This is a genomic window from Corynebacterium hiratae (assembly GCF_009708045.1).
GTDB classification, from domain to species: domain Bacteria; phylum Actinomycetota; class Actinomycetes; order Mycobacteriales; family Mycobacteriaceae; genus Corynebacterium; species Corynebacterium hiratae.
This window is the reverse complement of record NZ_VIOG01000002.1, coordinates 1-57,671: the sequence shown is the minus strand read 5'-3', so window position 1 is coordinate 57,671 and position 57,671 is coordinate 1. Positions and strand designations below refer to the sequence as shown.

48 protein-coding genes, 1 tRNA gene and 2 pseudogenes are annotated in these 57,671 nt (G+C 57.0%); 39 read left to right on the top strand and 12 right to left on the bottom strand.

The genetic code is table 11. From position 1 onward, the window contains the following. The first annotated feature begins 274 nt into the window (after positions 1-274). From hrcA to FME68_RS01950, 10 genes and pseudogenes are all read left to right on the top strand, one after another. Positions 275-1,309 (top strand): heat-inducible transcriptional repressor HrcA, encoded by a 1,035-nt coding sequence (gene hrcA / locus FME68_RS01995; RefSeq protein ID WP_046649033.1) that lies wholly within the window; start codon positions 275-277, stop codon positions 1,307-1,309. 54 nt (positions 1,310-1,363) lie between these two features. Beyond that, on the top strand, positions 1,364-2,506 hold the full coding sequence (gene dnaJ, locus FME68_RS01990; protein WP_046649034.1) for a molecular chaperone DnaJ: 1,143 nt from the start codon (positions 1,364-1,366) through the stop codon (positions 2,504-2,506). Further along, a pseudogene (locus tag FME68_RS01985) lies at positions 2,506-3,245 on the top strand (16S rRNA (uracil(1498)-N(3))-methyltransferase). The gene dnaJ and the pseudogene FME68_RS01985 overlap by 1 nt, the downstream one beginning before the upstream one ends. Positions 3,246-3,255: 10 nt before the next feature. Beyond that, positions 3,256-4,220, top strand: a pseudogene (locus tag FME68_RS01980) (PhoH family protein). Continuing rightward, positions 4,217-4,792: an rRNA maturation RNase YbeY gene (gene ybeY, locus FME68_RS01975; protein ID WP_046649037.1), complete on the top strand. Its 576-nt coding sequence runs from the start codon at positions 4,217-4,219 to the stop codon at positions 4,790-4,792. The pseudogene FME68_RS01980 and the gene ybeY overlap by 4 nt, the downstream one beginning before the upstream one ends. Before the next feature lie 115 nt (positions 4,793-4,907). After that, positions 4,908-5,756 carry a pyridoxal kinase PdxY gene (gene pdxY, locus FME68_RS01970; RefSeq protein WP_070513584.1) on the top strand — a complete coding sequence of 283 codons (849 nt, stop codon included), beginning with the start codon at positions 4,908-4,910 and terminating at the stop codon, positions 5,754-5,756. Between the two features lie 145 nt (positions 5,757-5,901). Continuing rightward, positions 5,902-6,243, top strand: coding sequence for a hypothetical protein (locus FME68_RS01965; protein WP_128081866.1), 342 nt, complete (start codon positions 5,902-5,904; stop codon positions 6,241-6,243). 274 nt (positions 6,244-6,517) lie between these two features. Further along, on the top strand, positions 6,518-7,513 hold the full coding sequence (gene era, locus FME68_RS01960) for a GTPase Era (RefSeq protein ID WP_046649038.1): 996 nt from the start codon (positions 6,518-6,520) through the stop codon (positions 7,511-7,513). 18 nt (positions 7,514-7,531) lie between these two features. Beyond that, complete coding sequence (recO, locus tag FME68_RS01955; protein ID WP_158395707.1) at positions 7,532-8,248, top strand: DNA repair protein RecO; 717 nt, start codon at positions 7,532-7,534, stop codon at positions 8,246-8,248. A gap of 10 nt (positions 8,249-8,258) precedes the next feature. Continuing rightward, positions 8,259-9,011, top strand: a complete 753-nt coding sequence (locus FME68_RS01950; RefSeq protein WP_293774956.1) for an isoprenyl transferase — start codon at positions 8,259-8,261, stop codon at positions 9,009-9,011. A 6-nt stretch (positions 9,012-9,017) separates the two neighbouring features. Here FME68_RS01950 and FME68_RS01945 read toward each other — a convergent pair whose 3' ends face one another. Further along, positions 9,018-9,431 carry a Fur family transcriptional regulator gene (locus tag FME68_RS01945; RefSeq protein ID WP_158395705.1) on the bottom strand — a complete coding sequence of 138 codons (414 nt, stop codon included), beginning with the start codon at positions 9,429-9,431 and terminating at the stop codon, positions 9,018-9,020. Between the two features lie 27 nt (positions 9,432-9,458). Beyond that, on the bottom strand, positions 9,459-9,758 hold the full coding sequence (locus FME68_RS01940; protein ID WP_328287681.1) for an ArsR/SmtB family transcription factor: 300 nt from the start codon (positions 9,756-9,758) through the stop codon (positions 9,459-9,461). Between the two features lie 190 nt (positions 9,759-9,948). Here FME68_RS01940 and FME68_RS01935 point away from each other — a divergent pair, with 190 nt between their 5' ends. The 3 genes from FME68_RS01935 to FME68_RS01925 are packed head-to-tail and all read left to right on the top strand — an operon-like array spanning position 9,949 to position 12,268. Next, on the top strand, positions 9,949-11,328 hold the full coding sequence (locus FME68_RS01935; protein ID WP_158395701.1) for a glycine--tRNA ligase: 1,380 nt from the start codon (positions 9,949-9,951) through the stop codon (positions 11,326-11,328). Further along, on the top strand, positions 11,328-11,846 hold the full coding sequence (locus FME68_RS01930) for a hypothetical protein (protein WP_070679362.1): 519 nt from the start codon (positions 11,328-11,330) through the stop codon (positions 11,844-11,846). Before FME68_RS01935 ends, FME68_RS01930 begins: the two co-directional genes overlap by 1 nt. After that, positions 11,846-12,268, top strand: a complete 423-nt coding sequence (locus FME68_RS01925; RefSeq protein WP_158395699.1) for a hypothetical protein — start codon at positions 11,846-11,848, stop codon at positions 12,266-12,268. The genes FME68_RS01930 and FME68_RS01925 overlap by 1 nt, the downstream gene beginning before the upstream one ends. Positions 12,269-13,220: 952 nt before the next feature. Here the strand turns inward: FME68_RS01925 and FME68_RS01920 are convergent. Beyond that, a complete protein-coding gene (locus tag FME68_RS01920) occupies positions 13,221-15,272 on the bottom strand; it encodes a TPM domain-containing protein (protein WP_158395697.1) in 2,052 nt (683 codons plus the stop codon). A 43-nt stretch (positions 15,273-15,315) separates the two neighbouring features. Here FME68_RS01920 and FME68_RS13385 point away from each other — a divergent pair, with 43 nt between their 5' ends. Continuing rightward, complete coding sequence (locus FME68_RS13385) at positions 15,316-15,900, top strand: YdcF family protein (RefSeq protein ID WP_158395694.1); 585 nt, start codon at positions 15,316-15,318, stop codon at positions 15,898-15,900. Between the two features lie 11 nt (positions 15,901-15,911). After that, positions 15,912-17,186 carry a deoxyguanosinetriphosphate triphosphohydrolase gene (locus FME68_RS01910; RefSeq protein ID WP_195914081.1) on the top strand — a complete coding sequence of 425 codons (1,275 nt, stop codon included), beginning with the start codon at positions 15,912-15,914 and terminating at the stop codon, positions 17,184-17,186. Here FME68_RS01910 and FME68_RS01905 read toward each other — a convergent pair. Both FME68_RS01905 and FME68_RS01900 read right to left on the bottom strand, forming a co-directional pair. Beyond that, complete coding sequence (locus FME68_RS01905; RefSeq protein ID WP_158395690.1) at positions 17,183-17,416, bottom strand: barstar family protein; 234 nt, start codon at positions 17,414-17,416, stop codon at positions 17,183-17,185. The two genes, FME68_RS01910 and FME68_RS01905, sit on opposite strands and share 4 nt — an antisense overlap. A gap of 3 nt (positions 17,417-17,419) precedes the next feature. Continuing rightward, the gene (locus FME68_RS01900; protein WP_158395879.1) at positions 17,420-17,965 is read right to left on the bottom strand and encodes a guanyl-specific ribonuclease; all 546 of its coding nucleotides are present in this window, start codon (positions 17,963-17,965) and stop codon (positions 17,420-17,422) included. A 156-nt stretch (positions 17,966-18,121) separates the two neighbouring features. Between FME68_RS01900 and dnaG the strand changes: the two genes are divergently transcribed. Further along, the gene (gene dnaG, locus FME68_RS01895; protein WP_158395688.1) at positions 18,122-20,050 is read left to right on the top strand and encodes a DNA primase; all 1,929 of its coding nucleotides are present in this window, start codon (positions 18,122-18,124) and stop codon (positions 20,048-20,050) included. A gap of 8 nt (positions 20,051-20,058) precedes the next feature. Here dnaG and FME68_RS01890 read toward each other — a convergent pair whose 3' ends face one another. Further along, positions 20,059-20,334, bottom strand: a complete 276-nt coding sequence (locus FME68_RS01890; protein WP_070446667.1) for a hypothetical protein — start codon at positions 20,332-20,334, stop codon at positions 20,059-20,061. 194 nt (positions 20,335-20,528) lie between these two features. On the opposite strand from FME68_RS01890, the gene FME68_RS01885 reads away from it, so the two are divergent. The 3 genes from FME68_RS01885 (at position 20,529) to FME68_RS01875 (ending at position 22,797) form a co-directional block, all read left to right on the top strand. Next, entirely contained in the window at positions 20,529-20,666 is a 138-nt protein-coding gene (locus tag FME68_RS01885; RefSeq protein WP_158395686.1) for a hypothetical protein, read from the top strand. Positions 20,667-20,887: 221 nt separating this feature from the next. Continuing rightward, positions 20,888-22,045, top strand: coding sequence for a non-hydrolyzing UDP-N-acetylglucosamine 2-epimerase (gene wecB / locus FME68_RS01880; protein ID WP_158395684.1), 1,158 nt, complete (start codon positions 20,888-20,890; stop codon positions 22,043-22,045). Between the two features lie 89 nt (positions 22,046-22,134). Further along, positions 22,135-22,797: a DUF1707 SHOCT-like domain-containing protein gene (locus FME68_RS01875; RefSeq protein ID WP_158395682.1), complete on the top strand. Its 663-nt coding sequence runs from the start codon at positions 22,135-22,137 to the stop codon at positions 22,795-22,797. Positions 22,798-22,804: 7 nt separating this feature from the next. Here FME68_RS01875 and FME68_RS01870 read toward each other — a convergent pair whose 3' ends face one another. The 3 genes from FME68_RS01870 to FME68_RS01860 form a co-directional block, all read right to left on the bottom strand. Further along, positions 22,805-23,293 (bottom strand): DUF4411 family protein, encoded by a 489-nt coding sequence (locus FME68_RS01870; protein WP_071410269.1) that lies wholly within the window; start codon positions 23,291-23,293, stop codon positions 22,805-22,807. Between the two features lies 1 nt (position 23,294). Beyond that, a complete protein-coding gene (locus tag FME68_RS01865; RefSeq protein WP_328287680.1) occupies positions 23,295-24,434 on the bottom strand; it encodes an ImmA/IrrE family metallo-endopeptidase in 1,140 nt (379 codons plus the stop codon). Between the two features lie 213 nt (positions 24,435-24,647). Next, positions 24,648-24,720: transfer RNA gene (locus tag FME68_RS01860), tRNA-Asn, on the bottom strand. A gap of 197 nt (positions 24,721-24,917) precedes the next feature. Here FME68_RS01860 and FME68_RS01855 point away from each other — a divergent pair. Further along, complete coding sequence (locus FME68_RS01855) at positions 24,918-26,318, top strand: glycosyltransferase (protein WP_158395678.1); 1,401 nt, start codon at positions 24,918-24,920, stop codon at positions 26,316-26,318. A gap of 8 nt (positions 26,319-26,326) precedes the next feature. On the opposite strand, the gene FME68_RS01850 is transcribed toward FME68_RS01855, so the two are convergent. Further along, the gene (locus FME68_RS01850; RefSeq protein WP_102233693.1) at positions 26,327-27,214 is read right to left on the bottom strand and encodes a hypothetical protein; all 888 of its coding nucleotides are present in this window, start codon (positions 27,212-27,214) and stop codon (positions 26,327-26,329) included. A gap of 167 nt (positions 27,215-27,381) precedes the next feature. On the opposite strand from FME68_RS01850, the gene wecC reads away from it, so the two are divergent. From wecC to FME68_RS01760, 18 genes are all read left to right on the top strand, one after another. Continuing rightward, a complete protein-coding gene (gene wecC, locus FME68_RS01845) occupies positions 27,382-28,647 on the top strand; it encodes a UDP-N-acetyl-D-mannosamine dehydrogenase (RefSeq protein ID WP_102233692.1) in 1,266 nt (421 codons plus the stop codon). Between the two features lie 58 nt (positions 28,648-28,705). Next, the gene (locus tag FME68_RS13380; protein ID WP_328287679.1) at positions 28,706-30,019 is read left to right on the top strand and encodes a glycosyltransferase family 4 protein; all 1,314 of its coding nucleotides are present in this window, start codon (positions 28,706-28,708) and stop codon (positions 30,017-30,019) included. Between the two features lie 21 nt (positions 30,020-30,040). Then, positions 30,041-30,619, top strand: a complete 579-nt coding sequence (locus FME68_RS01835) for a hypothetical protein (RefSeq protein WP_158395675.1) — start codon at positions 30,041-30,043, stop codon at positions 30,617-30,619. Further along, entirely contained in the window at positions 30,616-32,733 is a 2,118-nt protein-coding gene (locus FME68_RS01830; RefSeq protein ID WP_158395673.1) for a glycosyltransferase, read from the top strand. Before FME68_RS01835 ends, FME68_RS01830 begins: the two co-directional genes overlap by 4 nt. Before the next feature lie 71 nt (positions 32,734-32,804). After that, positions 32,805-33,785 carry an ABC transporter permease gene (locus tag FME68_RS01825; RefSeq protein ID WP_158395671.1) on the top strand — a complete coding sequence of 327 codons (981 nt, stop codon included), beginning with the start codon at positions 32,805-32,807 and terminating at the stop codon, positions 33,783-33,785. Beyond that, a complete protein-coding gene (locus FME68_RS01820; protein ID WP_070754434.1) occupies positions 33,769-34,761 on the top strand; it encodes an ABC transporter ATP-binding protein in 993 nt (330 codons plus the stop codon). Before FME68_RS01825 ends, FME68_RS01820 begins: the two co-directional genes overlap by 17 nt. A 96-nt stretch (positions 34,762-34,857) precedes the next feature. After that, positions 34,858-35,799 carry a hypothetical protein gene (locus tag FME68_RS01815; RefSeq protein ID WP_070754433.1) on the top strand — a complete coding sequence of 314 codons (942 nt, stop codon included), beginning with the start codon at positions 34,858-34,860 and terminating at the stop codon, positions 35,797-35,799. Further along, on the top strand, positions 35,800-38,019 hold the full coding sequence (locus FME68_RS01810; protein ID WP_158395670.1) for a glycosyltransferase: 2,220 nt from the start codon (positions 35,800-35,802) through the stop codon (positions 38,017-38,019). It abuts the gene before it with no gap. A 128-nt stretch (positions 38,020-38,147) separates the two neighbouring features. After that, positions 38,148-38,750 carry an acyltransferase gene (locus FME68_RS13375; RefSeq protein ID WP_328287678.1) on the top strand — a complete coding sequence of 201 codons (603 nt, stop codon included), beginning with the start codon at positions 38,148-38,150 and terminating at the stop codon, positions 38,748-38,750. Next, positions 38,743-39,843, top strand: coding sequence for a DegT/DnrJ/EryC1/StrS family aminotransferase (locus tag FME68_RS01800; protein ID WP_158395668.1), 1,101 nt, complete (start codon positions 38,743-38,745; stop codon positions 39,841-39,843). Before FME68_RS13375 ends, FME68_RS01800 begins: the two co-directional genes overlap by 8 nt. Further along, complete coding sequence (locus FME68_RS01795; RefSeq protein ID WP_070754429.1) at positions 39,843-40,838, top strand: Gfo/Idh/MocA family protein; 996 nt, start codon at positions 39,843-39,845, stop codon at positions 40,836-40,838. The genes FME68_RS01800 and FME68_RS01795 overlap by 1 nt, the downstream gene beginning before the upstream one ends. 9 nt (positions 40,839-40,847) lie before the next feature. Continuing rightward, a complete protein-coding gene (locus FME68_RS01790) occupies positions 40,848-42,134 on the top strand; it encodes a nucleotide sugar dehydrogenase (protein ID WP_070754428.1) in 1,287 nt (428 codons plus the stop codon). Positions 42,135-42,173: 39 nt separating this feature from the next. Continuing rightward, positions 42,174-43,559, top strand: coding sequence for a glycosyltransferase family 4 protein (locus FME68_RS01785; RefSeq protein WP_070754427.1), 1,386 nt, complete (start codon positions 42,174-42,176; stop codon positions 43,557-43,559). Continuing rightward, the gene (locus FME68_RS01780) at positions 43,560-45,677 is read left to right on the top strand and encodes a glycosyltransferase family protein (RefSeq protein ID WP_158395666.1); all 2,118 of its coding nucleotides are present in this window, start codon (positions 43,560-43,562) and stop codon (positions 45,675-45,677) included. A gap of 70 nt (positions 45,678-45,747) precedes the next feature. Beyond that, positions 45,748-48,249: a glycosyltransferase family 4 protein gene (locus FME68_RS01775; RefSeq protein ID WP_195914080.1), complete on the top strand. Its 2,502-nt coding sequence runs from the start codon at positions 45,748-45,750 to the stop codon at positions 48,247-48,249. A 64-nt stretch (positions 48,250-48,313) separates the two neighbouring features. Then, entirely contained in the window at positions 48,314-50,152 is a 1,839-nt protein-coding gene (locus FME68_RS01770) for an asparagine synthetase B family protein (RefSeq protein ID WP_158395662.1), read from the top strand. A 174-nt stretch (positions 50,153-50,326) separates the two neighbouring features. Further along, positions 50,327-51,004, top strand: coding sequence for a hypothetical protein (locus tag FME68_RS01765; RefSeq protein ID WP_158395660.1), 678 nt, complete (start codon positions 50,327-50,329; stop codon positions 51,002-51,004). Between the two features lie 8 nt (positions 51,005-51,012). Continuing rightward, the gene (locus FME68_RS01760) at positions 51,013-51,999 is read left to right on the top strand and encodes a heparinase II/III domain-containing protein (RefSeq protein WP_158381570.1); all 987 of its coding nucleotides are present in this window, start codon (positions 51,013-51,015) and stop codon (positions 51,997-51,999) included. Here the strand turns inward: FME68_RS01760 and FME68_RS01755 are convergent. Further along, positions 51,986-53,359, bottom strand: coding sequence for a hypothetical protein (locus tag FME68_RS01755; RefSeq protein ID WP_158395658.1), 1,374 nt, complete (start codon positions 53,357-53,359; stop codon positions 51,986-51,988). The two genes, FME68_RS01760 and FME68_RS01755, sit on opposite strands and share 14 nt — an antisense overlap. 320 nt (positions 53,360-53,679) lie before the next feature. Between FME68_RS01755 and FME68_RS01750 the strand changes: the two genes are divergently transcribed. Beyond that, the gene (locus FME68_RS01750) at positions 53,680-55,107 is read left to right on the top strand and encodes an APC family permease (protein ID WP_195914079.1); all 1,428 of its coding nucleotides are present in this window, start codon (positions 53,680-53,682) and stop codon (positions 55,105-55,107) included. Positions 55,108-55,605: 498 nt separating this feature from the next. Here the strand turns inward: FME68_RS01750 and FME68_RS01745 are convergent, their stop codons facing one another. After that, positions 55,606-57,186 (bottom strand): hypothetical protein, encoded by a 1,581-nt coding sequence (locus FME68_RS01745; protein ID WP_158395656.1) that lies wholly within the window; start codon positions 57,184-57,186, stop codon positions 55,606-55,608. Positions 57,187-57,671: the final 485 nt, after the last annotated feature.

Genomic DNA, 57,671 nt, shown 5'->3' with positions numbered 1-57,671 from the left:
GGGCCGGCCTCCAAGTCCGCATCAGCTGGCCCACTAGCGGCTGGCTTCGACCCTCGTAGATGGTTCCAGTGAAAAGGCTCCAGTCAGAAGGTTTGTTTGGGGGGCAAACAAACCTTCCTTGGGCTGCAAGAAGGTTCGTTTGGGCACAGGTAAACCGTATGACCCGAACCATTTGAGTAGAACCACTTGGAAGCGGCGGTGAACTACCTGCCCGTAGTCGTTGATTTCCACAGCTTTTCCACCCCTGACCGCCAGAACGGATAGCCTTAAAGACATGTCTAGCTCCACCGATGCCCGCCGCCAAGAAGTCCTGCGCGCCATCGTCGCGGACTACATCGCCTCGCAATCGCCGGTCGGCTCCAAGGCCCTGCTCGAGCGCTACCAGCTGGGCGTGTCCTCGGCGACGATTCGCAATGACATGGCCGTGCTCGAAGCCGAAGGCCTCATCGCCCAAGAACACGCCAGCTCCGGGCGCGTGCCCACGCAGAAGGGCTACCGCCAGTTCGTCGACACGCTCCACGACGTCAAGCCGCTCTCCAAGGCCGAGCGCCGCGCCATGCTCACCTTCCTCGAAGGCGGCGTCGATTTGGAAGACGTCCTGCGCCGTTCGGTCCAGCTGCTGGCCCAGGTGACCAAGCAAGCTGCCGTGGTGCAGATGCCCAACCTCAAAGTCTCCCGCGTCAAGCACTGCGAGGTCGTAGCTTTGTCACCGGTGCGCCTGCTGCTGGTGCTGATTACGGATAATGGGCGCGTCGATCAGCGCAATGTGGAGCTCGATGACGTCATCGACCCCGAGCAGACCCACCGCCTGCGCGATATCCTCAACACCGCCCTGGAGGGTAAGACGCTCACCGATGCCTCGGCGGAGTTGGCCGCGCTTGTCGACGACTCCCCAGCCGACATCCGCCCCCACCTCCTCAAAGCAGCCACCACGCTGATTGAGACCCTCGTCGAACAGCCCTCCGATCGCCTGATTATGGCGGGCACCTCTAACCTCACCCGCGTGGCCCTGCCCGAGGGCCTGCCGTCGATCATCGAGGCCCTGGAAGAGCAGGTCGTGGTGCTGAAATTGCTGGCGCGCGTGCCAGACCTGGGCAATGTTTCGGTCTCCATCGGCGAGGAAAACGAGGCCGATGAGCTGCGCCAAACCTCCGTCGTGGCCACGCGCTATGGATTCGGCACCGGCTCGGAGGCCGCAGCACTCGGCGGGCTCGGTGTGGTGGGTCCGACGTATATGGACTACTCGGGAACAATCTCCAAGGTCTCTGCCGTTGCACGCTATGTGAGTGAAATTCTGGCGGGCGAGTAAGCTGGCCCGTCGGATTAGATTTAGCATCAACGAGATATAGAAGGATGACAGTACGTGGCTCGTGACTACTACGGCATTCTTGGTGTAGAAAAGTCGGCGTCGGATGCCGAGATTAAGAAGGCCTACCGCAAGCTGGCGCGCAAGTACCACCCGGACGTGAACCCGGGCGATGACGAGGCCGCGGAGAAGTTCCGCGAGGCTTCCCTTGCGCAGGAGGTTCTGCTGGATCCGCAGAAGCGCCGGGTTGTGGACATGGGTGGTGACCCCATGGAGGAGCGCGCAGCCCAGGGCGGCGGCTTTGGTGGTTTCGGTGGCGGCGGCCTCGGGGATATCTTCGCCGAGTTCTTCGGCGGGGGAGCTGCCTCCCGCGGTCCGCGTTCCCGCGTGCAGCCGGGCGATGATGCGCTCCTGCGCACCACCATTACCCTCGAGGAGGCCTATAGCGGCGTGAAGCAGCAGGTTAAGGTCGATACCGCTGTGATCTGTGACCGCTGTGAGGGAACCGGTTCCGAGTCCAAGTCCAAGCCGGTGACCTGTGATCACTGCGGCGGCATGGGCCAGGTTCAGGAGGTCCAGCGCAGCATGCTGGGCAACATGATGACCACCCGCGATTGCCCGAAGTGCTACGGCTTCGGCGAAGTGGTCACCGATCCTTGTGGCCACTGCGGCGGCGATGGCCGCGTGCGCAAGCGCCGCGATATTACGGTGAACATTCCTGCCGGCATTGGCGATGGCATGCGCATCCGCATGGCGTCCCAGGGCGAGGTCGGTCACGGCGGCGGCCCCGCTGGCGACCTGTACGTTGAGGTGCATACCCAGCCGCACCCCGTCTTCGAGCGCAACGCCGATGACCTGCACCTGACCGTGCGCGTGCCCATGGTGGATGCCGCCCTCGGTGCTTCCTGCACCGTCGAGCAGCTTGACGGCGAGGAGCTCACCATCGATATCGCTCCGGGCACCCAGCCGGGCGAGTCCATTACCGTGCAGGGCAAGGGCATGCCGCGCCTGCGCACCGATGGTTATGGCAACCTCTTTGCCCACGTCGACGTCGTCGTCCCGACCGACCTGGATAAGAAGACCCGCGAGGCCCTCGAAAAGGTCCGGGCTGCCGGCCACGGCGGCACCGAGGTGCACCGCGCCGACGATGACCACGGCGAGTCCCTCTTTAGCCGCTTCCGCGATAAGTTCCGCCGCTAATGTCTCTGCCTGTTTTCCTCCACCCGGACCTGTCCCTTGCTGAGGTCGGCCAGCCCGTGGGCCTCGACGGCGCGGAGGGCCGCCACGCGGTCACCGTCAAGCGCATGGGCCCAGGGGAGCACCTGGTCCTGATAGATGGGTCCGGGCGCCGCGCCACCGCGACCATCACCGATACGCAGGGCAAGGACACGCTGGCCGCGCTTGTCGACGACCTCGCGATCATCCCCGAACCCTCCCCGCGCGTCATCGTGGTCCAGGCCATCCCGAAGTCGAGCGCTCCGAGCTCGCCGTCGACCTGGCCACCCAGGCCGGGGCGGATGAGATCATCGCCTGGCAGGCGGATCGCTGCGTGTCCAAGTGGGATGCCAAGAAGGCCCCGAAGGCGCTAGCCAAGTGGGAATCCGCGGCCGTGGCGGCCGCTAAGCAATCGCGCCGCGCGCGCGTGCCCGCCGTGCGCGGCCCGCTGACCACCCGCCAGCTGTGCCAGGAAATCTCCGGTGCTCGCGCGCTGGTCCTCCACGAGGACGCCGAGGCTCGGCTCAAGGATCTTGCTGACCTCGACTCCGCCGAGACCATCTACCTGCTGGTGGGCCCGGAGGGCGGCATCGGCGCGGAGGAACTAGCCCGCCTGCGGGAGGCCGGGGCGACGGCGATCAAGTTGGGGCCGGAGGTGTTGCGGACGGCGTCGGCAAGCATGGTGGCCTTGGCCAGCATCGGCACCCTGACCGCGCGCTGGTAGCCTTTTGGGCGTGCCTATTATCACCACCAAGTTTGATCTCGATTCCGCCTACCTCGCCACGGTGCTCGGTCCGGCGGACGATAACCTGCGCGTTTTGGGCAACCTCGTGGGCGTGGACCTCTTCGCTCGCGGGACCACAGTCACCGCCGCCGGCCCGGACTATGAGGTGGCCCGCGCGCGCAAGGTCCTCGAAGAGCTCGAGGCGATTGCCCGCCGTGGGCATCCGGTGAGCACCGATACCGTGAAGCACACCCTGGACCTGGTCACGGTGGATGCCCCAGCCTCTGTGTCTGAGACGCTCGCGGCGGATATCGTCTCGCGCCGCGGCAAGGCCGTGCGCCCGAAAACTCTTGGCCAATCGCGCTATGTGCAGGCCATCGATGAGAACACGATTGTCTTCGGTATCGGTCCGGCCGTACCGGTAAGACCTACTTGGCGGTGGCGAAAGCGGTGCAGGCCCTGCGCGCCAAGCAGGTCAGCCGCATTATCTTGACCCGCCCGGCAGTTGAAGCGGGGGAGAAGCTGGGCTTTCTGCCCGGCACCCTCAACGACAAGATCGACCCTTACCTGCGCCCGCTGTACGACGCTTTGCGGGACATGATCGATCCGGAGATGATTCCAAAGCTCATGGAGGCCGGCATCATTGAGGTCGCACCCCTGGCCTATATGCGTGGCCGCACGCTCAACGATGCCTTCGTCATCCTCGACGAGGCCCAAAACACCACCCCGGCGCAGATGAAGATGTTCCTGACGCGCCTGGGCTTTGGCTCCACCATCGTGGTGACCGGCGATATTTCCCAGGTGGACTTGCCCGGTGGCCAGGTCTCCGGTCTGCGCCTGGTGCGCCGCATTCTGAAGGGCGTGCCGGATATCCACTTCGCGGAGCTGGGCTCTGCTGATGTGGTGCGCCACCAGCTGGTCGGGCGCATTGTCGAGGCCTACGATAACTTTGCTGAGCAGGAGGAGAAGAAATGAGCATCGAGTTTATTAACGAGTCCGGTTATGACGGCGTCAACGAGGAGATGCTGATCGACGTCTGCTCCTACGCCCTCGGCCGCCTCGACGTGAATCCGGATGCCGAGTGCACGATTACTGCGGTGGATCTGGATACCATCGCGGAGCTGCACGTGCGCTGGATGGACCTAGAGGGCCCGACCGATGTGATGAGCTTCCCCATGGATGAGCTCACCCCGGGTGCTACCGCTGGCCGCCCCGACGCGGTGGAGGCCGGACCTGCGATGCTGGGCGATATTGTGCTCTGCCCGGAGTTTGCTCAGCGCCAGGCCACGGCCGCCGGCCACTCACTGGGCCACGAGCTGGCTCTGCTCACCGTGCATGGTTGCCTGCACCTGCTGGGCTATGACCACACGACTGCGGCGGAGGAAAAGGAAATGTTCGGCCTGCAGAATGAGCTGCTGGCGGACTGGTACGAGGACTTGGCAGCACGCGGCGTGAGCTACCAGCCCAAGCCTTCTGGCCCGAAGGCCTTCCCGGATGCGGCCGAGCGTGCCGAACTGGACAAGGAAGTCCCCGGCGGCGGAATCTAAAGTGACTCGGCGCGGGTTTAGCGCCACTCCAGACACGGTCACTCTAAAACAGTTTCTTTGCTTAAATGAGGCCAATCGTTGAGGTGCTGCGTGGGGCGTAGCACAATAGGGGATTATGAACATCCTCTCCATTCAGTCCCACGTCACCTTCGGCCACGTGGGCAACTCCGCAGCAGTCTTTCCACTTCAGCGCGCTGGCCATGAGGTGTGGCCGATTCACACGGTGAACTTCTCCAACCACACCGGTTATGGCGATTGGGGCGGGCCGATGATCCCGGCGGAAGAGGTCACGGCGATTGTGGACGGCATCGAGAAGCGCGGCGCCTTTCCGCGCATTGATGCGATTTTGTCTGGCTACCAGGGCGGCCCGGACATCGCCGGCGCCATCGTGGATGCCGTGAACCGCATCAAGGCGGTTAACCCGAGTGCCCTCTATGCCTGCGACCCGGTGATGGGCAACGCCAAGTCCGGCTGCTTCGTCTCCGATGAAATCCCGCCGCTGCTGCGCGATAAGGTCGTTCCCGTCGCGGACATCATCACCCCGAACCAGTTTGAGCTGGGCTACTTGACGGACTCCGAGGTCGGCACCTTGAAGCAGACCCTCGCCGCGGTGAAGCGCGCTCAGGAGATCGGACCGAAGACTGTGCTGGTGACCTCGGTGCAGCGCCCAGAGACCAGCGAGGACGAGATTGAGATGCTCGCCGTTGATGGCGAGCGCGCCTTCCTGGTTACCACCCCCAAGCTGCCGTTCAAGCGCAACGGCTCGGGCGATGTCACGGCCTCGCTTTTCACCGGCCACTACGTGGAGACGCATGATGCGAAGGAAGCGCTCAAGCGCACCGCGTCTTCCGTCTTCGACTTGCTGCAGAACACCTACGAGGCGGATTCCCAGGAACTGCTGCTCATCGAGTCGCAGGACGTCTTCGCTCACCCGCAGCTGCAGTTCCAGGTCACGGAGCTCTAGCTTTCACGCCTCTTTCGCTGCCCGCGCGCCTTTGCAGCCTTGGGCTCTGTCTGGTTTTCTTGGTCTCGCGCACCAGCATGATCCTTGGTTTTGCTTGGTCTCGCGCGCCAGTCTGATCCTTAGCCCCGCAAAAGGCGTCCGGCAAATGGCATCCCGCAGAAGGCATCTGTCAGAAGGCGTTTTCACTCCTGAAAACGCCTTTTGCGGCGTCCAGATGGCGTTTTTCCTACCAAAGACGCCTTTCGGAAGATGCCGTTTGCAAGATGCCATGTGGCGCAAGCTTTTTCGCAGTCAACATGCGGCGGATAACCTCGCGCCACCAACCTTCACCCGCACCTCGTTGCTGCTTTCGCGGCCCACCTTCAACGATGTCGTTTCCAGCTATAAGGTTCTACTCAAACGGTTCGGGTCAGAAGGTTCTCTTGGGGGCAAACAAACCTTCTGGAGGCCGCTAGATGGTTCGTTTGGGGGCAAGGAAACCTTATGACTAGAACCGCCTGACTCGAACCATCTGCAGGGCGGATGACCCCCGGAGGAGCACAGAAGGTCCCTTTAGTCTGGTCCCTTCGCACACTAAAGGGACCATTTAGCACGCGAAAACCGGCACCAGATGGTCCCTTTGCACAGAGAAGGGACCAGAGTAGAAGGACCATCTGCCGGCGCATCGGCAGGAAGCTCTCGGGGCCGCACGTCGAGAGTCAGAGCAGGGCCATACAGGAAGAACGGGACTCGGCAGCTCGTGCGTTATGATATGAGGCAATATGAGCACTGATTTCGATGCCGCCTTCGCCGACCTGCCAGCCGAGGGCGAAGCCAACGCCGCCGACTACTCGCAATACACCGACACGCCTGAGGGCTTCCGCTCCGGCTTCGTGTCTTTCGTCGGCCGCCCCAACACCGGCAAGTCCACCCTGACCAACGCCCTGGTGGGGCAGAAGATCGCCATCACGGCTGACCAACCCGAGACCACCCGCCACCCCATCCGCGGCCTGGTCCACCGCGAGGACGCGCAGATCGTCCTCGTCGACACGCCCGGCCTGCACCGCCCGCGCACTTTGCTCGGCGAGCGCCTCAATGAAGTTGTCAAAGACACGTATGCCGACGTCGACGTCATCGGCCTGACCATCCCCGCGGATGAGAAGATTGGCCCTGGCGACCGCTGGATCCTGGAGAACGTCCGCAAGGTCGCCCCGAAAACCCCCATCATCGGCATCGTCACCAAGCTGGACAAAGCCTCCAAGGACCAGGTTGGCGCCCAGCTGCTCGCCCTGCATGAGCTGCTCGCCGAAGAGAACCCCGATGCCGTGGTCATCCCAGTTTCCGCCACCGAGCGCGTGCAGCTGGATGAGCTGACCCAGGTCATCGTGGACCACCTGCCCGAAGGCCCCAAGTTCTACCCGGACGACCATGTCACCGACGAAGACCAGTCCAAGCGCATCGCCGAGCTCATCCGCGAGTCCGCGCTCTCCGGCCTGAAGTACGAGCTGCCGCACTCGGTCGCCGTCGAGGTCGACGAAATCCTGCCCAGCCAGGAACGCCCCGACGTCCTCAACGTCCACGCCATCCTCTACCTGGAGCGCCCTGGCCAAAAGCGCATCATCGAGGGCAAAGATGGCCGCCGCTTCCGCCGCATCGTGGGCACCGCCCGCAAGGAAATCATCCAGCTGCTGGGCCAGAACGTCTACCTTGACCTGCGCATTAAGGTTTTGAAGAACTGGCAATCGGACCCGAAGGCGCTGGGCCGCCTGGGCTTCTAAGAGCTGGCGAGCTTCTACATGCGCGAGAATTTCCGCGACCGCGCCCTCGTCATCCGCACCTATGATTTCGGCGAGGCGGATCGCATCATCGTGCTCTTGACCCGCTACCACGGCCTCGTGCGCGGGGTGGCCAAGGGTGTTCGCCGCGCCAAATCGCGCTTCGGCTCGCGCCTGCAGCTCTTTGTCAACCTCGACGTGCAGCTGTATCCCGGCCGCAACCTCTACACCATTTCCCAAGCCGATACCGTTGACTACTTCGGCGCGCGCATCATCGAGGACTACGAGCGCTACACCGCCGCCTGCGCCGCCCTCGAATCCGCCGAGCGCCTCGCCGCCGCCGATGCCCCCGGGGACCCCTACCTCTACGATGCCTGCGTCGATGTCCTCGACAAGCTTCAGCACGGAGATCCGCTCATGCTTCTCGACGCATTCCTCCTCAAAGCCATGTCCCACGCCGGCTGGGCACCCAGCCTTTTCGATTGCGCCCAGTGCCAAAGGCCCGGCCCCCACCACGCCTTCCACCCGGCCGTGGGCGGAGCTGCCTGCCACCAATGCCGCCCGCCGGGAGCCGCCGAGGTGGACCCGGAAACCCTGCACCACATGTGGCTCATCGCCCACGACCACCCCAGCCAGCCGACGAACGCCCAAGCCCAAGAGGCCCATCGCCTCACCCGCGCCCACCTGCAATGGCACCTCGAGCGCTCCGTTGGCGCGCTGGGGATCATGGAACAGTAGACTGTAACCCGTGATTACGCCTGACCCGAACCGAGTTCTGCATCCGCCCGCTATCCCGCAGGAGTTCCTGCCGCGCCACATCGCGCTGGTCATGGACGGTAACGGCCGCTGGGCGGAGGAGCGCGGCATGAAGCGCACCGAAGGCCACCGGCGCGGGGAAGCCGTGCTTCTCGACGTCGTCGATGCCTGCCTCGCCCTCGGCGTTCCCTACCTGTCCGCCTACGCCTTCTCCACGGAAAACTGGCGCCGCAGCGCGGAGGAAGTCCGCTTCCTCATGGGCTTTAACCGCGACGTGCTGCGCCGCCAGCGCCACTGGCTTAACGATAGGGGAGTGCGCGTGGTGTGGGCCGGCCGTCGTCCACGCCTGTGGCGCTCCGTGATCAAGGAGCTCGAGGCCGCCGAGGAGCTCACCAAGGACAACACCAAGATGACCTTGGTGATGTGCGTGAATTACGGTGGGCGCGCCGAGCTTGTCGACGGCATCCGGGAACTCGCCGAGCAAGTCTCCCGCGGCGAGATTGACCCGCGCTCTATCAATGAGAAGACGGTGAGCTCGGTGATGTATGACCCCGATATGCCAGACGTGGATCTGTTCTTGCGCCCCTCCGGCGAAAAGCGCACCTCTAACTTCCTGCTCTGGCAGTCGGCTTATGCAGAGATGATTTACCAGGACAAGCTCTTCCCGGACTTCACGCCGGAAGACTTGTTTGCCGCGGTGGAGGAGTACGCGCGGCGCGACCGCCGCTTCGGCGGCGTCAAGTAGAAAGCCTCAGGCGCGGCACTCGGCGCAGATGCCGAAGATTTCGGCATCGTGGCCGGTCAGCTCGAAGTCGTGCTTCTTGGCTACCGAGGAGGCCCACTCTTCAATAGGGCCGCCATCGATTTCCTCGGTGCGGCCGCACTTGGTGCACACCAAGTGGTGGTGGTGCGCATCGCTTTCGCAGTGCCGGTAGAGGGTTTCGCCGGAGGGCATGTGCAGCGCATCGACAGCTTCAATCTCTGAAAGCGATTGGAGCGTGCGGTAGACGGTGGTGAGGCCGACTTTCTGGTTGCCGTCGATAAGCGCCTGGTGTATGTCCTTGGCAGAGGCGAATTTGTCGAGACTACGCAAGACTTCGACGACGGCGGTGCGCTGGCGGGTATTGCGAGCACCGAGTTTGGGAATACTGTCGTGGATGGACATGGCGCCTAGTTTATCAACACACTTCCATTAAGCGGTGGCCAGTGAGGCGTCGCGAAGCAAGGGCAGCACCTTAGGCGCCACCAGAGAGTAGCGGACTTCGCGGCCGGTGCGCTCGCTGTCGACGATGTTCGCGCGCTTCAAAACCCGCAGGTGTTGGCTAATAAGTGGCTGCGACTTGCCGGTCGCGGACACAAGTTCGTGGACGTAGTGGTCGCGCTCGGAGAGGCGCTGAATGATATCGATGCGCAGTGGTGAATCCAAGGCGCTAATCACGGTGGCAGCCGCGGCACGATCGAAAGGGAGAGCTTCGCTCTGGGTGTTGGTCACGCCATTCACCTTCAGTCATATCTATTGATGGAGAGTTAAAAAGAGAGCTATCGGTACTATAGCCGAAGAATGCGGAAATGTGTATAAAATGCACCACACTTTTGGGGTGACGGCACGCGGCGATGAGGGGCACGCTAGACTAGGCCGCACTGTATAAAGACTGTCCCCTACCAGAGGAGTCCCATTAGCTATGGCATCCGTCATTGATACCGTCGTCAGCCTGTGTAAGCGCCGCGGCTTGGTCTACCAGGCAGGTGAAATTTATGGCGGTTCCCGCTCTGCGTGGGACTACGGTCCGCTTGGCGTCGAGCTCAAGGAAAACATCAAGCGCCAGTGGTGGCGCCACATGGTGCAGTCCCGAGATGACGTCGTGGGTGTCGATACGTCCGTGATCCAGCCGCGCCAGGTGTGGGTGTCCTCCGGCCACGTCGAGGTCTTTACCGACCCTCTGGTGGAGTCCAAGCACACCGGTAAGCGCTACCGCGCCGACCACCTGATTGAGGCCTACGAGGAAAAGCACGGCCATGAGCCTGCCAACGGCCTCGCGGATATCAACGATCCGGAAACCGGCCAGCCGGGTGACTGGACCGAGCCGAAGGCTTTTTCCGGTCTGCTCAAGACCTTCCTGGGCCCGGTCGACGATGAGCAGGGTCTGCACTACCTGCGCCCGGAGACCGCGCAGGGCATCTTCGTGAACTTCAAGAACGTGATGACCTCGGCGCGTATGAAGCCGCCGTTCGGTATCGCGAACATTGGTAAGTCTTTCCGCAACGAGATCACCCCGGGTAACTTCATCTTCCGCACCCGCGAGTTCGAGCAGATGGAGATGGAGTTCTTCGTCAAGCCGGGCGAGGATGAAGAGTGGCACCAGTACTGGATCGATGACCGCTTCAACTGGTACATCGACCTGGGTATTAAGGAAGAGAACCTGCGCCTCTACGAGCACCCGCAGGAGAAGCTGTCCCACTACTCCAAGCGCACCGTGGACGTGGAGTACGCCTACAACTTCAAGGGCTCCAAGTGGGGCGAGCTGGAAGGCGTGGCCAACCGTACGGATTACGACCTCTCCGTGCATGCGAAGGGCTCCGGCGAGGACCTGTCCTACTTTGACCAGGAAGCCGGCGAGCGCTGGACCCCGTACGTCATCGAGCCGGCTGCCGGCCTGGGCCGCGCCATGATGGCCTTCCTCATCGATGCCTACGATGAGGAGGAGGCCCCGAACGCCAAGGGCGGTACCGATAAGCGCGTCGTGCTGCGCCTGGACCGCCGTCTGGCGCCGGTCAAGGTGGCCGTGCTGCCGCTGTCGAAGAAGGAAGAGCTGTCCACCCCGGCCCGCGAGCTGGCCAACAAGCTGCGCGCCAACTGGAACGTGGAGTTCGATGTCTCTGGCGCCATCGGCCGCCGCTACCGCCGCCAGGACGAGATTGGTACGCCGTTCTGCGTGACCTATGACTTCGACACCCTCGAGGACAACGCGGTCACCGTGCGTGAGCGTGACTCGATGGAGCAGGAGCGCGTCAAGCTCGACGAGCTTGAGGCTTACCTGGCTGCCCGCCTGGCTGGCTGCTAATGCACTACACCAGCTGGGACCGCAGCGACCGCAAGAACCCGGTCCTCCTCGTGGGGGAGGGGCCGGCGTCGTTGGGCATGTTCCAGGAACGCTCGGCAGATGTGGAAGGCGAGCACTGGCGCTTGGGCCTCGATGACCTGGGCGCGTCGGTGACCCTGGAAGACGACCGCGTCTACCGCCTGGCGGGCAACCCCAAGCGCGATAAGCGCTTGGAGGCCTCGCTGGACGGGCGCACCTTTGCCTTCATCAACGAGGCCGGCGGTGACTGGATTGTTGAGGACCACGAGGGGCTGAAGATCGCCCAGTTCTCCTCCAAGAACTCTGGCGTGCGCAAAGCCATCCTCGAGTTCGAGGGCGAGAACAGCGATGATTCCGATGACCTCAACCACTCGGAGATTGCGGCTCTGAGCTGGTTTACCCGCGTCATTTTGGAGGCCCGGACGCAAAAGACCGCGATCCCGATCATCGCGACGCTGTTGCTCATGACCATCGTCGCCATCATTGCGGTGCTTCTCTGATGCAACGCTGGGTGTGGCGCGATGGGGCGCTGGTGGATGGCGCGGGCGAGGTCATCGCCCGCGTGAGACCGACGGGCCTGCTACTGCCCGGCTCGGGCACCACCATCGCCTTCGAGCACATCCCGGGCGCGCGCCGCTTTACCGTGCGCGGGTCCGACTTTTCGGCGGAACAAACCAGCTTCACGGTGAACAAGCTGCGCGCGGTGTGCGAGGGCCGCGAGTACCTGCTTGAGCGCACGAATCCATTCCGCCGCGAGCGCCGCATTCTCGCTCTGTCTGGCCCCGCTGCCGAGGTTGCCCGCACCACCCCGCGGGGCCGCGACCTCGAAGTTGCGGTGGGCGAACTACCCCTCACGGACGCCGCCTTCACCAGCTACTGTTGCCTGCTTCTCGACGGCTCCGTCCGCCCCTTCCGCACCTAACCCCACTTCGCCTTCTTGCTGCCCGCCTGCTAGGCCGTGCTTTCCGCTCTCTCACAGATGGTCCTTCTGGTTTGGTCCCTCTACTTTGGTCTCTTCTGCGTGCAAAGGGACCATGTGGCGCAGCTTTTCGTCTGATAGATGGTCCCTTTACTGGGCAAAGGGACCAGAATAAAGGCACCAAACTCAAGGGACCTTTCGCGATATAACCTGCTCCGACATGCGAGTAGTGGAGTTTGTCTTCGAAGAGGAGCTCTCCGAGTGTGTTTGCTCGGCTTGGTATGCCGGTAGAGGGGTCGAGTCAGATGGTTGCAGTCATAAGGTTTGCTTGCCCCCAAACGAACCATCTAGCGCATTGCAGAAGGTTTACTTGCCCCCAAGCGAACCATCTGAGGTGAACCGTTTGACCAGAACCATCTGAGGCGAACCGTTTGACTAGAACCATGTGCATGACCGGTTGACCCAACCATGTACGTGCACCAATCCCGTATCCGTGGATCTACTTGGCCGACAACCGAGTCGGCGCCCAGCGGCCCGATGTGTGCAAGGGCATCCGGCAGAAGGCATCTCGCAAACGGCAACCGACAGTCCGGCAGAAGGCATCTGGCAAATGGCAACCGACAGTCCGGCAGAAGGCATCTGGCAAATGGCGTCTGTCAAAAGGCGTCTTTGGGGCTGAAAACGCCATGTAGAGGGGTGCAAAAGGCGTTTTTAGCTGTGAAAACGCCTTCTAGAAGATGCCTTTTGCCAGATGCCTTTTGCAAGGAGCCTTGTGCGAGATGCCATGTGGGACCGCCCTGGTTATGAGATGCCGGGTGTGGGCCGCGGGTCTCGAGGGCTCGCGCGGGGAAGTGGGTGAAGCCGGCTGGGAGGAACTGGCGCGGGGAAGGGGAGAGGACGGGGAAGTCGGTGAAGCCGGCTGGGAGGGGCTAGCGCGGGGAAGGGGAGAGGGCGGCTAGAAGGAGCCGCCGCGGAAGCCGCCTCCACCGCCGCCGCCCGAGAAGCCACCGCCACCAAAGCCGCCTCCTCCGGAGAAGCCACCGCCGAAGCCGCCACTGTGGCCGCGGGAGCTGCCGCCACCGAGGATCTGGCCCAGCACCATGCCGGTGAGGATGTTGCCTGCGGCATCGGTGGCCTGGCGGCGCTGTTCTTGGCGGCGGTAGGCCTCCAAGTCTTCCTTCGCGCGGTTGAGCGAAGTCTGCGCGGCAGAAGCGGCATCGCGGGAGAAGTTGAGGGCCGCGCGCAAGTCCTTCGAGGCGGAGTTCTGGGCTTGGGCGAAGAGGCGGGTGGCATCGGCAAGAGCCACACGCGCATCGGGGCCCACCACGCGGCCACGCGAGGAGAGCAAGTCCTCAGCTGCCTGGATGGCGGATTCGGCGGCGGCAATCTGCTGGCGGTAGAGCGCGATCTGGCGCTCGCGGGTGGCGTTGGTTTCGCGGACGGTATCCAGCTGCTGGTCAAGCTCGCCATCGATAGCCGTCAGCGCCGTGTACTGACCCAGCGGATCGCCCTGACCGTGTTCGCGGGCTGCGCGCAGAGCCTCCCGGGCGCGGGCTAGCAACTCCTCCAAGGCGACCCAATCAGCAGTCGAGCCCTGGGCCTTGCCGCGCTGTTCCAAGTGCTGGGCTTCGGCGATTTCTTCCTCGACCTCATCGATGAGCGCAGGCAGGTTATCGCGAGCCGCGGTGATTGAGTTCTCGGCATTCTCCACGCCATTCAGCAGGCGGTCGGAGACCTCCAGGGCGTGCTCGGCATCGCGGATATAGCCCACCAAAGGACCCTGCTGGCCAGCCGGCTGGGACTGCAATTCTCGGCCGCGGGAAAGCAGCTTTTCAGCCTCATTGAGCGAGACCTCCGCCATCTCCGGGTTATCCGCGATGGAGGACAACACCTCCTCGGAATAGGAGCCGCTGAGAGTAGACAAGGTAGCGCGCGCCTGCGGCAGGCGCCCGCGCAGGTCAACCACCCGGCGGGTGAGCTCATCCAGCTTGGAGCTGGCGTTAATGAGCAAGTCACGCATCTTGGCAAAGTCCGCCGCCTGCGCATCCAAGGCGTCATCGGCCTGCCCGCAGGAGGAGATAATCTCCACCAGCATCTGGCGGCGCTCCGCCGCGGTTTCCGGCAGGTTATCTTGCAGCTTCTGCTGCAGCTGGAAGGCCTTCTGCAGGGTCAGCGTGGAGTGGTTCATCGCGCGCGTGAACGGGCGGGTGCGCTCGGGGCCGAACTCGGCCACCGCGATGTCGAGCTCCTCCTTGCCACGGCGAATCGACTCATCCGTGGAGACCAGCTCCTCCTGGGCCAGCTTCTCCAAGGTCGCCATGTCCAGGCGGTCCAGCTGCGCGGTATTGCTCGGCTCAATCTGGCGCGCGGACTCCAGAGTGGCCGCCGAGTCTTTCTTGGTTTTGCGTCGGCTCGCCACCGCGATGCCACCGCCGGCAAGAGCCAGGGCACCCGCGCCGCCGGCTAACCACAAACCGCCAGAACCATCGGAATCAGCAGAGCTGGATGAACCAGCTGAGCCAGAAGAGGAAGAAGAACCGGAAGCGGCAGCGTCGACAAGCGCGAGTGCGGAAGCGCCGAACTGGCGGCCGTCGGCAAGCTTGGCGTAGGCCGCCTCATACATCACATCCAGGCGCCCGCGCGGCCAATCATTACCCGTCTGCACGCCCACGGTGGAATCATCCACACCCACCACATAGGCCGCGGAATTCGGGCCCTTGGACTGCACAATCTCACCCGCATAGCTCTCCGCGTCCTTCGGCAGCGACGACGCAAAGACCACGAAAATCACCACGTGGTGCTCCTGCTGCAGCGCGGCAATCTTGTCCTCCAACTCGGATTTCTCTGAGTCCGAGAGAACCCCCGCCTCATCCGTCACCTTATCCGTGAGCGAGGCCGCCTCCGGCGCGGCAACAACGAAGTCCGCAGCCACGGCCGGGCTAGCAGTGGCCAACCCCAGCACGAGGGCGGCGAGGGCGGCGCGTCCAATACGAGCAGCAGTAGTCATGCGAACCACGATACCTGCCACCCAACGCTAAAGTGGACAGGCAGTGAAGTACGTTATTGTCCTCGGCGCCGCGCAATACGACGGGCGCCCCTCCCGCATCCTTCGCGGCCGCGTGCGCTTCGCCGCTGAGTACGCCGCCGCGCACGACCTGCCCATTATCACGGTGGGCGGGAACTTGCCCGGCGATAGGTTCACCGAGGCCGGGGTGGCACGGGCCTTGCTTGACGACGAACCCCTTAAAGTCACCGCCCTCGAAGAAGGCCTCGACACCCGCAGCGAGCTAGCCGCCGCCCGCGACAAACTCGGCGTGACCGAGGCCGTCATCGTCACCGACCCGCTGCACCGCCTGCGCACCTTCCTCATCGCCCGCCAGGAAGGCATCCGCGCCACCGTGCTGGGCACGCCCTACTATCCTTCCCGGCGCTTCTCCATCCCCTGGTGGCGCTACCTGGCCCACGAGCTGGGCGGTTTGGCCTACCTGGGGCTGCGCACCCTGCTGGGGGAGGAGCGCACCGAAGGCGTGCGCGCGGCCTTCTACCGCATCGAGCGCCTCATCCGTCCCAACCAGGCCCTGCGCCACCGCGTCATTGGCGCGAGGCAGACCCAGGATGGCCAGGACTCCGCCTAAGCTTAAAACCCGTGAGCTATACCTACCGCGCAGAAGACGTCGCCCGCCTCGCCTCCGAGTCACCCAAAGGTTCGGCCCTGCTCAAATCCGAGGAACACCGCGGCGCCTTCTCCAGGGACCGCGCCCGCGTCCTGCATTCTGCGGCCCTGCGACGCCTGGCGGATAAGACCCAGGTCGTCGGCCCGCGCGACGGCGATACCCCGCGCACGCGGCTGACGCACTCCCTGGAGGTTAGCCAGATTGCCCGCAGCATCGGCGCCGGGCTAGGCCTCGACCCGGACTTGTGCGACATGGCGGGGCTGACGCATGACATCGGCCACCCGCCCTACGGCCACAACGGCGAGAATGCCCTCAACGAGGTGGCCCTCGGCGGCTTCGAGGGCAACGCCCAGACCCTGCGCATCCTGACCAAGCTGGAGCCCAAGGTGGTGCTGGAGACCCCGGCGGGCCCGCGCAGCTATGGCCTCAACCTCACCCGCGCCTCGCTGGATGCGGCCTGCAAATACCCGTGGACTAAGACCAACCCGGACGGCACGACCAACCGCAAATACGGCGCCTATGACGAGGACGTGGACATTCTGGAGTGGTTGCGCCAGGGGCATAGCGATAAGCGCAAATCCATGGAGGCGCAGGTCATGGACTGGTCGGATGACATCGCCTATTCCGTCCACGACGTCGAAGACGGCATCATCTCCCGCCGCATCTCTTTGAACGTGCTGTGGGATCTGGTGGAGCTGGCCAACCTCGCAGACAAGGGCGCCAAAGCCTTCGGCGGGACTGCCGACGAACTCCTAGAAGCCGCCGACCGCCTGCGCCAGCTGGACGTCATCAATGCCATCGGCAACTTTGATTACTCCCTGCGCTCTTATGCCAACTTGAAGAAGATGACCTCGGAGCTCGTCGGCCGCTACGTCGGTGCCACCGTCTCCGCCACGCTGTCGGCTAACGACGGCCCGCTTGGCCGCATGCACGGCGACCTCGCCGTCCCGCCGGGCGCGGTGGCGGAGGTTACCCTGCTCAAGACCATCGCCGTTCTCTACGTCATGGATGAGCCCGCCCACCTGGCCCGCCAGGACCGCCAGCGCGAGCGCATCTACCGCGTCTACGACTACCTGGTGGCCGGCGCGCCGGGCTCGCTGGACGCCACCTTCGCCCTGTGGTGGAACCAGGCCGATACCGACCTGGAGCGCGACCGCGCCATCATCGACCAGATCGCCTCCATGACCGAATCACGCCTGGAGCGCCTGGCCCAGCGCAGCGCCGATCTCTTCGGCTTCTTGAGTTAGCGCACGAGTGCTACGCCCTGGTCCTTCAGCACCATGCTGAGCGGGGCCAGGTCTTCCTCGACCATGTCGAAATCCGCGGCGATAATCGCCACGATGTGCTGCTCACGCAGGAAATCGGCCAAAGCATCGAGGTTGCGTGGCGCACCGGACTGGCAGCCGCGCAGGCGGCCGAGCGCACCATAAAAGTCCTCGCGCGTGCGGATAGGTTCAGTAATCAGGATGCGCTGCATGTCTTAGTCCTCCGCGTCCGGGATGCTGCAGAAGCTCTCGTAGTGGTCATCGGTGTAGTACCAAACATCCGGGTCGGTCTCGCTCCCGCCACCGGTGACAATCCGCTTGGCCCCGCGGTGCCCAATCCCCGGCGTTTCCACCGTGTATTCGCGGTAGTAATTCCTGTCCTGCTGCGGCAGCACGCCCTCATAGTTGCCAAACCGCACGTTGTCATTGTCCGGATAGTCATAGGGGCCGCCAGCCAGGATATCGCTGGCCGTGTCATAGGCCTCCTGGGGCAAGGAATCCATGGAACAGGTGGGCAGGTCTGTTTCGCCCTGCTTGGCGACGTCCCCCTCATCCCCACCATTGACACCAGACGCACCAGCGGCAGAGGATGCGCCCGATGCAGCGGACGCATCAGGCGTATCCGATGAGGACGCTGCCTTCTGGTCCGCGCCATCGCTAGAGTCACCGAGGTCGATGCCGAAGTAACCCGCTACGAGGACGAGAACCGCGCCACCGATGAGAGCCGGCAGCGATTTTTTGGAGGGGGAGGATTGGGCCATGGCCCCATCATTGCAGGTGCGGGGGCCGAAAAAGAAATCAAGAATGCGCACTTTTCCGATTCCCACATATGGGTTCTTCCAGGATGTGGGACTCGCAGCTCTAGCCCACCCAGCCGTGGGTACCTGTACCTTGCGTGGGCGGGGTAGTCTGTACGCATGGCACGAGGCAGAATTCCGGACAGCGATATCCAAGCTATCCGTGAACGCGCGCCTATTGATGAGATCGTGGGCGAATACGTCCAGCTCAAGCCCGCTGGTTATGACTCTTTGAAGGGACTAAGCCCTTTCAAGGATGAGAAGACCCCGTCTTTCCACGTGCGCCCGCAGCGCGGTTATTATCACTGTTTCTCCACCGGCAAGGGCGGGGATGTTTTTAGCTTCCTCATGGAGATGGAGCAGGTCTCCTTCCCGGAGGCCGTCGAGGCCGTAGCCCAGAAGATTGGCTACCACATCAACTACCAAGGCGGCTCCACCGGTGCGCGCGACGAGAAGCCTGGCACGCGCCGTCGGCTTATCGCCGCGAACAAGGCCGCGCATGAGTTCTACCGCCAGCAGCTGGAAACCCCGCAGGCCGCCGCTGCTCGTGAGTTCCTCCTGGACCGCGGCTTCTCCAAGGAAATTATCTACGAGTTTGAATGTGGCTACGCCCCGGAGGGCTGGGATACCGCCACCAAGCACCTGCTGCGCATGGGCTTTTCCTTTGAGGAACTCGAAGCCGCCGGCATTTCCAAGATGGGCAAGCGCGGCCCCATCGACCGCTTCCACCGGCGTCTGCTGTGGCCGATCAAGGACTTATCCGGCAACGTCATCGGCTTCGGCGCACGCAAGCTTTTCGACGATGACAAGCTGGGCAAGTACATGAACACGCCCGAGACCATGCTCTATCACAAGTCCAAGGTGCTCTTCGGCCTGGATTTGGCCAAGCGCAACATCGCGGAGCAGCACCAGGCCGTGGTGGTGGAGGGCTATACGGATGTCATGGCCATGTACGCCGCGGGCGTGAAGACCGCCGTGGCCTCCTGTGGCACCGCCTTCGGCGCAGACCACCTGCAAGTCCTGCGCCGCCTCATGTTGGATGATTCCTACTTCCACGGCGAGCTCATCTACACCTTCGACGGTGATGAGGCCGGCCAGAAGGCCGCGATGCGCGCCTTCGAGGGCGAGCAGAAATTCACCGGCCAGTCCTTCGTCTCCGTGGCCCCCGACGGCATGGATCCCTGCGACCTGCGCCTTGCGCGCGGCGATGCCGCCGTGCGCGACTTGGTGGCGGACCGCATCCCCATGTTCGAGTTCGTCATCCGCTCCGTCATCTCAGATTTCAGTATTGACTCTGCCGAGGGCCGCCTCCAGGCCCTGCGCCGCGCCGTGCCCGTCGTGGCCCAAATCCGGGATCAACCCCTGCAGCGCGAATACGCCCGCCGCCTGGCCGGCTGGGTGGGCTGGCCCGACCCGGAGGAAGTACTCCACCAGGTACGCCAAGAAGCCCGCCGGCCGAAGAAGGAACAGCGCCCACGCTTTGCCTCCCTGGAGCAGACCTCCTCTGTGTCCGCGCAATCCAACGCCCCCGTCATGCACATCCCCGGCCCCCGGGAGCCGCACCTGTGGCCGCAGCGCGAGGCCCTCAAGCTGGCACTGCAATACCCGCAGATCGCCGGCAGCTACTTCGACGGCATTACGGAGGATGCCTACTCCAACGAGGCCTACCGCACCGTCCGCCGCGCCATCTCCACCCTCGGCGGCGTCACCGCCGGCGCTGAGCAACCCGGCGTGGAATGGCTGGCCGCCGTGGCCGGCGAGATGCCGGATCTCATGGCCCGCAATTTCGTCTCTGAGCTCGCCGTGGAACCCATCAAGCTTGGGGAGACCGGCAACCCCGACACCGACCTTGAGGCCTACGCCGATTCCGTACTCTCCCGTCTTCAGGAAGCCCGCGTGGGCGACCAAGTAGCCCAACTCAAGGCCCAACTCGGCCGCATGCGCCCCTCCGACGACGAAGAGTCCTATAACTCACTCTTCGCCGACCTCGTCGCACTTGAGCAAGCCCGCCGCGAGCTCAATGACCGCGCCTTCCGCGGCGTGCGTTAACCAGCGCTTTAATCTTCGTCCGGCTCGTAAATCCGATCCGGCTGCACTCCATCCGCGGCGCCCCGCTTGCCGCGGCGCCCCTTGTTGTAGTCCTTAAGCTCGCGCATGCGCGGCTCTGGGTCTAGGCGGTTGGCCACAGCCTTGCGCGCGGAGCGCACCGCGGCCTTTGTGGCGGGGGAGTTGACGGCCTTCTCGTAGGCGCCCTTAATTTGGTGGTAGCGTTTGCGCCCAGCCTTGGTTCCAAAGACGTATCCGGCGGCAGCACCCACAACAAATTGGATCATTGGAAACTAGTCATCCCCTTACTTCAAGCCGGCGCGACAGCCGGCGTTTGCGTACAACGTACGGGCAACGTGCAATTCTCACGATCAGCCTACCTGCCCAAGCCCACCGACGTGGGTGGCAGTGCAGCCGTGGGGCGAATAGATATTGTGCGAACTCTTCCCAAAGACCATTCGCTTCGGTTAACTTAAGTTCTGTGGAGAGTTCGAAGCGTACGCACGCGGTCTCGGCAGCCGTGGCGATGTCAGCGCTATTAACAGCCAGCGTGGCGGCAGCTGAGCCGCGCGTGGCTGCTCTCGAAGAGCCACGGGAAGTCACCGTGAGCGAGGACTAGCGGAAACTAGCAGCGCGAAGCTATCTACTATCTCTCGGGGGTTCGAGATTACTACGTGCACAAAAGGGTGTCGGGCAAGATGATAATGTGCATGTAGTTTTGAACTAGGTCGTGGAAGAAAATTCCCCTTCCGTCCCTACGCCTCAGAGAATGGGATTCAGTCAGTTCCCTTCATGTGGAAGAATTGACGTGTCTTTACTTCTCTTAATCCAAGGAGAGCAATGCCCCTACCCAAAATCATGACTGTCTACGGAACCCGTCCGGAGGCAATCAAGGTTGCTCCCATCATCACGGCCTTGGAGAAGGACGAGCGCTTCGAATCGGTTGCTGTCTCCACTGGCCAGCACAAGGAAATGCTGGAACAGGTGAACACCATGTTTGGCATTGAGCCGAAGCTAGACCTGCACCTAATGAAGCCGGGTCAGGGCCTCAATGAGATTGTTTCTCGCGCGCTTATGGGGCTGGACGAGATCATCGATGCCGAACAGCCTGACGTCATCATCTCCCAGGGCGATACTTCTACGGCCATGACCGCCGCGCTTGCTGGTTTCCACCGCGGTGTGAAAATCGTGCACCTGGAAGCAGGCCTGCGCACCGGCGACATCCACTCGCCCTTCCCGGAAGAGGCCAACCGTAAGCTGATCGGCCAGGTTGCGGAACTGCACCTTGCTCCTACGGCAGGTTCGATGGAGAACCTGCGCCGCGAGAACGTGCGCTCCAAGGACATCGCGGTTACCGGCAACACGGTCATCGATGCGCTACTTGAGGCTGCAAGCTGGGATACCGAGTTTGAAGACCCCGAAGTGCAGGAGGCGGCTCAGTCAGCTAAGCGCCTCGTGGTGGTCACCACCCACCGCCGCGAAAACCTGGAAGCCATGAAGGAAATCGGTGGGGCCGTCAAGGATTTGGCAGAGGCCTACCCAGACATCAACTTTGTTCTACCCCTGCACCTCAACCCGAAGGTTCGTGGCGCCGTGCTGCCGGAGGTTGAGTCCCTGCCTAACGTCATCATCACGGACCCGCTGCCTTATGACCAGTTCACCAAGCTTCTGGATCGTGCAACCATTATCCTCACCGACTCGGGAGGAGTTCAGGAGGAAGCCCCGGCTCTGGGCAAGCCGGTCTTGGTTATGCGTCAGAACACCGAGCGCCCGGAAGCCGTTGTGGCCGGCACCGTGAAGCTTGTGGGCACCAACCGTAGCCTCATCGTGGCGGAGGCTAAGCTGCTCCTTGATGATGCTGCTGCCTACGAGGCCATGGCCAACGCTGTCAACCCCTACGGCGATGGCAAGGCCGCTGAGCGCGCTGTGGCAGCTATCGCTGAGCTCCTTGGAGTAGGGGAGCGCCTGCCCGATTTCGCTCCCGAGATTGATTCCTAACAAGAGTCCAGGAACCAACGAATAAGCGCGGCGAAGTGATCAGAACTTTTCGTCGCGCTTAAAAGCGTGCTTCCACGTAAAATCAAGTCATGGAATCACGAGACATCAAATGCACGAACTCTGAGCGCACCACCGCTTCACAGGTGTTGGCGGATGCGATGTCAGTAGGCCAGCTCAGCGTCAGCGAATTCGAGGAGCGCTCTAGCCGCTGCGCCGATGCCACGACACGCGGCGAATTGGTTGACCTTGTTGCCGACCTTATCGAAGCCCCAGAAAAAGTCCTGTTCGGCAGCCACCAGGTAGCGCGTCAAACCTCGCAGACGGTCAGTACCACCAACCAAGGAACCACCACCGCTGTTGACCAGGCTTTAGACCAAGTGGACCCCTCTGCACAGGGTGCACAGGGGCTTTCCCTCGGCATTTTTGGCGGTAGTACCGTGCGCGGTATTCCCATCGCCGCTCATCACACCACGATGGGCATCTTCGGCGGCACCGATGTAGACCTTCGCGGTGCCTCCCTCAAAGAACACGTCACGACAATTCAAGCGGTTGGGGTATTCGGCGGCGTCGACGTCTGGGTCCCGGAAGGATTCCGCGTTCGTGTCAACGGCGTCGGTCTTTTTGGCGGGCACGACATCAAGGTCGAGGGCGGCGCCATTGACCCCGCAGACCTACCCGCCAGCGCCCCTGAGGTAGTTGTCAACTGCTTCAGCCTGTTTGGTGGGGTAGACGTCCACGTGGTGAAGCGGTAGGAATCAGCTAAATGCTGATTTTCATCTCTCTTAGAAAAGCAAGAAGGTCGATGCAGCGCACCCCAAAATGATCGGCCACATCAGGGATCTTGACCTGTTTCCGTGAATCAGGGGCTGCGCGCACCTCATTAGTCACAATCGTTGCGTCGTGCCTGAGAGCGGAAGCTATCAACCACGAATCCGCTGCGTCCATGAACACGTTGACAGCCCTGTCCTTGTAGCGTGGTTGACGTTTGTTCGCGACCCAGCGAACCACATCCGTATATAGCGCAAGCTCATTGTCATCAGTGCTCACGATGTATTGCGGATCGATGTGTTTCAGATACCAATCGAGAGTCCGATCTTTCCACTCTTTCATTTCCTTATCGACAGTCTTGTGGAAATAGGAATCACCCCTGAAAATCGGTTCTTCAAGCTGAACCCACAAAGAGGGAAACACATCGCGTGGATAGACAGATGCCACTGTCCCGATAAAGTTCGTGTCGATTAAATACACGCTAACTGGCCCTCCATTCAGCAGAGGGGGAGTGCGCAATAAGCTTACTTAGGCTGTCAGCAGTTGCGGCTCCAAGGAGTTGGGCAGCTTCCTTCTGTGGAATTTTCCCTGCAACAGCCGCGTAGGTTACGGCATCGAAGAACCGGTTTCCCACGCGGGCTTTCACCACACGGTGCCGCGCCGGGCCACCTTTACTTGACGAGGGTTCCGTGGCTTGGACCGGTTGTGATGCAACGAGAGGAAGGAGCGTGGAAGCCTCATTGCTATCAATGACGTTGAGGTACACCAGTCTCCACAGGGCGGCTTCTTGGCTCATCCCTGACTTGCGGGAAAGAGTCTTGACGCTATCGAATGGGGAATCACTTGTTGAAACCGTGCTCAAGACGAGCTGAGCTGGGGCAAGAAAACTTGCAGCGAATCGATTGCACCAACGCTCAATATCGCGGCTTTCCCCGTGATCTGAGATTCCCGGCTGGCCTAGAACCACGTGTCCTAGTTCGTGCGAAAGGCTGAAAAGCTGGGCTGTCTTGCTGTCGCGGGTGTTGATAAATATCAGAGCATAGGGTGCTTGGATAAGCGTGAACCCACGAAACTCATCGATGCTCAGCGGACGGGTGGTGCTGCTTTCGACAATTGAATTGCGAGACACCAAAATACCTGAGTCCTCAAGAGCTGAACAGAGAGTTTTTACTTTGTCAGGGCCTTGCAAAAAAGTGTCTACAGCGAGCCCGAGGACTTCTTTTGTTCGAGCGGCTATAGCTTCTGGGCTGTTACTCGCATCAGTGTATCCAAGGAAGGGAGGACCATCGATGCCCTCTTCCTCGGCGAAATCGGTGTACCAATCAAGGCGGGATTCCGAAGCAGCCAAGGTTTCCTCAAGGTTCGGGCTGAAAGTCTCAAGGGAGAGGTTTCGAACCGTCCGAAAATCCGGAACGGAAATCCTAGACTCGCTCGGGGTTTGCAGGAGAAGACGGCCGAAAGGAATTTTAGCTTTCTTGGCGAGGTCCTGCGCCTGATTCAAAGTTGGCTGCGAAGTATTTTCAACCCATTCCCTGATCCGCGGAAAATCCTTCATCAGCTCGTCGAGACTCAGCCCAGTCCGTTCAATTGCCCAATCGAGCACAGCCGGCTCAATGGTCACTCGTACTGTCGTCATTGTCCCTCTTAGGTTTCTGCGGCTTGAAAGCTTGTTACGTTGTGGATGGGGCACTTCGTTGTGATGGGTACAGCTTAGTGGAAGCTTGGAGGGCAAGCACGGGTTTGCGAGGCCGTGGGGGCCAACCGGGGGACATTTGAAAACGAGAGCACCCCCACCAGTTAGCATAAAAGCAGGTCGGTGGGGGTGATTTATGTGCTCCTCCAACTGGGCTCGAACCAGTGACCCTTCGATTAACAGTCGAATGCTCTGCCAACTGAGCTATGGAGGAATATGCGTATGCTGCTGAGCAAGTGACCTTGCTCGGTGCAACGAGATGTAACTATATAAGGTCTGTGGTGTTCAATACAAATCGCCAGCACAACACGCTTTTTCAAACGGGCTAGTGTGGCACTTTCAGGCCCGCCTCCAAGCAAAGCTAGACTGTCCGTCAGATATCACTCGCAGGGAAGAGGTAAAGGTTTCTTCATGTTCGTTGGACACACTCGCTTTAGTCTCTTCGTCCCCGATTCGGCGTCGTGGCGAGCGAGCAATGAACAGACTGGGTTCTCGGAAGGCGAGTACCGTGACTACCTCTACGACGATGCACGCCTGTCGTTGCGCACGGACATTTTTCTCAACCACACCGTGCCAACCCTTGCGAAGGCCGCCGAAGGCTTCGACGTGAAGCACGTTGTCTCCTTCTCTGAGTCCTTACCGCAGAAGTTCAAGGGGCAGCTGCAGGAGGCAGCGGACAGCTTCGACCTATTGCATCTCGATGAGCTTCCTGATGGTGATAGTGGCTGGACTGCAGTGCGCCGCTACGTCCAAAAAAGTGGGTTTAAGGGCACGTTCGGACGCTATCGCCTAGACGACGATGACGTTTTATCCGCTCACTACTTCCAGACCACAGCGCCCTATATCAAACCCGAGTTTGAAGGAATGCTCGTCAGCATGCCGCTCGGCATTGAGGCGGTCTATGCAGATGGTCAGTTCTTCCACCTGCGCGAAGCCCACACACCTATGAACTCGATGGGGCTCATGTCCATCTGCGCTGTGAAGGAAGACGGCACCGTCGTGGAACCCCAGAGCGGGCCTCACGATAAATCAGACCGATATGCGCCAGTGATTTTGGACGCCACCCAGGTGGGTTACTTACGCGCGATCCACGCGGGCCAGGACAACGCCATGCGCCATGATCCAGGCTTGGTCATGGCGCGCCTCATGGAGAACATGGCAGCCTTCCCACCATTCACGGATGTAGCTGCCCTTGAAGCGGCCTTTCCCACGGTGGCCAAGCAGATGCAGAGCACAAGCACGCCGCTGAGCATTGACGACACTGTTGGCGGTGGTCAGCACTATCTTCTGCAGCCCGCCAGCGGGGATGTCAGCATTGTCATCCACGGAGAATCAGGGTGGGAACTTGATAATGAGCTCCTTGTGAGCCTGTGGATCGAAGATTCCCGTGGTCGGCGCGTTCCCTCCTACAAAATAGTCGAGGGGTTTGCTGCCTCCAATAACCCAAGCATCGGGCACTTCGCGTACGTTCCCACAGAGAACGGAACCTTTCGGACCCTGGTGAGCCTTCATTTGGAGCACGGCTACGTCCTGCGTGGCTTCCGGATTCTGGCACAAAGCGAGCGAGCCGAGGGAGTTCGGGTCGCAAAGATCGTCACGCAACAGCGAGGTGGGAAGGCACGTTTCGTTAGCACCGAGGACTGGGAATCAGCACGAAGCAAAGGCGTGCGTGGTCTAGTTGACCAAGCCATCGACAGCGTTTATCAGAACCGGACGAGCATCGTGTCTAACGTGCGCAGCGTTCTTGGGGAGGATCGCGCTAACAAGGTCATCGCACGCTTGGACCAGCTGAACAAGAAGCTACGCAATTAGGGGCGGCTCTAGTCTGGGCTGGCAAACATCTCGTCTTCGAAGAGTCGCTCCCAATCGCCAGCAAGCGATGCTGCGTAGCCGAGAATTCCGGTGAGAAGCATTTGTGGGGCAGGGGCATGGCCTTCGCCCCAATCCCCGAGGAGAAGCCTCCACTGCTGTGAGCGCTCAGCCACTGCCTGGGACCACGGCAGATAATGCTGGGTGTAGTGCAGTTCGTCGTCTTCGTTCTGAAGGTAAGCCACGTAGTTCTCGAAACCCTTGCCGTATTCAGTAACCAAGTCAAAGGTCATGGTGGTCTCAGACAGCTTCCGGCTGCTCCAACACTTCTTGCGGTACGCCTTTACCTGCGGCTCAAGGTAGCGCCCGATATGGGTCTGGGGGTTTGACACCACGGCTAATGAACCGGGGAAGCGGTGTGAAAAATACAGCGCGGCAAAGCCACCGGCTGATGCGCCGAAGAAGATAGCCTTCTGGCCTACCTCCTGGGCCGGCACATCAGAGTGAAAGCTAGCGAGAATATGAGTCAGGCAGGAAGTGAGGTCTTCCTGGAATGGCCGCGTCTCATCCCCTGTGAACCACCCAATACTTGCGCCCCGATCCAGCGAGGGATCGGAGATGTACACCACGTTCGCATCAACGCCTTCAACCATCTGCCTCCCAATGAAGACAGGGAGAGAGGTCTTCGCCGGGTCGATGGCCGCGTGAAACAGCACGATAGTGACATCGGCGCCACGATCCTCAACGAGCACATCCATGAATGCAGCGCCGTATCGAATCGAAATGGCCTCAGCTTCCTCGGAAGAGCTGGCGGGCACGGGGGAGCTGAGAAACTCCTCGACAGAGTCGAAAAAAGTCGTTGAAGCGCCATAGCGCGCGTAGTTTCTCCTCAGTGCCATAGCCGCTTACTGTAGTCGCACACGCAGCACACCTGGGAAACGCTCACGCAGGGACGCAGGAATGAAATATGGGCTGAGACAAAACACCGACATCGGCCCATTCGACCGCAAGCCGGTAACCGTCACCGTGCTACCGTAATGAGCAGCGAACTTATAGAAAGGCGGACATGGTTCCGAACACAACTGATTCCCGTGCCTTTGGCAAGGTCAGCGTCGTTGGCCTTGGCTACATCGGCCTTCCCACCGCCGCGTTCATAGCTTCCAAGGGAATCCCAGTAGTCGGCATCGACGTGAATCAGGATGCCGTGGACAGCATCAATGCCGGCACGGTGCCTTTCTTTGAGCCAGGCTTCGGGGAGCTGCTCGCCCGAGTCGTCGCGGATGGAACACTGTCCGCACAGACGGAACAGATCGATGCCGATGCCTACATTGTCTGCGTTCCCACTCCATTTCGTGAGGACCACAGCGTAGACACCAAGTACATTCGTGCGGCATCCGAAGCGCTTGCTCCTTACCTGAAACCCGGCGCACTTGTAGTACTCGAGTCCACCTCACCTCCTGGAACCACGGAGGATATGGCTAAGCATCTCATTGAGTTGCGCCCTGACCTGTCCCTCAATGACGAGGATGAGAATGCCATCTTTGTCGCCCACTGCCCAGAGCGCGTTCTTCCTGGCAAGATCATGGAGGAGATGGAAAACAATGACCGCGTCATCGGTGGCCTGACTCCGAAGGGCGCCCAACTCGCCCGTGCCCTCTACGCCACCTTCTGCACCGCGGACCTGCTACTCACTAATGCCACGACCGCTGAGATGGCAAAGCTCACGGAAAACTCCTTCCGCGATGTCAATATCGCCTTTGCCAACGAGCTCTCCCTCATCTGTGATCGTCTCGGAATCGATGTCTGGGAGCTCATCGAGCTGGCGAACCACCACCCCCGCGTCAACATCTTGCAGCCCGGGCCAGGCGTGGGCGGACACTGCATCGCCGTGGACCCGTGGTTCATCGTCTCCGCTGCACCCGAAGAAGCAAAGCTCATCCAAACAGCGCGCAACGTCAATGACGGCAAGCCGGAGTGGGTCATCGACCAAGTTCTCAAGGCCCTTGAAGGAAAGGAAAATCCCGTCGTTGCTGCCCTCGGCATCGCCTTCAAGAACGATATCGATGATCTGCGTGAATCGCCGTCCCTCGAAATCGTCAAACGCCTCGGCGTTGATAACCCGCAGCTAGATATCCGCGTTGTCGAGCCCAACGTGGAGGCATTGCCACCGGTGCTGAGCAACCTTTCAAACCTGACAAAGCAGGACACGGAGGAAGCCATTGCAGCAGCCGACGTCGTCCTCCTTCTGGTCAACCACCGACAGTTCGTCGAGCTTGATCAATCTCTGCTCGGCGGCAAGACAATCATCGATACCAAGGGCATTTGGCGCTAAATTAAGCGGTTAGACTAGCCACTCACCATCACCTTAAAGCCAGGAGGCAGCACGAAGCGTGAGGATTCTCGTTCTCTCTCAATACTGGGCTCCCGAGAATGGAGTTCCGCAGCGCCGCTGGTCGTGGTTGGCCAAAATCCTTGTCCAGGCCGGGCATGAAGTCCTCGTCATCGCGCCACCACCGCATTACCAGCGCCGACTCGGGCTCAAGCAGTGGTTCTCGCGAAAGAACATCCTCGGTGCGAACGAGCTAGAAACCGGAAACTCCGGAGAGAAGATTCTGCGATCAGGTTTCTTTCCCGCTGGTCCCTCGCTGACGCACCGCATCCTTAACCAGGCCTCAGTAGCTGGCTCAATGCTGTTTATGCAAGCGACTAAGCGCAAGCAGCTCAAGAGCTTCAAACCAGATCTGGTTATCGGCACCGTCCCGGCCCTTCCCACGGCTGTCGTTACGCAGTTCGTTGCCAGAATTCTCCACACTCCTTACATCATCGATCTCCGTGATGCGTGGCCGGAGCTGCTGAAAGAAAAAGGCGACTGGAATTCAGGAACAGGCAAACGCTCTATTCGTGAGATTGTCCTGACCAAGGGGCCCTTCCAACTGCTGACGGCGCTGACCGAGCGTGCCATGAACCACGCCTTGCACCACGCTGATGGCATCATGACGACGTCCCAGGACCTCACCGAGCACATGGAACGAGACGATGCCAGTAGGGGAGTGGCGGGTGCTCGTCGCATCCGGACGGTGCGTAACGTCTTTCCACCCAAGACCGAGTTCCTCGCCAGCGACAAAGGACAGCAGTCCTCCAAAGAACTGAAGGTCCTTTACGCCGGCACGGTGGGGCGCGCGCAGAAGATCGACAATGCGGTGAAGGCAGTCAAGATTGCTCAAGACCGTGGTTACAACATCAACCTGCGCATTGTAGGCGATGGAGCCACCTGGCACGCCACTAAGGCCACGATCGAATCCCTGGAGATCAACGCAACCATTGAACACCGAGTCCCAGCCGATGAGCTTCAGAACATTTACGAGTGGGCCGATACTGCCCTTGTGCACTTGACTGATTGGGAGCCACTCAACCGCACGGTTCCGTCGAAGACCTACGAGCTGATGTCCTTGGGTGTTCACACCACTGCGGTGGTCCAAGGCGAGGCAGCACGTCTCATTGAAGAACTCGGCGCGGGCGTTGTTGTTCCTCCGGAGAACCCGGAAGCACTCGCTGAGGCATGGGCTGCGCTTATCGACGACCGCTCGAAGCTCACCGTTTCTCCTTCCGGGCGCGAGTGGGTCGCCACCCAGCGCGATGAGGTTGTCCCCGAAGCATTCCTGGACATCGTCAATGCCGTGAACAACCAGCACGAAGAGCCATAGGCCAGGAGAATAGGTTCACCGATGCGCATATCTTCTCTTGACGGGTTTCAGCCGTTGGACTCCGCCTACGCCATGTTGCTGGAGTCCTCCGAACAACCTTTTTCTTTCCCACCGGCTACATCCCCAGTGACATTCTGCTTCTCCGCGGAACAGCTCGCTGATGTCGCTGAGATCCCGCTCGTTCTCGTCGATACCGACGCTGATGAGGCTTTGCCGATTCTCCATGAATATGCAAGGAAGAATCGGCACATTGAGTACTGGGCCCCGCGAGTGGGTACGACGCGGCTCCAACAGTTAGCGCTGGTACAGGAAGGCCACGATCTGTCGATTACAGGTAGCCGTCTCACCGAGATGTGGATCCAGCTTCGTATCGGTACTGCTACCGAGCACGACCGCTCATGCGCGGACTGGGTGGAAGGGCTTAAGTCTGCTACAGCAGCTCCGGTTGAATCCACGGAATCCCCCAGCGTCGCAGTACCTGAGATGTCATTGAGAAGCCTTGTCATCTCTCGTATCACCCCCTTGGCTAAATCGCTCAAGAAGTACCTCCCGGGTTCTGTTGTGATTATGATGTACAAGATTCTGGAGAAGATCCGATGAACAACCTCTTGCCTGGCATATCCGTGGTCATCCCATCCTTTGTCGCCGACCCAGCAGAGATGACAGGAGACATTGCAGCCACAAACCTCGGTTCTGCTCTTGCTTCCCTTGCGGAGCAAAGCTTGAGAAAAGACCTCATCGAGGTCCTCGTCATCCTCAACGGCACAGGAGTTTCCGATGCCAGAGGAGAGGCTATACAGGTCGCGTTGCACGACAGCTTGGTCAGCCGCTTCCCCGAGCTAAAGATTCGGGTTCTGCACAGCCTGGCTCCCGGAGCTGGACGCGCCCGTAATCTTGGAATTGCCTCCGCAAGCCGCCGCTTCATCACCTTTCTCGATGACGATGACACCCTTCAGCCAAACTATCTCGAAACTGGCCTTGAGAATGCCGACGACGGCGCTATCACTCTCTTGCCCATCGTCGACACCACCGACGGAGCGTCTACCCAGGACAACTCCCTCAACGCCCGCATCGCGACGTTGCGCGGTACGGCGGTCCCAGTTGCCACCGCGCCGTGGGCGCTTGGCTTCAATGCCAGCAAAATCATTCCGACAGCACTAGCCCAGCGCTATCGCTACGATGAGTCACTCCGCTCCGGCGAGGATGTGGCGTATTTCGCGAATTTCCTCAGAACGCCGGGGCTGCTTCTTCACACCCCGCAGGCGAGGGAGGAGACTGCCTACGTGCGCTCAATTCGCCCCGACTCGGTTTCACGCCAACGTGAGAGTTTTGATTTCAACGTGGTGCAGCGTCTGGAATGCATTGCCAAGCTCCGAGACATCGAGGAAGCAAACCGCAAGCAGCGCGCACTAGAAAAGCTTGAGCAAGCCCAGTTCGGTTTCGTGGAGAACTATCTCACAGCACACCCGGGCGAGGTGCAGCGCGCAATTGAAACCGCCGTAGATGTCGGCGTTCCGGGTTTGAATTGGGAGAACCTCCGCCAGGAAAGGGCTAGCCGCCTGGTGTTTTCATATTGCTTTCCTCCCTACGCTGACACCTCAGCCAATGTCACGGCGAAGGTGATCAGGAATGATGCAGAGCTTGTTGACGTCTTCTATGCCAACATGCAGCGCGTTCGAGGACGTGACGATTCAACCAGGTTGATTGTCGATCCCTACCTGATCCATGCCGAGGAGATCGATGTCGTGTCCTCCTTCGCGCATTGGGGCGCGATTTGCTCCTACGCACGCCAGGCCGCACGCAAAGCAAGCAAACGGGCTAGAAAACAGGGCGGCTATGAGTCGATGTACTCCCGCGCCCTATGGTCTGGCTCGCACGTCGCCGCTGCGCTGTTCAAAGACAAGCACCCGGGGACGCGATGGGAAGCAGAATTCTCCGATCCTTTGAGCGTCGGCGTGGATGGCACGCCCCGTCCGGGCGAGCTAACGAGGGGTATCACAACTCATCAACTGCGGAAGATGGTCGAGCACTCTGACTGGTCGGGACTCTCGTACATAACTCACTTCGAGCTCACCGAGCTTGTCACCCTTCTTTATGCAGATGAGGTGATTTTTACCAATGCCAATCAGCAGCAGGTGATGCTGGAGCGCTATTCGGAGGATTTCCAATCTTTCATTCGGGAAAAATCGACCATCCGCCACCATGCTGTCCCGACGGCGGAAATGTACCACTTGGTGATGTCGGACTATATCGCCGACCCAGAACACATCAACATTGCTTACTTCGGAAATTTCTACGCCAACCGCGGCATAGGAGATGTCTTGACCGCGCTTGCGGAGCATCCACGGCGCGAGAAGTTTGTCCTGCACATCTTCACCTCGAGTCCGGAAAAGCTGAGACGACAGTTGTGGGGGAACCCAGCGGCTGGCAATGTCCGGATCAACGGTTACGTTCCCTACCTGGAGTTTCTTAACGTTTCCACGAATTTTGACGCCTTGGTGGTCAATGACACCGACACGGTGGGAACAGCATTCAGTGTCAATCCATTCTTGCCTTCGAAATACGCCGATTACGTCGGGAGCGGAACAGCCGTGTGGGGCATCGTGGTCGAAGACTCGCCGCTATCCAAGCTGCCTTTGACGTATCGCATGGCTTCGGGTGATTCTGCACAGGCAGGCAAGGTGCTAGACGAACTTCTTGGGAAGTCTGAGTAGAATACTCGTTAGTAAAACTCGGTCTGCGTGAAGTAGGCGCTTCCTTTGATAGGCCGAGAGTGGACACACTAGTGTCATATCACTCGAAAACCGATGAAGGAATGGAAGGGCTGATGTATGTGGCACGCCATAAATGGCGAAGCTCCAAAACTGCACAACGCGGAGTTGAAGAGCTCAATGCCCAGGTTGCCCGGCATGAGGGCCGGGTGCAGATAGTAAACCCAGAGGGGCTGCACCCCTTGGCTACCCGCCCGACGCTGCGTGAGTACATTTCGCAGCTGTGGGCACGCCGTTTCTTCATTACTGCGGATGCTCGGGCAAAGGCACTGCGAACCACTCGTGATTACCGTCTGTGGCAGTTATGGCTCGTTCTCAACCCGCTCTTTGATGTAGCTCTGTACGGGTTCCTTTTCGGCATGCTCTTGAAAACCTCCAGGGGCATTGAGAACTTCATCGGCTTTCTCTTTATCGGCATTATCTTTATGTCGATGATGACGGGGCTGATGAATTCTGGTATCAGTCTCATGCAGTCTTCGCGCTCCATGATCCGCGCATTCCAGTTTCCACGTGCATCTATCCCTTTTTCGACGACTCTACGGTCGATGATCGATAACGTCTTACCCGCCATCGTGGCGCTGTTAGCGGCTTTCCTTTTTCAGTGGGGAACGTGGCCCTCATGGACATTGATACTGGTAGTGCCGCTTTTCATATTGATCCATATCTTTGGATGCGGGCTCATGATGATCACAGCGCGCCTTACAGCCCAGGTTCCTGAAGCAAAAACCATTCTGGGGCTTGTGACTCGCGGCCTATTCTTCTTATCCGGTGTGATGTTTTCCATCGATAGGTTCGCCGAGCACTCAGCTGTTCACCAAGTCATGTCAACCAATCCGTGCTACATCTTCCTTACTGCAGTGCGTGATGCTTCGATTTATCGCACCGCGCCTAGTCTCGCGACCTGGGGAGAGCTTGTGGCCTGGAGCGTAGGAGCCTTTGTGCTTGGTTTTATCTTCTTCTGGAGGGCGGAGGATAAGTATGTTCGACTCGTCTAAGTTGCCTGCAGCACCTGGTGAGTACCTCGAAACGAAAAAGAAGGTCACGGATGAGAAAAGCGAGGACCAATCGCGGGAAAGCTATTTAGAAGAACCATCTGGCGCCGAACCACCGGCGCAGTTGCAATCTGACCTCGATATCAATTACGTGGAGCGGGCGAATGTTGTCGTAGACAACGTGTCCAAACGCTACGTGATTAGTCAGGGCCGCTCCTCAGATGCGAGCATGACGCGTGTCAGCCGCGGAAAAACTGTCGTTGATGCAATCGTTAATGCTTCGCTCATCGCGCTACCTGGTGAATCGATCGGCATTATTGGACTTAACGGCTCAGGAAAATCGACGCTATTGAGCATGATTGCCGGTGGTCTAGCCCCAACATCGGGACGGATACTGACGCGCTCCCAACCCACGCTCATGGGCGTGTCCCCGGCTCTTCAGCCTGATCTGTCTGGGGAGCACAATATTTACCTGGGCTGCTTGGCTCTGGGAATGAGTCCTGCCGACGCGAGGGCGCAAATCCCTGAGATCGCGGAGTGGACCGAACTCGGTGATGCGATTAAGCGACCGATGAAAACATACTCGTCCGGTATGTCAGCACGCTTGTCTTTTGCAATTTCGACAGCAGTGAGGCCAGACATCCTCATGATTGATGAAGCCCTGTCCACTGGTGATGCCGCCTTCGGTGCAAAGGCTAGCGCCCGAATGCGCGAGCTCCTTGAGCGCGCCGGAAACCTGTTCTTGGTTTCGCACGCCATCAAGGAAATCGAGAACAACTGCAACCGGGCAATCTGGATCTCAAAGGGGCGCATCATCGCTGATGGCTCAACGGATACAGTGGCGGGACAGTATCACGAATGGGCAAAACTCATGGGCAGGGAAGATAAGCAGCCTGCGCACGACTTTCTCGCAGAAGTCACGGCTGCTTACCGGCCACCTATGGTGCTCCTAGAGAAGCCACTCGGCGGTGAACAGTAGGGTGCGAAGCGTTCAAAGTCGTGCCGGTGAAAACCATCTGAACGTCGTGTGCAGCATGTATTTAGCAACTTTCATACACACAAAGGATTGACTTTCATGGGGCTTGATTTCTTTCGCCGAGGACGGGGACTGACTCTCTTAGCTGCTGGTACCGGTGTGCTGCTTATCGCTGCCATTGTGGTGGGGGAGGGGCTTGCTAGTCGTGTATTGCTTGTTGGTGCAGCACTATTGGGTGTCTTTTTTGCTGCCATGTCGATTTCAGCGCGGAAGCATGCGGAGGGATTAATCAAGGAATCTCTTCGCCGTAGCGTTCGCCTTCAGAAGCAGCTCAAGAGCCTATCTGACGCTGCCCAAGAACAGAATCGACTGGCTGAACGGCAACCATTGAATACACTCACCGCAGGCTTTACTGATAAGGAAGAGAACCAAGGACGGCATCCTCACAGTGTTTTTGCGCCGGCCACCATCCCGGCGTCACGCATCATCGCGCGCCCGACTGCGCACACTGCTGGACGTATTGCAGCCGATCAGGAGATGAATGAGGATAGCGCCGATGTGCTGCATACCCTCATGAATGCGCCGTCCGACGCATGGACGCGAAAGGTCGAAATTATCGGATCCCCCTGCGTGGAGGAATGTCTGCGCGAAGTTGCGGAAGTAAGTCGAATCCGCGCCCCACACCTTTTGGGAAAACCAGATCCAGATGCCAGCCACCTTATCGTGGACGAAAACCAGCTTGAACGTGGCTTGTGGTCAGGACTTTTGTCCACGCAAAAGACCATTGCATTCTTAGATCTGCTCGAGCACGTAGCAAAGGCAAAAGAGAACGGAGCGGTAGTGGTTGTTCAAGCTAGCGACACCTCAAACCACTTTACCGATGAGCTTCGTAGCCAAGCCACGGTAGTAGTGCGTGGTGACTCTGCTGCATGGGACTGGGAAGGCGATATCCATTCGCCGGTAATCCAAGCATTGCGCCACAATGAAGCACCGTTTGTTAAAGAAAACGGCCTCAACCTTACGGATAAAGGAGAGTCATAAATGAGCTCAGTCGTTGTCTACGGTGATGTAAGCCCCAACGTTATTGATGGCTCTTCCATCTGGCTGATGTCTGTCTCTGAGGTGCTGGCCGGTGTTTTCGATGAGGTTCACCTACAGTTAAAAAACTATCCCCAGAACCGCACTTTGTTGGAATCGGTTGATGGTCTCGACAACATTCATGTGCATGAACCAGAGGGCATCGCACGCGATGCTGCGCTGAGCACACAGGAAGCAGCCCATCTAGTTGAAGAACTCATCGAACAGACACACGCTTCGGCCGTTGTCGTCAGAGGTTTTCAGGCTGTCTATGATTTCTGCTCGTATGAAAAGATATCTTCTAAACTGTGGGCGTATGTAACCGATCTTCCATTTCCCCCAAGCAAGCTATCTCCTACGAAAGTCCAACGTCTGAAGTACATCGCAGAGCATTCGCACAGGATTTTTGCACAGACAGAGGCAGCTCGCTCTTATTGGGAAGCACTAGTTCCGGAAGCAGCGGGCAAAGTCTTATTGATTCCTCCAATGATTCCGGATTATGCCTTCGTCGAAGAAAGCAGCATTCAAAGAGCCGATTCAGAAACGCTGAGAATAGTTTACGCAGGGAAGCTAGCGCGCGAGTGGCGGACGCTTGAGATGTTAAAGCTGCCGAGAGCGCTCAAGGAACTCGGTATTGATGCTCATATTGACGTAGTCGGTGCAAAGTTTAACAAGGCAAAGGATGACCCTCAGTGGGCTGGAATGATGCGCAGTGCGCTGGAGGAAGCAACCTCGGATCCTGAGAGCGGAGTGACATGGCACGGTGCTCTTCCACGTACCGAGTCCATTGAAAAAATCAAAAAGGCGGATCTAGGATTTGGGTGGCGCTCAGCAGAACTTGATTCAAGCCTTGAGGTGTCAACAAAAGCACTGGAATACAGCGCGGCGGGTGCAGTGCCAATCATCAATGAAACTGAGGACCATCAACAGCTCTGGGGTGAAGATTACCCGTTTTTCGTACGCGCTGATGACTCCATCGACGTGGTTGCTGCCAAGATATCCCAGGGCCTCCCCAACATGGATGCAGCTCGGCGAAGCGCAAAGCAAGCCAGTGAGTACTTTTCTATGGGACAAGCCCGAGCCCGTTTTAAACAATACTTTGAGCGAACGGGTGCGCTTTCCGAGGCCGTGAAACGTCAGGGGACAAGGCCGTGCCGTCTAGTGGTGGCCTCTCATGACCTGAAGTTCATGGGAGAGCTAATGGATTTTCTAGTTCGCAATCCACTGTTTGAAGTTCGCCAAGATGAATGGGCGACACTACATACCCATGATGCCGAAGTGAGCCAAGAGCTTGCTGAATGGGCTGATGTGGTCTTTTGTGAGTGGGCTGGTCCTTCTCTCGCGTGGTACTCGAACAACCTCCCAAGCGGAACACGTCTGATTTCTAGGTTGCATAGGTTTGAGCTTAATGGTCCTTGGATGCAAGAGGTCAACTGGGAAAACGTCGAGACGCTGGTGTTCGTCTCAGATTGGGTCCGCACCCAAGCTATTGAGCGTTTCGGCCTGCCGAGAGAAAAAACAATGGTTCTGCCCAACACCGTAGACACGCTCGACTTTGATCGGTCAAAGAACGCGAACGCTCAATTCACATTGGGACTTGTAGGAATGGTTCCGTTTCTTAAGCGTCCTGACCGAGCACTCGACCTTATCGACGAATTGGCATCCATTGACAAGCGATATACGTTGCGGATTAAAGGGCGCATGCCCTGGGAGTATCCGCACGTGTGGAATGACCCAGTCGAAAAGCAGCTCTACCTAGATTTCTTTGAACGCATCGCACGGAGTGAAGTGCTCCAAGCACACGTAGCTTTCGACCCTTTCAGCGCGGATATTGCTTCTTGGTATCGCGGAATTGGATATATATTGTCTCCAAGCGAAATAGAGAGCTTTCACCTTGCACCTGCCGAGGGCATGGCGGCACGAACCATACCTGTTTTTTGGGAGCGGGAGGGAGTCTCCGAAGTTTTCGGTGAGCACGCGGCAGGTTGGACTCAAGAGACTCGCATAGAGAGAATCCTCCAAAATTGTGACCGCAAAAACTTCGAAACAAACGGCAGATCAGCAAGGGATTTTGCAAAGAAGTGGGACATTAAGGCAGTCATACCCCAGTGGGAGAATCTCTTGGCAGGGAACCAGACCGCTAGTCTAGTCCCGGGCCCGAAAGGAAACGTTCCTAAATTATGAACTTCGCAAGTGAAGTGGTGGCTCGTGAAGAATCGAATGCTTCCATGTACTACTATGGTGTAATCCCAACGCCTAGGCGTAATTGGTGTTGCTGTGGGATGAAGGCAAGATGAAAAGTAGGGAGAACTGTGGCTCCACGTATCGTTGAATCGGCTGAGGTTTCGGTTGATGCGCAAATCGGCGACGGAACTTCAATTTGGCACCTAGTGCAGGTGAGAGAAAACGCCAAGATCGGAAGAAACTGTATTGTCGGGCGGGCCGCCTATATTGGCGAAGGCGTCGAAATAGGTGACAATTGCAAGATTCAGAATCTAGCACTTGTTTATGAGCCGGCAAAGCTGGAAAATGGTGTGTTTATCGGGCCGGCAGTAGTTCTAACCAATGATCAATATCCTCGTGCGATTAATGAAGACGGGTCATTGAAGAGCGCGAGCGATTGGGAACCAGTTGGCGTGACGGTACGTGAGGGTGCAGCTATCGGAGCCAGAAGCGTTTTGGTGGCTCCAGTTGAAATTGGCCCTTGGTCGCTGGTTGCTGCGGGTTCAACTGTGGTCAAAGACGTACCAGCGTTTGCCTTGGTCGCTGGAACTCCGGCCAAACAGATTGGTTGGGTGGGGAAGGCTGGCCACAAGCTGGTACCTGTTGAAGGCAAAGAGAGTACTTTTACGTGCCCCAAGACTGGGCAAAAATACATTGAGCTAGACGGAGAGTTGAAAGTTAAAAATGACTGATAAGAGTTTTATTCCTGCGGCAAAACCCATTATTGGCGATGAAGAGCGCGAGGCGGTCGACAAGGTTCTGCTTAGCGGTATGATTGCCCAAGGGCCCGAGACCGCCCGATTCGAGGAAGAGTTCTCTCAAGATGCATTAAATGGAGTTCCTGGCGTAACGGTGAATTCTGGTACGTCGGCCCTGCACCTCGGTTTGTTGGCCGCGGGAATTGGCCCAGGGGATGAAGTTATTGTGCCGTCTTTCACCTTTGCAGCGACTGCTAACTCTGTCGCAGCAACGGGCGCGAAGCCTGTGTTCGCCGACATTGATGAGTACTTCACCCTTGACCCTAAAGACGTGGAGACAAGGATTACCGACCGTACGAAGGCGATCATGCCAGTACACCTTTATGGCCATCCTGCGAATATGGCGGGGCTCCTTGGACTAGCTCAAAAGCACGATGTTCTCCTCCTAGAAGACTGTGCTCAGGCCCACATGGCAACTTGGGACGGTAAGTTCGTCGGAACGATGGGCCTGTTTGGTGCATTCAGCTTTTACCCGACCAAGAACATGACTTCCGCTGAAGGCGGTTTTGTCTCTTCCAAGGATGAAGAATTCCTCCGCAGGGTACGGCTTTACCGAAATCAAGGAATGGAAGAACGCTACCGGAACGAAGTGGTTGGATACAACAACCGAATGACCGATGTTCATGCAGCAATTGGCCGTGTCCAGCTCAAAAAGTTGCCGGGTTGGACTGCTACCCGGCAGAAGAATGCAGAATTTCTAAGCACCAACATTACAGGTGTGGAGGTTCCGCAGGTCCATGAGAAGGCTACTCACGTCTACCATCAATACACGATTCGAATAGCTGAAGACAGGGATGGCTTCATGCGAGCCCTCCGTGACGAATATCAGATTGGTTCGGGTGTATATTATCCGATTCCTAACCACGAGCTCGAGTCGCTCAAGCATTTCGCTGAAGGTTTGGCACTACCAGAAACTGCAGCCGCAGCAAAGGAGTGCTTGTCTCTGCCAGTGCACCCGACTCTGTCGGAAAACGACCTTGAACGCATCGTGAATGCCGTAAACGAGCTAGCAAAGGCTGGTGCCTAATGAGCGATATCTTGCGGTATGCGGTTATCGGACTAGGTTCAATGGGACGCCACCATGTCCGAAACGTTCGGTCCTTGGATGGAGTCGACCTCGTGGCTCTTGCTGATCCATTTGGAGATAAGTTCGGAGTCGCCGAGGGACTGCCAGTTTATGAAAACGTTGAGCAGCTTCTTGCGCACGACATCGATGCAGCAGTAGTTGCTGTACCTACGGCTCACCATTACCACGTTGCTATGGCTCTTGCCGATGCTGGCGTGCATACGCTGGTTGAGAAGCCTCTGGCCAATACGCTCGGAGAGGCTGAAACGATGGTCAAGACGTTTTCGGAAAAAGGTTTGGTGGGTGCTGTAGGTTACGTGGAACGTTGTAATCCGGCTCTGCTTGAGATGCGGAAAAAGATCGCCGAAGGACTTTTGGGTGAGGTCTACCAAGTATCTACCCGTCGGCAGTCTCCCTTTCCTGCTCGCATCTCCGACGTAGGCGTCGTAAAAGACCTCGCAACGCACGATATTGACCTTACTGCTTGGGTCGCTGATTCAAATTACGCACGCATTTCTGCGACTACCGCACATCGCGCAGGCCGCGAATTCGAAGACATGGTATCTGTAGCAGGGGAGCTGGAGAACGGGGTTATCGTTAATCACCTGGTCAATTGGCTTACTCCATTCAAGGACCGTCAGACTGTTGTTGTGGGTGAAAACGGTGCTTTGGTAGCTGAAACGGTTATGGGTGACCTGACCTACTATGAAAACGGGGTTGACCCGATTGAGTGGGACCAAGTGAGCAATTTCCGCGGAGTGTCCGAGGGAACCGTTACACGCTATGCCTTGAATAAACGAGAGCCGCTTGCCGTGGAACACGAGAATTTCCGTGATGCGATTCTCGGTGAGAGCGGGAAAATCGTAACGATGGCAGAAGCTTTGAACACGATGAAGGTCGTTGAAAGCGTCTTGGAATCCGCAAGCACCCACCGTCTCTTGGAAATGAACCTGTAGGAGAAAAAGATGAATATCGCAGTCGTAGCACTTGGCAAGATCGGGTTGCCACTCGCCGTCCAATTTGCGAAATCCGGCCACAATGTCGTTGGCGTGGATATAAACAAAGAACTGGTAGACACCATCAACCAAGCTCGGGAGCCTTTTCCTGGGGAAAAGCACCTTGACGAGTATCTAAAGGAACTTGTGCCAGCAGGAAAGCTGCGTGCAACTACTGAATACTCTGAAGCGATCCCGCAAGCAGACGCCATCGTTCTCGTCGTGCCATTGTTCGTTAACGATGAGACGTGGGAGCCCGACTTCAATTGGATGGATCAAGCTACCAAGTCACTTGCCGAACACCTGACCCCCGATACTCTAATTTCTTACGAGACAACTTTGCCTGTTGGTACCACGCGCAATCGTTGGAAGCCAATGATCGAAGAAATCTCTGGATTGCAAGAAGGCAAGGACTTTGACCTTGTTTTTAGCCCAGAGCGAGTACTCACAGGTCGTGTATTCGAGGATCTGCGGCGGTATCCGAAACTCGTCGGCGGCCTTTCCGATGAGGGAACGCGCAAGGGAATGGAATTCTACGAAGAAGTCCTTCAGTTCGATGAGCGTCCTGATCTACCCCGTGACAACGGGGTCTGGGATATGGGGACAGCCGAAGCTGCCGAGATGGCTAAGCTTGCCGAAACCACCTATCGCGACGTGAATATTGGATTGGCTAATCAGTTCGCGGTGTACGCAGATGCGGCTGGTATTGACGTTTACAAGGTGATTGATGCGTGTAATTCGCAGCCTTTCAGCCATATTCATCGCCCGGGTATTGCCGTCGGTGGGCACTGTATTCCGGTTTATCCGCGCCTGTATTTGTCGACCGACAAGGATGCCTCAGTAGTGCGAGAAGCTCGTAAGTTTAACGCAACTATGCCTGAATACTGTGTTAATCAGCTCGCCAACCTACTTGGAGATCTCAGCGGGCTGAAGGTGGCTGTTCTGGGCGCATCTTACCGAGGTGGGGTAAAGGAAACCGCTTTTTCCGGTGTATTCGCGACAGTGGAGGCACTCCGTGAGCGAAACGCGGATGTCGTCGTGCATGATCCGATGTACAACGCGGCAGAACTTAACGATTTTGGATGGAATGCCTATCAGCTTGGCGAATCGGTCGACGCTGTCATCGTGCAGGCCGACCATGACGAGTACAAATCTATTTCACCCGAGGACTTTCCTGGAATCCGAGCAATTTTCGATGGTCGTAGGATAACGGACGCTGAAAAGTGGAATGGAACTCCGCGTTTAACTATCGGGTAATTCTCTCTGTCACGAAATCAAAGCAAGAGTCAAAGCATCATGATCGGAACCAGCGATAAATACTATGAACAATCGTTCGTAGAACGCCCAATGCCGCGTACTATTGGGGCACAAGAGCTGATAACTCGATTGCTCAATGAGAATGCATTTTTGAAGAAGCAGCGACCGAGCTTCAGCGTAGGGGAGGGCATGGATCGGGTATCTCTGACCGATCTACGGAATAGGGAAGAGTACTGTTTCGTCAGACAGTTTTCGAGAGAGAACTTGGAGGGCGAGCTCCCTCGACGTCGACACCTTGTTCTGGCCAACGAGTATCCTTCCGCCGACAAACAGTATGCGAACGGATTTGTTCATAGGCGCGTTAAGCTCTATCAAGAATCCGGTTTTGATGTTGACGTCGTTGCTTTCGGGAAAAGAGTAAAGCCAGACGTCTACATTTACGATGGTGTTCCTGTCCTTTCAGGTTATGTAAATGAACTCATCGGACTGCTGTCTATCTATGAATACGCCTCCGTAAGCGTTCATTTTATGAATTCGGAAATGTGGCAGGTCATCAAAAAAGTGATTCCTGAAGATATCCCACTGGCGGTTTTCGTTCATGGGTATGAAGTACGAAATTGGAGCCGTTTACCGTACGGCATCCGAGACCCAAAGGTGTTGAATGGTCGTATTGAGAAGTCGCTTCGGAACGAAGATCTTTGGAAAGAATTAACTGCTTCAAATTCTAAAGTAGACAAGTTCTTCTTTGTTTCCGATTGGTGGCGCACCGCAGCTGGGGAAGACTTAGGAATACGATTTAACCAATCTCGTAGTGCAATTGTTCATAACGTAATTGATGGCAAAATATTTTCCTACGAAGAGAAGGACGCTGACCAAAGATTTAAGATTCTTTGGGTGCGCAGTGCTCACGCTTTTAACTATGGTGCTGACATTGCGGCAGCAGTCTTGCGTTCGCTGAAAGACACCATCTACTGGGATAAGCTGCAGATAACAATTATCGGAGATGGGCAGCACTTTAGCGAGTTTGATGAATTGCAAAAGCAGCCGAATGTGCGTGTTCAACGCGGGTTCATTTCTCAACAAGAAATCGCAGATTTACACAAGGAACATGGATTGTTCCTAGTTCCTTCACGCTTCGATACCCAAGGGGTTTCCCGCGACGAGGCAATGAGCTCGGGACTAGTTCCAATAACCAACCCAGTGACGGCTATACCGGAGTTTGTCGATGACTCTTGTGCTATTCAGTTCGAAGAATCGAACATTCCAGGCGCCATAGAAAAAATTGTTGCCCTGTTTGAATCGCCAGAGCGCTTTCTCGCAATGTCGAGAAATGCAGCGCAACGTGTTCGCGCACAAAGCGGCCCGTCAAACACTGTGACAAAAGAGATGGAAATACTACTAGGAAAAGACTCGATGGGGCTCTAAGTGAATGTTTTAGTCGTTGTAAACAGAATTGGCCCGCTAATTGGCTTAGTGCTGGGAGAGATAGAAGCCTCCGGATACACTCCGATCGTTCTTAACGTAAAAGAACGTAAATTATATGGAGCTACAACTCCAGTTCCGGCATGGCTAAATGCAGACGGAGACTTGCCTTCTGCCAAGTGGTTCGAGGACATGCTAACTGCATTCGGCATTGGCTATGTTATCGGCATAGGAATTTGGCCAAGCCTGTTTGCAGCAAAGAACCTTGACCGGCGAACAGTTGTTTCGGTACTTCAGCCTGGTGAGCTTGACTTTAGCAAGAGGAGAAATAAGGCTAAGTTGGTCGCGTTTGAACAGCTCGCCGACTCTGCTGCTGGGTTAGTGTTCCTAAATGAGTGGGAGATGAGCAAAGCGGTTAGTCTCGGCTCAACCGCACCCCACTTCTTGTGGAACCTAGCAGATTCCTCGTGCGGTACAGAAATGCTCGACGAAAGCTCCGACGTAGTTGGTGTCGTTGTCGACACGGATGAGAACTACGCCTCGGTTTTAGATATCGAGTATGCGGTTAGCAAACTCGGTGAGGCACTTGAGGTTGAGGGGAAGAAAGTACGGGTCATTTCGTCGAATTCCTTCTTCTGGTATAAGGACTTTACCATGGGAAGGTCTTTCCGTAACGTTCTGCGTTTACGTGGAAGAGAATTTTCTAGCCTATTCTTCGTCGGCGGTGACGCAGACTCTCTTGCAGTAGCCGCTTCTCATAACGGGGGCATGGGACGTTGCTACGCCGCAGAACGTATTGAAATGAGGCTCCTAGCGAGAAGCCAAAGCTTTCTTTCCGTATGTGGCGTTGACAAGCTTGTTCACGAGTACGGCCAACCAAGTGACGCGGGTCGTAGTTCATCTATGGGGAGCCAGAGTCATGGGCGAAGCCTGTTCGCGATAATTGACCAGATAATGGAAAAGGATCTTCCCCGCTATTGGGAGGACTACGGTGATTTCGAAGAATTCAGCCTGTTTTTCTCCGTAGCCGCGGTTGAAAACCGCTCTAATGGTGCTCGGCCCCAAAGAATTCGTAATCTCTATTTAGAAATGGCGGATAATTGGCTGACGCTCCAAATAGGGATGACAACTAAGTTCCTTGAGCGGCGTTTTAGACTCGTCGAGGATTGGCTCAATTCGGGTAAGCGCTGCGTACTGATATACGGCGAGAATTCAACAAACCCAGTACAAAACCGAGATGTTATCATCCAGGCCTATAGATTGGTCGACCTAGCCTCTTCAATATCTCGGACTCCGAGTCTATGGTTTGTGCGAGATCTCCATTGGCTGGATTCAAGCATGTTCCCGGATGGCCCGTCCGCAGCTGTGCTGGCTTCCGGCATCTTTGAGCTGACTCGATTGGACGATTCTTTCGGTTCGTTCGTAGCGCCTTCTCTTGAAAGCAAGAGGATGTTTGAAACACTTCTTGAATCGAATTGTGAAGTTTCATTCGTAGATGATGAGCTTCCTCCCGGGGTAACCGAGTCAGCTTGCGCCCTGTCTCGCGGTCCGCAGGAAGGAACGACATTCGTCTACTCGGGCGGAATTGGAAGTGCGTACCGGATGGACGCGTACCTAACAGCTGTAGCTTCGATCCTTTTAGATGAGAATTCGTCATCGAGTGGTTTCGGTCGAGTGTATTTTGATTTTATTGTTCGCCCTCAGGAACAACAGGCGCTCATTGGTCAGTTGGAAGAGCTAGGGATCTCAGAGTCACCTTTCGTCCGAGTGTTAAATGGCGATTTCAATGGGTATCGACCGTTGACAGAGAGAGCTTGCGGAGTTCTCCTTCTGGAGTCGGATTACGGAAAAGGTGCTTTTCCGTACAAGTCTGTTTCTTATCTGGAAAAGGGCTTTACCATCCTTTGCTTTAGGGATTCTCCCGTTAACAGGTTGTTTGGCCCGTTAGGGGTAACTTTTGCAACTGGATATGAGAGCGGCGAGGTTACAGCGACAATGGCACGGGTCGCTGCAGAATCTAACCATGTTTCTTGGCAGGAAATCTGGCAAAAACACAGCTGGGCTGAGAGGCTCAAAAAGATACAAGCACTAGCGGTGACTGCAGAACGAGAACTGCGTTAACCCTATTTTGCATGGATACGTTGAACGAGAGATTTAAGTCATGGGAGTTAAGTTGAAGCCCCTAATGGTTATGGCTGTTGGAAACACCGTTGAAGGGGATTCGCGCGTTGAAAAGATGGCCGTGAGCGCTCGTGACCAAGGCTATGAAGTTGTCATTGTAGGCATGAAACAGCGAGATGTTAGCATGCTTGGCTCCTACGAGCGTATCCCCATTTATCGGCTCGTTCCGGATTGGAGTCAGTACCTTGAATGGCGCCGTCGTCAGCCGAAGGAGGAAATGGGGGCCGAGGACTATATCGACCAAGAAAACGAGAGGATTAGGAATGAAGTTGCTAACTTAAGGTCAAAGACCGAGGAAAAAGTTGGCTTTGTCCTCTCGATACGAAATTTGCCCCGTCTAGTTGCGCCAAGCCGCTTTGGTCAGCGTCTCGAGAAAACCGTTGACGTTAATGAAAAACTGGCTCCAGTATTTCAGAAAGTCATTGATGTCCGTGAAAGCTGGGTTCGCGCAAAGTTGAATAAGCAGAACTTGGGCCAGTGGCTTCGCAGTGGTCAGCCAGGGCAAGCCATCGAACTCTGGCCTCAAATCGGCGGATTTGAAGAGTTGTTCCTTCGCGCGTTCCGGGAACTACAACCAGACATCATCCATGTGCACGATAGACACCCAATGTCGGCTGCGAAGCTATACCAGGATGAGAGGCTGAGAGACGGTGTCTTTGTTCCATGGATCTATGATGCCCATGAGTATTTGCCTGGTCAGAGATTTAGTGGACCGGCGGGGCACCGCTATGGTTGGCTGGCTCTCGAATCAGAAATGATTCAATATGCAAATCATGTCATTACGGTCTCAGCTCAACTCGCAGATAAACTACAGGCACGCCATCATCTAGAGCAAACGCCAAGCATCGTAGTTAATGCGCCTAGCAGTGCCAGAATTTTGAATCCTGACTTAGACCGCCAATCCTTGCGTGAGGAACTCGGTCTCGGAGATGAACCCTTGCTGGTTTACGTAGGCAAACTGGCCGAGCGTCGCGGTATTTTTACGGCTGTAGAGGCGATGCCTTTGCTGCCTAACGTGCATCTTGCTTTCGTAGGGTCAAAGGACAAGGCGCCGCGTGCGGAAATTGAGAAGCTAGCAAAGAAACATAAAGTCTCTGACAGGGTCCATATTGTGGATTATGTTCCTTCCAAGCACGTTACGAGCTACGTTTCCAGCGCAGATATTGGCCTGAGTCCCTTGTACGGAACTAAGGCGCATCATCAGGCGTTGGCGACAAAAATTCGTGAATATATTCAGGCCGGTCTGCCTATAGTAGGCACGGATCTGCAGGCCCAAGGCTCCTTTATCCGGGAAACGAACGTTGGCTGGGTTCATGAGGAGCGAAACCCGTACTCCTTTGCTGAGGCTGTTAGAGAAGTCCTCCACGATCTCCCACGTTTTAAAGAGCGAGTTGAGCTGATTCGAAAGGACCATTCTTGGGAGTCCCAGGAGGTTGTCCTCGGGAAAATATGGCAGCAGTTTGCTTCAACGCCGGACAAGGACGGGACAAACTTGGACTTGTCAGTTGAGGTCCCTCCTTTCCGACGAGGAATGCTTAACCAGACGTACCCCTTACGCCGTCTACTGACCACTATTGATGAAAACGTTGCGTTAGCTTGGAAAGGAAAGATTTACTTACAACAGAGTCCGCTCGAATGGCATCTTTTGGGTAAAGCTTATGGCGCTGTCGAGGAACAATTGCGTACATGGAATCTCCTCCTAAAAACAGCGGATTACCTGGTGACCCTAGACTATGAACCGCTCTTCGAAGAAACATTGGGGACTGGCACCAACCTAAGACACCAATTGGGGCGTTCAGGAATCGGCCTTTATGCTTTCGTGTCGGACGATCAGCTAGCTGATCCATATGAAGAAATGGCGCTAATCCCTGGGAGCCACTGGGAGTCCCTCGACAAATCGATTCTGGTTCGTCTCGCAGCTAACCGCGAAACCGCGCGTAAAATTCTTAGAGACCGCGATGCAAAGCTGATTTCTACCTCGCCGGGAGTTTTGAAGCTCGGACTTCCATCAGTCTGGCTTCCGAATTTCAATCTCGACCAAACCTCGATGGTGCGGCAGGATCTTCAGTCGGTTGAACCAATTCGTATCGGAATCTTATCTGATAAGAGGCCGGAACCGGTGATGTCGGCTCTCAGACAGCTACGCGAGAATAACAGCTTTTTCGAATTTGTTGAGGTCAATGAAAATGGAGGATGCAGTCAGAGCATCTCAATTCTGATTGATCGGATTGGTAGCGGATTCCATACGTCGGCGGCCCTGCTTGCCATGCAGAAGGGGATTCCCGTTTTGGCATCGTATGATCCTGGTATTCTCGGTCAGCTAGAATCCTTGCCGCCGTACTTACCGATATCTCCAGCCTCAATCGATGCTCAGATTCGTAGCGTGGCAAGCGCGCTTGTTTCACAGAACGGCAACGACGCCGGTGATGCTTGTGGGACCAGCCAAGAACAACTTTCGGAATACCTCGAATATCTCGCTAAGCTTGAAAAACCATTTTCTTCCCACAATTAAAGTCTGAAACTGACTCTTATTGAATTAAGCGATTGGAAAAAGACGTCCTCAAAGGTGCTCGCTCATGTTAAATCTAACGATTATCCCTCGAAACTGGCAGAACGACAACTCCGAAGAGATCGAGCACAAACTCGATACAGTGCTGCCTGAGATATCGAAATATCTCGGAAAGAGATACTTGGCGAAGGCACAGGCTGTACGCAATTTGGGCATGGGTGGGACGACCTCCGTAATTTGGCAATCGCAATCGCAGGCTAAAAAACCGTGTTTTGCTTTAAAAAAGGGGCGCTGGGCATTTGCGACAAGCCCTCTGCATTCGGCATCTCTCATTGAAGCAATTTCTACGCGTGCCGGTGACCTTCGCTTTGAGCAGCCTGTGTGGGGAAGCTACGCGGCGATTATGGGAGACAAAAATACTAACCGTGTATTCGCTTGGAATACGGTCCCAGCATTAGAAGCCATCCACTATGGTCAAGATGCACATTTCACGTATATTTCCAATCGCCCATTATTCATCGCGTTGGCGATGAGTGATGGAGATTCTTCTCGTGTACAGCTTGATGAGAACTACGCCTATGAATATTTGAATTTTGGCTACTCAGTATCGGGGGTTACGCCCTTTCGCGGTGTCAAAACTCTCGCACCGAGGTCTTCCCTCCGTGTTGTTGGGGGTGCGATTCGAATCGGAGCAGCTCCGCAGCAGGCGGAGATCTGTTTGGAAGAGAAGGATAATCGCTGGTTTACCGGAGCTGATGAGCTTTCGCAAGCCTTCTTGAACGCCACTGAGCGTGCATTAGATAGACGAGGGACTGATCATGTTCAGCTGCGTCTTTCGGGAGGACTTGATAGCCGTATTATCCTAGGTCTTTTTAGGGATCGTCCAGAAGTAGAAGTCACCGCGGTAACGCAGGGTGAGGCTACGTCAGAAGAAGTAATGGTTGCTGCTCAACTCGCAGAGGTTGCTGGAGTCAAGCACCGTGCAGTAATCCCCGGGGCCAATGTGCCTAGTAGTTTTGTTGATTCAATGCTTAAGTCGATTGCGGATTCGCAAGGTTTTATACCTTCTGAAGCATTGGTTGCGCCGTATGAAAATGCTTCACCTATTGAAATCGGTGAGAACTTGGTTGCGGGGCAGTGGCCATTGTTTAAAGGTGTCTTGGACAAGACTAATGCCAATTCCCTGGAATACGTGTACCGGCGTTTTGGTAAGACGAACGCCAAGCTTCTCAACCCTGAGTTGAACCAATATAGCTTTGAAGTGTTCGACAATTGGTTGGCATCGGTATCGGCTACAACAAATCTAGAACTGCTTTATATGCATGGAAGGGATCTCCGCTCTTCTCGTTACTTGCAGCCCCATGTGGTACAAGCCGATGCAGAATCCCAGGTAATGTATCCGTTTTGCGATTCAGAAGTGGTGGCGGTCGCCGATGTTCTTCCTGCGCTGAATCGGATGCAGAATGTATCTGCTTTCCTTGCGGTATCGAATATTTGGGAAGACGCTCTCAAAGTCCCCACTGCGCGAGGTGGGGCCTTTAAATTTGAGGCCTCTGCCCCTCTTGAGGGTGTCTCCGGTCAATTCTACGAGCTGCGTAAGCAGGCCCCTAAGCCGTTCCACAATGAAGTGCACAAGTTAAGCAACGATGGTCCTGATTTCATTAATTTCTTCTTGACTCCTATCACTTCAGCTGCAAAGTTCTTGGTTTCGAGTGACCGCTGGGCTGTCCTCGCGTCCATTCTGGACTCAGAATTTGTGGACAAAATCGTAAAGCTGAGCGCGTGTAGTGAGGAGGAAGCGGTGGCAATGCATCCGGCCCGTGCACCTCGAAAAATTCTAACTATTCGTTTGTTGAGAACTCTACTTGTGGAGCGTTGGCTGTCGAAAGAGTGGTTGGTCAGCTGAATTTTGCGCCGCTAGTCTTTCATTTCATTTGTCCATGCCGAAAGGAGCCCCGTGTCGCTCTATAGTGCACCAAATCGTGGCCGTCCTCTTGTAATTTCTGGTGGTCTAGGTCGTCTAAATTCGATTCCTCAGCTGCTGAGTGGGGTCCTAGTGATTCACACTTACGATGCAGTGGTGTTTGATCCTGAAGAACCTTTTTGGCCGCAAATTGAGTCGCAGGAGTTGCACCCCACTGTACGGTTTTATGTGCACTCGTTGAACTGGATTGATTTCATAGTGGATCGTGCAGTTGACTGCCCCAAAGCGGAGTGGAACGACGCTATTGCTTCGGGAGTTGAATTTGCTTGCACTGTAGCTTGGCACTGGTGGGAGACGAATAACGTAACTCCCGAATGGAAAAACGATGAACACGTCTGGGGCGGGCATGCTGTTGCGATTAGAGCGGCGTCGTTAAGCGTGCTGAGTGAGCTTTACCCTGAGGACGAATGGCTTTATGAAGCCATCACGTACCACGGTCAGTGGTTGTTGGAGCATTTTGATGGTTATTGGAACCATGGGCTGTCCCAGGCGCTGGCGCTAATGATCATAGGGGGCAGGCTGAGCAACGAGGAGATGTTGGAGACTGGTGCCAAGCGCGCCGTTGCTTGCCTCGAGGTCATGATTGACGAGGAAGGCGCTATCAACGAACAAGCGCCCGAGTACTCGAATTACATTGAGCGCCTGCGCAGCACTGCTGTGGATGCACTCGAGATGTTTGATGCGCCGGGAGTGGAAAAACTTAAAGCAAAGCAGAGGCCGCTGGAAGAATTCATCGCACACTCTTTGACCCGGCGGGAACCTTTGTGGAGGTAGGCGACTCGATGCCGCGGCGTCCTAATTTTGTCCGTGGTGGAGCCTTGGAATATGTACATTCGAATGGTGCAACTGGGACTGAGATTCCGCGCGTCAAGGTTTATGATGCTGGCTACGTCTTTGGACGCTCCGGGTTTGGTCAGCTCAGACCCAAGGAATTGGAGAGCTATTACACCCTGCGCTTCGGGCCGCCGCGGCAGATTCACGGGCATTTCGATCACTTGTCGCTGACTTATTGGGACTTCGGACGAAACATCATCGTTGACGCTGGTCACCCAGGCTACACCAAGGGGCCACAGCGTTTTTATGCCCAGAGTCGTCTAGCTCATAATGTGCTTACTGTGCGTGGGAAGGAGCACAATGCTGAGGCAGCCTCACGATTGCTGGATAAGCAAGTTGAGGATACGTGGTCTGCGTTTGACCTAGAGGACACCGCTTGGGAAGGCCTTCTCTGGAAACGAAGTACGTGTTTCGCAGACTGCGGCCCTTTCGTGGTCTCTGACAGTCTCGGGCACACACGCGCTGCAAATTATGCGGAGCAGCGTTGGAACGTGGCACCGGAGTTCGAGTATGAAGGCTCGCTATATGAGGTGGTTCGATTCCGCTCCGTTGTTGATGGAACACAGCTGGTATTCATCCGCTACGGAATCGAAGACTCTCGCTTCTTTGAACCGACGGACGTGAATTTGGCCCGTGGTGACCGGGAAAGCCGGCGCGGAGTCGTCTTCCGCAACGAACAACCTACCGATACGTGGACTCTAGGGTTTGGCCGTGCCAGCAGAGATTTTTGCGTTCTTACCGCAGTGGTGGTTGCTAAGCCGGAAGATAAGGTGGAATACACTTTTAAGGACAACGGGCCCGGCAAACGTGTCCTGCGTATCGTCCGCGGCAGCCAGACGTTTCTCTTCGACTTCGACATCCAATCTCACAAAGTGCGGGCGTTATCCGCTCCCATAGAGAGGGGATACGCAGATCGAGGGCTTACTCCACGCTGATGCGTTCCGCTGTGGTGCGGTTGATACGCCAGTTAGCGCGGTGCTCGCGGTATCCAGAGTAGAAGAGCTCGAGGGTGAGATCGTCACCACTGCCGTGCGGGACGAGGGCGGACTTGTAAAGGTTAGGGTAGCCGGACTCCTCGTGAGAGATAAGCGGCGTGTCTGAGCGCTTCCAGTTCATTCCATCTTGGGAGCGTAGAAGGTACAGGTTGCCCTTTTGGATAGTCTCACTCGGGATGATGTGGACAAGGCCAATGTACTCGCCGTTGTACCTCTGTACATCAATGTGCCACCAACGGTCACCATTGGACACGTAGGGATCGATATTGGGGTACCGAGGGGCCGACCATGTCTTCAAATCGTTGCTTTCGAAGTAGATGATTCTGTTCGGGATTCCCATTCGGTTGTCGACGCCGTACAGCCGCCAGTTTTCGCCAGTCCAGATGAGGGCTTGAGACATGAACTGTGGTTCACCGGACCAGATTTCTTCCTTTTCTGACCAGTGCACGCCATCGGTCGATTTGACTAGGAAGATTCTGTTGGTTTTGCCGTTAGGACGGTCCACCATGCGCCATGTCAGGTACATCTCGCCGCTGGGAGCCATGACGAGCTGAGTATCGGAGTTGTGTGGGTTGGGCTTGCCCAACTGGTCATCGATGGGGTTGGTCAGCCCCTCCGGGGCCTGCCAGGTCCAACCGTCGTTGGACACGATGATGTTGGGGTCCTCGTCAGACTCGTTGCTGTCTGGATAAGGCGTCATGGCCATCCAGTACTTCCAACCATTCCAGCCGTTCTCAAAGTAGAGGACTGAGGGGTGAGTAGCTTGGCCGCTACCTTCATGAGTCGGGAGGTTAAGCTGCGGGCCGCGCGGTGCTGCCCATGCCCAAAGGGGTGCTTTATCCTCGCTGTTAGCGAGCCGAGCCTTGATGCCGGCAACGTGTTGAGCATAGCCGGAAGAAGGCTCCACGGACGTCGTCGGGGCCGCGGGAGCGCTCGTGGTCGACTTAGCTGGGGTGGTGGTGGGCTCCGCGCTGGTCGTTGGCGCGGCTGTTGTGCTCGGCTGCGAGGAAGGGGTTGGCTTTGCCGTCGGGGAGGGAGCAGACGTAGGGCTTTGGGAAGAACCGATTCCTGGAAGGATGCCAGAGAGGAGCGTCAAACCGCCGATGCCTGCGGCAAGCGCCACTAGGGCGGTGATAGCTTGCCGAACCTGCTCCTCGTTGAATTGAGGCAGGGTAGGCATCTGGAAAGCTGGCGCCTGCTGAGCTTGTGCAGGTGCAGGTGCGGAGACCTGAGCGGTGGTAAGCGAAGCAGTGAGGACAAGAGCCACGAGGGCTTTGCCGGTGCGGGATGGTCGGCGCATGAGAGATCCTTTGTGCATACGGATGAGACGACTATGAAGTCTAGTGCGTGTTGACGCTGGGAGGGGGCGAATACCCGGAAACCTGAAGGGGGGAGGCGTCGTAAAGCAAGCTCTGCGTGGCTAGGTGAAAGTCTCGTGTCCTGTTCAGCATCTGGGTGATCTGTACTATCAGAGGGCCAAGTAGTGGAGCACGTTCGATTAGAAATTTAGTTAGATCTGCAGCACACCTAATCAATAATCATCTAGGCTTGCCAGAAACGCGCGCTGGGATCGTCCGCAAGGTCCTGGCGCTCAAGGTGAGTTGTCTGGAGTGAAACTACATGTCGGAGAATGCGACACTGCGGAAAACGATGAAGCCCTCGTGGGTCTTTGCCATGGCGTTGGGTGCGGCGATTGGCTGGGGTGCCTATATCCTGCCGTTCGACTGGATGCAGAAGGCGGGGCTTGCCGGAACGGTCATCGGCTTTGTCATTGGTGGGCTGATGATTGCCATCATCGGTTTGAGCTACGGCTTTACCATTCGCGCGCTGCCGCTGACCGGTGGTGGGGTGGCGTTTGCCATGGCGGCACTCGGCCGGACTCATGCGTTTATTGCGGGCTGGGCGCTGACGCTGGGGTACTCGTGTGTTGTCGCGTTGAATGCCTCGGCGGTCACGCTCGTCTTCCGCGTCACGTTCCCGGAATTGGTCATGCAGGGCGCGCTTTACGACGTCGCCGGGTGGACCATCTATCTCCCCGAAGTAGCGATCTGCTCGTTGTTCATCATTGTGTTCGCATGGTTGAACTCTAAGGGTGCGGCACTCTCCGGCCAGTTCCAGTTCTTTGCCGTGGTACTCATGATCTTCGCGGTGGTGGTTATTGTGGCGTCGATGGTGACCTATTACGTCGTCGAGCGCCCGGAGCTTGCTCCCGCCTTTCCTGTAGATGTGCCGCCGGCTGCGGCGGTGGCGACCATCATCGCTTTTGCCCCGTGGGCCTACGTGGGCTTTGATTCCATTCCGCAGCTGGCAGGCGAGTTCAATTTCTCTCCGCGGAAGGCACTGGGGCTTCTGCTATGGGGGATTACTGTCGCGACGGTTATTTATATGGCGATGATGCTTGCAACCTCCATCGCTGTGGGAACCCGTCACGATGCTTTCGAAGGGGAGGCATGGCCGCCGGCGGCAGCTATTAGCGAGGTAATGGGACCAGCTGGCTTGGTGCTCATGGTCGTTGCGGTGAGCGCGGGTGTGTTGACAGGACTTAATGGTTTCTACACTGCGGCAAGCCGCGTGCTGTTTACATTGGGGCGGGCGAACCTGGTCCCGCGCCGTTTGGGTGAGCTGAAGGGCAAGGAGCACGCACCGCGCAATGCGATTCTCTTGGTCTGTGCGGTGTGCTTGGTGACCCCGTGGTTTGGGCGCGCGGCGTTGACGTGGGTTGTCGATATGTCCAGTGCCGGTATTACGGTGGCGTATTTCTATACCTGCTTTTGTGCCTGGAAGATTGCGCGCACCGGGCAGGTTCCCGGGATGCCGAAGCCCATTGCGCCCAACAAGTTCTACGAGTACTTCGCCCTGGCCGGGTGCATCCTCTCCATCGGATTCTTGGCGCTGCTCTTTGTTCCGGGCTCGCCTGGCATGCTCGGGACGGCTCCGCTCATCGCGCTGGTGGTTTGGATTGTGCTGGGGCTGGCGTCGTGGGCGGTCAAGAGCCGCCAGCTGAAGGATGTGCCGCCGGAGGAGACGGCGGCGTTGATTTTGGGGTAGCAGATCGATATCGCTGGTGTGCTCTTACGCAAGTACGGGATTTGTAGCTTTGATCGGGGCAGGGGAGAGACGTCGTCAAGCGCACGCGTCTTGTATACGCTAGCCCCGACGAGCTCCCGCAGCGCTGAGCTCAGGGCGTCGGCAAGCTAGGCGGCTGAGGACTCGTGGGGTAGCTCCACTTCGTGTCCACTAAACGAGGGTAACCTCTCAAAGAGGCTGTTAAGGAATTGACGTACGCTTCGCACTTAACTGTTAAGCGTACCTTTCTAGTTGTCAGACCTTAAAGAGAATCCATGAATATCCAGTGTGGAGAATTAACGGCCTTGTATCACGTGACGGTTACTGGTCTGGTAGTTGACAGAGCCGGCCACCACTGGGACTGCGCTCCCCGAATGAAAAGCTGACCTGAAGGATGCTCGGGATAGTCACAATCATGGATTCCGTCTCGAGAAATTCCGACGCCTTAAAATGCTTTGCGGTGAAGAGACGGAAATTAGTCTACTTCGTCATTTTTGAAGCGTTCGCGCGGAGCTGTTGCGCTTTCCATCTGGTGATTGCTGACTGACTGTTGCTCAGGGCGTGCAAGAGCCAGTTTTGATCTTCCGCATGAAAGTCTTTGAAAATCTGGGCGTTCACCACTCGAGATAGAATTGCTAGTGCCCCTTCGCCGGAATTCTGAATAATTGTCGAAAGTAAGCTTTTAATTGCGGTGGATCTGTGCTTTGCTCTGAGGGACAAAGCTAATAGCTCAACTACCCCCGCATTGAGAGTCGGATCTGAAGCAGCTATGTAGCCGGATATTCCTTCGACGATTTCATCAGGGTTGTTGAGAGCCTTGAGCTTGAGCACCGCCAAAGCCATTTCAGGCGAGTATCCAGAAAGTATTGCGCGTTCGGCTGGAGTAGGACTCTCGTTAGAGAGCAGCCAGTAAGCATATTCTACGGCTGCAAAAGCTGACTCTTTTTCTTTATTTGAACTCGGAAAAAGGAAAACAGTCTCCTTCTTACGGCGTAGCTTTTCTAACGCCTCCCTCAATGCCTTGCGCGTATACGGGTCCAGTTGGTGGTTGTGGTCTGCAAGGAGGGACAAAGCTGGTGAAAGATTCTGAGATGTCAGAGGGCCCAGTGAAAGATAGCCAAGAACTACTTCCCATTTGGAGATGGTTGGGTACAAGAGATTGAAATGGATCAAACACGTTAGATAGGGGAAACCGCCAGAGGAAAAGACACCTTTCTTCAGTTCTGACATTATCTTCTTCAATTCAACCACACACTGGTCGACAATTTCGGATGCGATTTCTATTGGAATTTCGCTCCAATCAGGAAACCCTTTTAGTGCCCACGTGAATTCTGTTGGCAATTTCTCCAATAATTTACTTCGCTCCTCCTCAGAACGCCGGGCAAACAGGATCTGAAGAGACTGCGGCATACTTATACAATTGTCGTTCACTATCGACCGAAGTTCTTTCAACTCATTTTCTGTCCATTCGGCATCTGGGATAAGCTCTGATAACAGACTATAGGTGTATTGCAAATCCTCTTCGCCAGGGTTGATGGTGATGATGTTAGTTCTGATTTCAGACCGGATCTGAGAAGAGGCCGAGAGATAGACAGAGCATACCGTGCGAAGGATCTCTGCCTTATAATTTCGCATAGGGTAACTCCGCCAGTTGCCGGGCGCGTTCAGCCTGTCCAATAACTGGCTGAGCAAGCGATCGGCTATGCTCACGGGAAGAAATTCTCCAGCTACTCTCAAGACTGATAATTCAGCTTGGAAACTGATTCTTGAGATATTAGAGAAATCAAAAGTTGAAATGAGCTCTGTTAGAGGAGAAATCCATCCATCTAGGATTAGCCTCTCGGCCGCATTTGAAGCAGCAAGATTTGCCCCGGAAGCTGTCAATAGGGTGAGACCTTCGGTGGCGTCCGCCGTGCTTTCTGCTGATTGCAAGAGGTACTTTCCTCCTGCTTCTGCGGCTTCCTTGAAGTTGGCAATATCTCCTGCCAATCGGGCAGCGCCGGTGCTGATGCGTAGTTGAAACTTCGCGTTATCAGCGCCAATTGTAAAGGACTCTGACATAGACCACTTGTGGAAGGACTTTTAGAAGATCTGCCCTTTTTTGAGCGTCGTTGCGAAAAGTTGCTATACCTACCATTAGCGAAAGGTTTCTTGCTCCTAATAGGATCACCTTTCCTGATAGGTCGTGCTCAAGCTCTGGAGTTCGCAAGTATAATTCAACTGCTATTTCTTGGGCCCTGTTGACGTTCCCTACGTCAGCGAGCTCGATAGCTAGGATCAACCGTATCCATGCGCGGTCAATTTTATCCAAGCTGGGGGATTCGTATTCTAGAATTGATTCCAGTTTCGCGATCCGATGTTCACTCGTTGGGAGTAATAAACAGTCAACAATGAGCTCAAGCGCATTTGTGTCATCTGCTGTCGATTTGGGGTAGTTGGTACCGCGAGTCCGCGTAGTTGGTACCGGTGTTCCACGTACTCGGTACTGCAAGGGGGTTTTCTTTCATAGTTGATGTTGGCGACACCACAATCCGCTGGTGTCGCGT

Coding starts and splice junctions, on each gene's coding strand:
- FME68_RS01890 (WP_070446667.1), bottom strand. CDS start 20,334: ATGATCCAATTTGTTGTGGGTGCTGCCGCCGGATACGTCTTTGGAACC.
- FME68_RS01965 (WP_128081866.1), top strand. CDS start 5,902: ATGGCATCCCGCAGAAGGCATCTGTCAGAAGGCGTTTTCACTCCTGAA.
- FME68_RS01790 (WP_070754428.1), top strand. CDS start 40,848: ATGAATATCGCAGTCGTAGCACTTGGCAAGATCGGGTTGCCACTCGCC.
- FME68_RS01920 (WP_158395697.1), bottom strand. CDS start 15,272: ATGACTACTGCTGCTCGTATTGGACGCGCCGCCCTCGCCGCCCTCGTG.
- FME68_RS01850 (WP_102233693.1), bottom strand. CDS start 27,214: ATGGCACTGAGGAGAAACTACGCGCGCTATGGCGCTTCAACGACTTTT.
- FME68_RS01945 (WP_158395705.1), bottom strand. CDS start 9,431: ATGTCCATCCACGACAGTATTCCCAAACTCGGTGCTCGCAATACCCGC.
- FME68_RS01770 (WP_158395662.1), top strand. CDS start 48,314: ATGTTAAATCTAACGATTATCCCTCGAAACTGGCAGAACGACAACTCC.
- FME68_RS01900 (WP_158395879.1), bottom strand. CDS start 17,965: ATGGCCCAATCCTCCCCCTCCAAAAAATCGCTGCCGGCTCTCATCGGT.
- FME68_RS01930 (WP_070679362.1), top strand. CDS start 11,328: ATGCACTACACCAGCTGGGACCGCAGCGACCGCAAGAACCCGGTCCTC.
- FME68_RS01815 (WP_070754433.1), top strand. CDS start 34,858: ATGGGGCTTGATTTCTTTCGCCGAGGACGGGGACTGACTCTCTTAGCT.
- FME68_RS01745 (WP_158395656.1), bottom strand. CDS start 57,186: ATGTCAGAGTCCTTTACAATTGGCGCTGATAACGCGAAGTTTCAACTA.
- FME68_RS01785 (WP_070754427.1), top strand. CDS start 42,174: ATGATCGGAACCAGCGATAAATACTATGAACAATCGTTCGTAGAACGC.
- dnaG (WP_158395688.1), top strand. CDS start 18,122: ATGGCACGAGGCAGAATTCCGGACAGCGATATCCAAGCTATCCGTGAA.
- FME68_RS01820 (WP_070754434.1), top strand. CDS start 33,769: ATGTTCGACTCGTCTAAGTTGCCTGCAGCACCTGGTGAGTACCTCGAA.
- FME68_RS01810 (WP_158395670.1), top strand. CDS start 35,800: ATGAGCTCAGTCGTTGTCTACGGTGATGTAAGCCCCAACGTTATTGAT.
- wecB (WP_158395684.1), top strand. CDS start 20,888: ATGCCCCTACCCAAAATCATGACTGTCTACGGAACCCGTCCGGAGGCA.
- recO (WP_158395707.1), top strand. CDS start 7,532: ATGCGCGAGAATTTCCGCGACCGCGCCCTCGTCATCCGCACCTATGAT.
- FME68_RS01905 (WP_158395690.1), bottom strand. CDS start 17,416: ATGCAGCGCATCCTGATTACTGAACCTATCCGCACGCGCGAGGACTTT.
- pdxY (WP_070513584.1), top strand. CDS start 4,908: ATGAACATCCTCTCCATTCAGTCCCACGTCACCTTCGGCCACGTGGGC.
- FME68_RS01775 (WP_195914080.1), top strand. CDS start 45,748: ATGGCTGTTGGAAACACCGTTGAAGGGGATTCGCGCGTTGAAAAGATG.
- FME68_RS01755 (WP_158395658.1), bottom strand. CDS start 53,359: ATGCGCCGACCATCCCGCACCGGCAAAGCCCTCGTGGCTCTTGTCCTC.
- ybeY (WP_046649037.1), top strand. CDS start 4,217: ATGAGCATCGAGTTTATTAACGAGTCCGGTTATGACGGCGTCAACGAG.
- era (WP_046649038.1), top strand. CDS start 6,518: ATGAGCACTGATTTCGATGCCGCCTTCGCCGACCTGCCAGCCGAGGGC.
- FME68_RS01835 (WP_158395675.1), top strand. CDS start 30,041: ATGCGCATATCTTCTCTTGACGGGTTTCAGCCGTTGGACTCCGCCTAC.
- FME68_RS01795 (WP_070754429.1), top strand. CDS start 39,843: ATGAGCGATATCTTGCGGTATGCGGTTATCGGACTAGGTTCAATGGGA.
- FME68_RS01760 (WP_158381570.1), top strand. CDS start 51,013: ATGCCGCGGCGTCCTAATTTTGTCCGTGGTGGAGCCTTGGAATATGTA.
- FME68_RS01800 (WP_158395668.1), top strand. CDS start 38,743: ATGACTGATAAGAGTTTTATTCCTGCGGCAAAACCCATTATTGGCGAT.
- FME68_RS01830 (WP_158395673.1), top strand. CDS start 30,616: ATGAACAACCTCTTGCCTGGCATATCCGTGGTCATCCCATCCTTTGTC.
- FME68_RS01925 (WP_158395699.1), top strand. CDS start 11,846: ATGCAACGCTGGGTGTGGCGCGATGGGGCGCTGGTGGATGGCGCGGGC.
- FME68_RS01855 (WP_158395678.1), top strand. CDS start 24,918: ATGTTCGTTGGACACACTCGCTTTAGTCTCTTCGTCCCCGATTCGGCG.
- FME68_RS01935 (WP_158395701.1), top strand. CDS start 9,949: ATGGCATCCGTCATTGATACCGTCGTCAGCCTGTGTAAGCGCCGCGGC.
- wecC (WP_102233692.1), top strand. CDS start 27,382: ATGGTTCCGAACACAACTGATTCCCGTGCCTTTGGCAAGGTCAGCGTC.
- hrcA (WP_046649033.1), top strand. CDS start 275: ATGTCTAGCTCCACCGATGCCCGCCGCCAAGAAGTCCTGCGCGCCATC.
- FME68_RS01875 (WP_158395682.1), top strand. CDS start 22,135: ATGGAATCACGAGACATCAAATGCACGAACTCTGAGCGCACCACCGCT.
- FME68_RS01750 (WP_195914079.1), top strand. CDS start 53,680: ATGTCGGAGAATGCGACACTGCGGAAAACGATGAAGCCCTCGTGGGTC.